Origin of the sequence: Parashewanella hymeniacidonis, assembly GCF_016900895.1 — a bacterium.
GTDB classification, from domain to species: domain Bacteria; phylum Pseudomonadota; class Gammaproteobacteria; order Enterobacterales; family Shewanellaceae; genus Parashewanella; species Parashewanella hymeniacidonis.
Genome location: NZ_JAFEUN010000021.1, coordinates 1 through 46,707, shown reverse-complemented (window position 1 = coordinate 46,707; position 46,707 = coordinate 1). Strand labels below are relative to the sequence as shown.

General features: G+C 39.1%; 36 protein-coding genes and 1 pseudogene. 16 read left to right on the top strand and 21 right to left on the bottom strand.

Annotated elements, in window-relative coordinates:
* Positions 1-282 precede the first annotated feature (282 nt).
* Positions 283-1,689 carry a YadA-like family protein gene (locus tag JQC92_RS06370; RefSeq protein ID WP_204998866.1) on the top strand — a complete coding sequence of 469 codons (1,407 nt, stop codon included), beginning with the start codon at positions 283-285 and terminating at the stop codon, positions 1,687-1,689.
* Positions 1,690-1,751: 62 nt separating this feature from the next.
* Here JQC92_RS06370 and ppsA read toward each other — a convergent pair whose 3' ends face one another.
* A complete protein-coding gene (ppsA, locus tag JQC92_RS06365; protein WP_204998865.1) occupies positions 1,752-4,124 on the bottom strand; it encodes a phosphoenolpyruvate synthase in 2,373 nt (790 codons plus the stop codon).
* A 196-nt stretch (positions 4,125-4,320) separates the two neighbouring features.
* Between ppsA and ppsR the strand changes: the two genes are divergently transcribed.
* Entirely contained in the window at positions 4,321-5,133 is an 813-nt protein-coding gene (ppsR, locus tag JQC92_RS06360; RefSeq protein ID WP_204998864.1) for a posphoenolpyruvate synthetase regulatory kinase/phosphorylase PpsR, read from the top strand.
* 91 nt (positions 5,134-5,224) lie between these two features.
* Here the strand turns inward: ppsR and JQC92_RS06355 are convergent, their stop codons facing one another.
* Together JQC92_RS06355 and JQC92_RS06350 are read right to left on the bottom strand one after the other, a co-directional pair.
* Positions 5,225-7,216, bottom strand: coding sequence for an ankyrin repeat domain-containing protein (locus JQC92_RS06355; protein WP_204998863.1), 1,992 nt, complete (start codon positions 7,214-7,216; stop codon positions 5,225-5,227).
* Between the two features lie 90 nt (positions 7,217-7,306).
* A complete protein-coding gene (locus JQC92_RS06350; RefSeq protein WP_204998862.1) occupies positions 7,307-9,343 on the bottom strand; it encodes an ankyrin repeat domain-containing protein in 2,037 nt (678 codons plus the stop codon).
* Positions 9,344-9,571: 228 nt separating this feature from the next.
* Here JQC92_RS06350 and putP point away from each other — a divergent pair, with 228 nt between their 5' ends.
* Together putP and JQC92_RS06340 are read left to right on the top strand one after the other, a co-directional pair.
* A complete protein-coding gene (gene putP / locus JQC92_RS06345; protein WP_204998861.1) occupies positions 9,572-11,023 on the top strand; it encodes a sodium/proline symporter PutP in 1,452 nt (483 codons plus the stop codon).
* A 375-nt stretch (positions 11,024-11,398) separates the two neighbouring features.
* Positions 11,399-12,721 (top strand): OmpP1/FadL family transporter, encoded by a 1,323-nt coding sequence (locus JQC92_RS06340; RefSeq protein WP_204998860.1) that lies wholly within the window; start codon positions 11,399-11,401, stop codon positions 12,719-12,721.
* A gap of 39 nt (positions 12,722-12,760) precedes the next feature.
* Here the strand turns inward: JQC92_RS06340 and JQC92_RS06335 are convergent, their stop codons facing one another.
* The 3 genes from JQC92_RS06335 to JQC92_RS06325 form a co-directional block, all read right to left on the bottom strand.
* Positions 12,761-13,645, bottom strand: coding sequence for a precorrin-2 dehydrogenase/sirohydrochlorin ferrochelatase family protein (locus tag JQC92_RS06335; RefSeq protein WP_204998859.1), 885 nt, complete (start codon positions 13,643-13,645; stop codon positions 12,761-12,763).
* A gap of 5 nt (positions 13,646-13,650) precedes the next feature.
* Positions 13,651-13,956: a putative signal transducing protein gene (locus JQC92_RS06330; protein WP_204998858.1), complete on the bottom strand. Its 306-nt coding sequence runs from the start codon at positions 13,954-13,956 to the stop codon at positions 13,651-13,653.
* Positions 13,957-14,352: 396 nt separating this feature from the next.
* Positions 14,353-14,958, bottom strand: a complete 606-nt coding sequence (locus JQC92_RS06325; RefSeq protein WP_129946318.1) for a peroxiredoxin — start codon at positions 14,956-14,958, stop codon at positions 14,353-14,355.
* 251 nt (positions 14,959-15,209) lie between these two features.
* Here JQC92_RS06325 and JQC92_RS06320 point away from each other — a divergent pair, with 251 nt between their 5' ends.
* Positions 15,210-16,526 carry a Na+/H+ antiporter family protein gene (locus JQC92_RS06320; RefSeq protein ID WP_204998857.1) on the top strand — a complete coding sequence of 439 codons (1,317 nt, stop codon included), beginning with the start codon at positions 15,210-15,212 and terminating at the stop codon, positions 16,524-16,526.
* Between the two features lie 776 nt (positions 16,527-17,302).
* Here the strand turns inward: JQC92_RS06320 and upp are convergent.
* Positions 17,303-17,929, bottom strand: coding sequence for a uracil phosphoribosyltransferase (upp, locus tag JQC92_RS06315; protein WP_129946315.1), 627 nt, complete (start codon positions 17,927-17,929; stop codon positions 17,303-17,305).
* A 311-nt stretch (positions 17,930-18,240) separates the two neighbouring features.
* On the opposite strand from upp, the gene purM reads away from it, so the two are divergent.
* From purM to JQC92_RS06295, 4 genes are all read left to right on the top strand, one after another.
* Complete coding sequence (gene purM / locus JQC92_RS06310) at positions 18,241-19,278, top strand: phosphoribosylformylglycinamidine cyclo-ligase (RefSeq protein ID WP_204998856.1); 1,038 nt, start codon at positions 18,241-18,243, stop codon at positions 19,276-19,278.
* Positions 19,278-19,928 (top strand): phosphoribosylglycinamide formyltransferase, encoded by a 651-nt coding sequence (gene purN / locus JQC92_RS06305; protein ID WP_204998855.1) that lies wholly within the window; start codon positions 19,278-19,280, stop codon positions 19,926-19,928. The genes purM and purN overlap by 1 nt, the downstream gene beginning before the upstream one ends.
* Before the next feature lie 69 nt (positions 19,929-19,997).
* On the top strand, positions 19,998-21,653 hold the full coding sequence (locus tag JQC92_RS06300; protein WP_204998854.1) for a M28 family metallopeptidase: 1,656 nt from the start codon (positions 19,998-20,000) through the stop codon (positions 21,651-21,653).
* A 97-nt stretch (positions 21,654-21,750) separates the two neighbouring features.
* A complete protein-coding gene (locus JQC92_RS06295) occupies positions 21,751-22,497 on the top strand; it encodes a hypothetical protein (RefSeq protein WP_204998853.1) in 747 nt (248 codons plus the stop codon).
* A 1,033-nt stretch (positions 22,498-23,530) separates the two neighbouring features.
* Here the strand turns inward: JQC92_RS06295 and JQC92_RS06290 are convergent.
* The gene (locus JQC92_RS06290) at positions 23,531-23,965 is read right to left on the bottom strand and encodes a MarR family winged helix-turn-helix transcriptional regulator (protein ID WP_204998852.1); all 435 of its coding nucleotides are present in this window, start codon (positions 23,963-23,965) and stop codon (positions 23,531-23,533) included.
* A gap of 115 nt (positions 23,966-24,080) precedes the next feature.
* Between JQC92_RS06290 and JQC92_RS06285 the strand changes: the two genes are divergently transcribed.
* A complete protein-coding gene (locus JQC92_RS06285) occupies positions 24,081-25,085 on the top strand; it encodes an NADP-dependent oxidoreductase (RefSeq protein WP_204998851.1) in 1,005 nt (334 codons plus the stop codon).
* Positions 25,086-25,367: 282 nt separating this feature from the next.
* Here JQC92_RS06285 and JQC92_RS06280 read toward each other — a convergent pair whose 3' ends face one another.
* On the bottom strand, positions 25,368-27,062 hold the full coding sequence (locus tag JQC92_RS06280; protein WP_204998850.1) for a hypothetical protein: 1,695 nt from the start codon (positions 27,060-27,062) through the stop codon (positions 25,368-25,370).
* A gap of 212 nt (positions 27,063-27,274) precedes the next feature.
* On the opposite strand from JQC92_RS06280, the gene JQC92_RS06275 reads away from it, so the two are divergent.
* The 3 genes from JQC92_RS06275 (at position 27,275) to JQC92_RS06265 (ending at position 29,607) form a co-directional block, all read left to right on the top strand.
* On the top strand, positions 27,275-28,621 hold the full coding sequence (locus JQC92_RS06275) for a DEAD/DEAH box helicase (protein ID WP_204998849.1): 1,347 nt from the start codon (positions 27,275-27,277) through the stop codon (positions 28,619-28,621).
* 8 nt (positions 28,622-28,629) lie between these two features.
* A complete protein-coding gene (locus JQC92_RS06270) occupies positions 28,630-29,064 on the top strand; it encodes a DUF3010 family protein (RefSeq protein ID WP_129946305.1) in 435 nt (144 codons plus the stop codon).
* 156 nt (positions 29,065-29,220) lie between these two features.
* Complete coding sequence (locus JQC92_RS06265) at positions 29,221-29,607, top strand: hypothetical protein (protein ID WP_204998848.1); 387 nt, start codon at positions 29,221-29,223, stop codon at positions 29,605-29,607.
* Here JQC92_RS06265 and JQC92_RS06260 read toward each other — a convergent pair.
* The 9 genes and pseudogenes from JQC92_RS06260 to JQC92_RS06220 form a co-directional block, all read right to left on the bottom strand.
* The gene (locus JQC92_RS06260) at positions 29,604-29,996 is read right to left on the bottom strand and encodes a polysaccharide biosynthesis C-terminal domain-containing protein (RefSeq protein WP_204998847.1); all 393 of its coding nucleotides are present in this window, start codon (positions 29,994-29,996) and stop codon (positions 29,604-29,606) included. The two genes, JQC92_RS06265 and JQC92_RS06260, sit on opposite strands and share 4 nt — an antisense overlap.
* A gap of 46 nt (positions 29,997-30,042) precedes the next feature.
* Positions 30,043-31,338, bottom strand: coding sequence for a peptidoglycan DD-metalloendopeptidase family protein (locus tag JQC92_RS06255; RefSeq protein ID WP_239480418.1), 1,296 nt, complete (start codon positions 31,336-31,338; stop codon positions 30,043-30,045).
* 154 nt (positions 31,339-31,492) lie between these two features.
* On the bottom strand, positions 31,493-34,561 hold the full coding sequence (locus JQC92_RS06250) for an SbcC/MukB-like Walker B domain-containing protein (protein ID WP_204998845.1): 3,069 nt from the start codon (positions 34,559-34,561) through the stop codon (positions 31,493-31,495).
* Positions 34,558-35,706, bottom strand: a complete 1,149-nt coding sequence (locus JQC92_RS06245; RefSeq protein ID WP_204998844.1) for an exonuclease SbcCD subunit D — start codon at positions 35,704-35,706, stop codon at positions 34,558-34,560. The genes JQC92_RS06250 and JQC92_RS06245 overlap by 4 nt, the downstream gene beginning before the upstream one ends.
* Before the next feature lie 208 nt (positions 35,707-35,914).
* Entirely contained in the window at positions 35,915-36,679 is a 765-nt protein-coding gene (locus tag JQC92_RS06240) for a TSUP family transporter (RefSeq protein ID WP_204998843.1), read from the bottom strand.
* Between the two features lie 73 nt (positions 36,680-36,752).
* Complete coding sequence (locus JQC92_RS06235; RefSeq protein WP_129946368.1) at positions 36,753-37,136, bottom strand: ribonuclease E inhibitor RraB; 384 nt, start codon at positions 37,134-37,136, stop codon at positions 36,753-36,755.
* An 18-nt stretch (positions 37,137-37,154) separates the two neighbouring features.
* A pseudogene (locus JQC92_RS06230) lies at positions 37,155-37,373 on the bottom strand (RNA-binding S4 domain-containing protein); the annotation flags it as partial.
* Positions 37,374-37,415: 42 nt separating this feature from the next.
* Complete coding sequence (locus JQC92_RS06225; protein WP_204998842.1) at positions 37,416-37,946, bottom strand: GNAT family N-acetyltransferase; 531 nt, start codon at positions 37,944-37,946, stop codon at positions 37,416-37,418.
* Positions 37,947-38,004: 58 nt separating this feature from the next.
* Complete coding sequence (locus JQC92_RS06220) at positions 38,005-39,831, bottom strand: DUF885 domain-containing protein (protein WP_204998841.1); 1,827 nt, start codon at positions 39,829-39,831, stop codon at positions 38,005-38,007.
* A 452-nt stretch (positions 39,832-40,283) separates the two neighbouring features.
* Here JQC92_RS06220 and JQC92_RS06215 point away from each other — a divergent pair, with 452 nt between their 5' ends.
* Positions 40,284-40,793 (top strand): nucleotidyl cyclase domain-containing protein, encoded by a 510-nt coding sequence (locus tag JQC92_RS06215; protein ID WP_204998840.1) that lies wholly within the window; start codon positions 40,284-40,286, stop codon positions 40,791-40,793.
* Between the two features lie 99 nt (positions 40,794-40,892).
* On the opposite strand, the gene JQC92_RS06210 is transcribed toward JQC92_RS06215, so the two are convergent.
* From JQC92_RS06210 to lon, 3 genes are all read right to left on the bottom strand, one after another.
* Positions 40,893-42,779, bottom strand: coding sequence for a SurA N-terminal domain-containing protein (locus JQC92_RS06210; RefSeq protein ID WP_204998839.1), 1,887 nt, complete (start codon positions 42,777-42,779; stop codon positions 40,893-40,895).
* Positions 42,780-42,973: 194 nt separating this feature from the next.
* Positions 42,974-43,246 carry a nucleoid-associated protein HU-beta gene (hupB, locus tag JQC92_RS06205; RefSeq protein WP_121839368.1) on the bottom strand — a complete coding sequence of 91 codons (273 nt, stop codon included), beginning with the start codon at positions 43,244-43,246 and terminating at the stop codon, positions 42,974-42,976.
* 247 nt (positions 43,247-43,493) lie between these two features.
* Entirely contained in the window at positions 43,494-45,863 is a 2,370-nt protein-coding gene (gene lon, locus JQC92_RS06200) for an endopeptidase La (protein ID WP_204998838.1), read from the bottom strand.
* A 188-nt stretch (positions 45,864-46,051) separates the two neighbouring features.
* On the opposite strand from lon, the gene JQC92_RS06195 reads away from it, so the two are divergent.
* Both JQC92_RS06195 and JQC92_RS06190 read left to right on the top strand, forming a co-directional pair.
* Positions 46,052-46,285: a hypothetical protein gene (locus tag JQC92_RS06195; protein WP_204998837.1), complete on the top strand. Its 234-nt coding sequence runs from the start codon at positions 46,052-46,054 to the stop codon at positions 46,283-46,285.
* On the top strand, positions 46,266-46,631 hold the full coding sequence (locus JQC92_RS06190) for a methyltransferase domain-containing protein (protein WP_204998836.1): 366 nt from the start codon (positions 46,266-46,268) through the stop codon (positions 46,629-46,631). The genes JQC92_RS06195 and JQC92_RS06190 overlap by 20 nt, the downstream gene beginning before the upstream one ends.
* Positions 46,632-46,707 lie beyond the last annotated feature (76 nt).

Sequence of the window (46,707 nt, the reverse complement as noted above, 5' to 3'; positions counted from 1 at the left end):
TTTTGACCATAGATCTTGGTTGAAAATTGACATGATGCGTTGCCTTATCTAGTGTAATTTACTGATCAGATCAACGAAACGATAATAAGTTCAATTTCCATAATATTTGTGTAGAAGAGTCAGCCTCTATACCACTTAACAACTTTTTTCAGTGCTTTTAAGCAAACGCATCTAAGCTAGTTAATACTCGTTAATTGAGGCACCTGAGTCACAGGATAGCTACTGAAGGGAAAGGCTTTGAAGCACAGAATTATTTTTATTTAATATTAATAAGGTACCCACATGCAAAAGTCTTTAATCTCTATTGTTCTTTCAACCATTATTGGTACAGTCGCATTCAGCGCTGGAGCTGCAATTACAACCCCTCACTCAAATCTAAAAAAAATAAACGAAAACAAAACCAAAATTACTGAAAATTCTGAAAATATTAAAGATAACAGATATTACAATCAGGCTAATTACTATGACATCAAAAGCAATCAAATTGATATAAGGTCAAATAAAGGCTATATAAAACAAAATGATGAAGATATTGGTCTTAATACACAGCTTATTGACCATAATGCTAGTAACATTAATAAAAATAAGGGCACCATTGCAGCGAACCATCGAGAAATAAATGCAAATGGTAATTTGATCATTAAAAATGCCGAAGGCCATTTACAAAACAAAATGGCCATTGCGCAAAATAAAGATCAAATTACAAAAAACAGTAAAGAAATAAAAGATAATTTTGGTCGTATAAGTTACAACACTGCTCATACAGAGAAAAATACATTAGGCCTTCAAAATGCAAATCAAAAGATTGATAAAAATGGCCAAAAAATCGATGTTAACTCATATAACATCGCCAATAATACGTCCAACATAAGTGCGAATGCTTCCAATATTGCAGCAAACACAACTGATATAACATCTAATGCTCAACGAAGCACTCAAAATACAACGGATATTGCAAACAATTCTGATTCCATTAAAGCAACAAATCAAAAAGTATCTGATCACAGCTCTCAAATTGCAGCCAACGATACAAAAATTGACACAAATGGAACCAACATTGCTACCAACACTGCAGATATCAAATCAAACAAAGCTGATATAACTTCAAATAAAGAAGCCATCAGTGCTGGTGAACAACAAATCACCTCGAACACTACAGCCATTGCTGATACAAATATACAAGTTACTAATAATAGAACATCTATTAATGCAAACACCAAAAGTGCTTCACAGAACAAAGCCGCAATTAACACTGAAACTCAACGCAGTGAATCCGCTGAGCAGCAAGAAAATGGTAGAATCGATACCGCAATGGGCGACATAACTCAGAACAGTAACAATATCGGTCAACTACAAAATGAAGAAACCAATAACGCTGCATTAATCCAAGGAAATACCAACCGTTTAGATAAAATTGATTTCCAAGTACAAGATATTTACAGCCAATTAAAACGTTTAGATGGCGCAATTGCAGCAAGTGTGGCAGTTGGCTCAATGGCAACTACACAAGCTCAAACTGATTTAACTTTGTCGGTAGGCGCAGGCTATTACAACAATGAGAGTGCATTAGCACTTGGTATTGTTGGAAATGCCAATAAGTACATTTCATTGAAAGCAACACTTTCAATGTCAAGCGGTGACGATTGGGCTAAGCCTATTGCAGGCGCTTCAATTAACTGGGCACTATAAAAGTTTTATTTAATCCATTAAAAAAGCGCCTTTCGGCGCTTTTTCTTTACCTGCTGAAAACCTTACTTAGTATGCTCTTCAGCCAGATATAACCAAGTGTCAATTACTGTATCAGGGTTTAACGATACCGTATCAATACCTTGCTCAACTAACCAAGCTGCAAAGTCAGCGTGATCTGATGGACCTTGACCACAAATACCAACGTAAGCGCCTTTCTTCTTAGCTGACTGAATTGCCATTGCAAGAAGCTTTTTAACCGCTGGGTCACGCTCATCAAACAAGTGGCTAATGATACCTGAGTCGCGGTCTAGACCTAATGAAAGCTGAGTTAAGTCATTTGAGCCAATTGAGAAACCATCAAAGTACTCTAAGAACTCATCAGCCATTAATGCGTTAGACGGTAATTCACACATCATGATGACACGCAAACCATCTTTACCACGCTCTAGACCTTCTTCTTTAAGAAGTTCGATCACTTGCGCTGCTTCCTCAAGAGTACGAACGAATGGGATCATGATCTCAACGTTCTTCAAACCCATTTCATTACGTACACGTTTGATAGCTTCACACTCAAGTGCAAAGCAATCACGGAACGATTCAGAGATGTAACGGCTTGCACCACGGAAGCCCAACATTGGGTTTTCTTCTTCAGGCTCGTAACGGTCACCACCCACAAGGTTAGCGTATTCATTTGACTTAAAGTCAGACATACGAACAATCACTTTCTTCGGATAGAAAGCACTGCCAATAGTAGCGATACCTTCTACCAAACGAGCAATGTAATACTCGACAGGTGAGTCATAGCCTGCAATCATCTCGTGGATTTCTTGCTGAAGCTCTGAATCTTGTTGGTTGAATTCAAGCAATGCTTTCGGGTGAATACCAATCATACGGTTGATGATGAACTCAAGACGCGCTAGACCAACACCTTCATTTGGTAAACGTGCAAAGTCGAATGCACGATCAGGGTTACCAACGTTCATCATGATCTTCATTGGAAGTTCAGGTAATGTATCAACACGGTTGGTGACGACATCAAACTCTTGCTTTCCTTCGTAGATGAAACCGGTGTCGCCTTCAGCACAAGAGACTGTCACTTCTTGACCTGTTTTAATTAGGTCTGTTACGTCACCACAACCCACTACAGCTGGCACACCTAATTCACGAGCAATAATTGCAGCATGGCAAGTTCGACCGCCACGGTTAGTAACAATAGCGCTTGCACGCTTCATGATTGGTTCCCAATCTGGGTCAGTCATGTCGGTTACCAGTACATCACCCGGCTGAATTTGATCCATTTCATCAATCGAACCTAATACTTTAGCAACACCAGTACCAATCTTATGACCGATTGCACGGCCTTCGCTTAGTACATCACCTTTTGTTTTTAGGTGATAACGTTCGATTAACTGAACATCTTCACGGCTGCGAACTGTCTCTGGACGAGCTTGAACAATGTAAAGCTTGCCATCGTTGCCATCTTTCGCCCATTCGATGTCCATTGGACGACCGTAATGCTTTTCGATGATCATCGCTTGCTTAGCAAGCTCCATCACTTCAGCATCAGTTACAGAAAACTGACGACGTTTCTCAGCTTCAACATCTTCAATTTTAACTTGCTTACCATGACTTGAATCATCTGAATACACCATCTGTATTAGCTTGCTGCCGATATTTCGACGAACTACAGCTTGATGGCCTTCAGTTAAGATTGGTTTGTGTACGTAAAACTCATCAGGATTCACTGCACCCTGTACGACCATTTCACCCAGACCAAAGGATGAAGTGATGAATACAACGTCATTGTTACCTGACTCAGTATCCATAGTGAACATTACACCTGATGCCGCTTTATCAGAACGAACCATACGCTGAATACCAGCAGAAAGCGCAACACCACGGTGGTCGTAACCTTGATGAACACGGTAAGAAATTGCACGATCGTTAAATAAAGAAGCGTAAACGTGTTTGATAGCAACGAGAACTGCATCAAAACCTTTTACGTTTAGGAAAGTTTCCTGCTGACCTGCAAAAGAAGCGTCCGGCATATCTTCAGCAGTCGCTGATGAACGAACGGCAAAAGAAGCGTCCTGAGTCTCAGACGATAACTTCTCGTATGATTCACGGATCGCTTGTTCTAATTCAGGTTGGAAAGGCGTGTCGATAACCCACTGTCTGATCTGTGCACCAACTTTAGCAAGTTGATTTACATCATCTACATCCAAAGTGTCTAGGATGTCATAAATCTTCTGGTTAACTCCACTTTGCTCAAGAAACTCATTAAAAGCATGAGAAGTTGTTGCGAATCCACCAGGTACTTGTACACCAGCATTAGATAAATTGCTGATCATTTCACCTAAAGATGCATTTTTACCGCCAACCGTGTTGACGTCGCCCATGCCTAATTCCTGATACCAGAGTACATATTGTTGCACAGTTCTATCTCCGCAAATATTTATATTAATTCCGATAGCAGTTTGTTCGATATTTGAAACAAAGCACACTGCTATCGGAATTAATATAAGCGAATGAAACAAGTCCTTCACATTCGCTCGGAGGCATTCTACACTCCGTCACAACAGGCGTAAATCTATAATTTTATTTGTAATTTTATTACTACAAGAGGCAGTTATGGCACCTAAAGTATTCTTTATTTCTGATGGAACAGCAATTACCGCAGAGGTGTTTGGTCATGCAGTTCTTTCTCAATTTCCTATTGAATTTGAACAGGTTACAATTCCATTTGTGGAGACAACATCAAAAGCGAACGCAGTTAAGCAACAAATAGATGATTGTTTTATTACAACAGGTATTCAGCCATTAATATTCCATTCCATCGTAAAATCAGAAATTCGTGAAATTGTTACCAGTAGCAAAGGCGCTGGTTATGACTTTTTAAATACTTTTGTGGCACCGCTCGAAGAGCAACTCGGTATGCAAGCGTCACCAAAACTTCATCGAACTCACGGTAAAGAAAATGCCAGTTATGAAAACCGCATCGATGCCATTAATTATTCGATGGATAATGATGATGGTCAAACACTAAAGCATATGGATAAAGCCGACATTATCCTGCTGGGTGTTTCTCGTTGTGGTAAAACACCATCAAGTTTGTATCTTTCAATGCAGTTTGGAGTCAAAGCGGCAAACTATCCATTTGTTGAAGACGACATGGATAACCTAAAGCTCCCAGAAGCATTAAAAAGAAATAAAAAGAAACTGTTTGGTTTAACCATCGATCCGCAGCGACTGCATGAAATTCGTCAGGGACGTTTAAGTAATAGCCGCTATGCTTCACTGCGCCAATGTCGTATTGAGGTGAAAGAAGTTGAAATGTTATATAAGAAAGAAAAAATTCCGTTTATCAATACTACCAATCATTCGGTAGAAGAGATTTCTACCATGATTTTGGATAAAACAGGGCTTGAAAGGCATATGTTCTAGTCAACGAGTAGCCATCATTTCTTCTTGGTGGCTATCTTTAACAAGTTTATAGCTAAATTTTTAACTTCAATTAAGAAAGCGATTATAGAACCTATAGCAACTCATCTTCATTCCTGACTCCAGCCAATATTGGCTGAGGCTTTAGTCTACCCTCAGCCTCAGGAGCTAACATCTTAGCCTCAGGAGCTAACATCTTAGCCTGAAGGGGCGAATCGACACCATCATCTATAGACACTGAAACCCAACTATCGTTGTCAAGTACCGGATTTTCAATACTTGCTTGCACCAGTGTATAGTAAGCTCTCTTGACCAAAGTAATCATGGCTTGACTAAAATTATCCATAAGCATTTGACGATGTTTTTTATTAAGTAATACAGCATTTAACATCTCGATTTCATTCCTTTTAAGAGCCAGATTCGTAAGGAAGTACAAAGCAACTTCCAACCTTCTATAACCCTCCTTCTGAACAGCGAACTGTAAAAGTTCACCTAGATCAACCGAAGCATCATATTTTACAGAAAACACCTTCTCTATAATTTCTAGATGAATATCGTCATCGTCATCACAATCCAACTCAAGCGCTTGCTTCAAAAGAGAGTTTGAAACTTCCAATGAACTTTTTTCACTTTGTAAACCTAAATTTTGCTTATCGATAGAGGTAATACACTGAGTTACCATTTCAATATCTTTATTAAATATTGCCATATCTAAGATATCTAAAACATTTTCATCAAAAAAGGAACTATCTATATACTTCAGGAGCTCATTAACTGCATTAATGTCCTTAAGTTGGATTGCTTTTTTACATGCCGCTTTTAAATGTTCGACTTTTATATGAGCGTCATCTTTGCTATTTACAGATAGTAATTTTGTTAATAGCTTTACATCTTTTTTACTCACAGCTCCTAAAATTGCACTTTTTGACATATCAGAACAGAAAAATGGATCTGCGCCATGCTCTAAGAGTAAATCGATTAACTCATAATGAGATGGTCTACAGGAATCAACGGCAACTTGTAAGACTGATTCTCCAGTATGAAGTGGTTTACCTACTTCGATATTAGGTAAAAATAATTCAACAATTTCTTTATTTTGTTTCTTGATTGCAACCATTAAAGGAGTCAAACCTTTGTGATTAACTATACTCGTGCATGAACCAGCCTCAATGATTTTTTTACAAAGCTCTCTATTGTGTTTATAAACCGCTATATGTAAAGCTGTATTACCACTATCATCTTTAATATCAATATCATTATCTTTACATGAGCTTATTACAGGGTCACTTAAATCCTTAAAGCCCAATTCTGCTAATAAGTGTATTGCAGTTTGACCATTTTTATCTCTAATATTAGGTCGTGCGCCAGCTTTTGTTAATTCCAAAACTACTGGCTTATGATCACAATAAATTGCAATGTGTAATGGTGTTAGCCCTTGTGATAAAAGCTCTTCATGTTCATATCTGCTGTCATATCCCCATTTTGCATGCTTCACACCGTTTTTACATTCAGAAGCTCTATAGTGATATTCAGAAAACAACCATTTACCACAATCACAATTTTGACCATTTATAAAGTTATGGGAAATTTGGAAACCATGGGAACTCTCAGCTTGCTCAAGCGAGACGTTAAAGTTTTCATTAGACAAAACACAATTTACGTTAAAACCGGCCTTAATATAATTTAAAACTTCTTGTGCATTACCTTTTAGAATAGATTGAATAAATTCACTTCCATGTCCCATTAGATTTAACTTGTCACATACAACTTTTACAGTTTTCAGGCTTTCAGATGTGTCAGCCGTTGGAGCAATTTTCCAGCAGAGCTTTCCTTTTGGCACAAATTCTAACCTAGCTTCAATTTTTTGAAAGGATTGCACTTTTTGTAGGCAATGGTTATGAAATTTAACAACTACTGCTCTAGGTTCATGATTAGCCGTAATATATGAAAGCGATCTTGCTGTTTTATTATCACTATTCGAAGAACTTACTTCATAGCAATCGACTACCGTAAACTGGCAAGGCGATTGATGTTGATGAACATCAAACTGAATAGGGTTTGATGTATTTGTTGATAACTGCTCCATAATAGTTCCAATATAAAATCTAAACTGCCACGCTCAATAGAAACTTTTTAAATCTCTCTAGAGTTATAAAATTTTCAATGCTGTTATTTTTTAATTCACTTTCAAGGAAGTCATTTCTTGCCCGAATTCCTTCGATTCATCGCCACTCGAATAATGAGTAGATTGAGTGCTGCTTTTTGTTAATGTCACTTGCACTTTATGGTAGGAAAGAAGAAAGAGAGGAAGAATTGAAGAGTCATACGACTCACTAATAACATCTAAGACTGATTTACCTTCATGTGAGTGCTGAAGCATGTCAAGATTTGCTTCTTTCACTGCTAATTCAAAAAGAAATTCCAATACATAATTAGGAGCCTCATTTGTTATTGCACAAATAATCGATCCTCTACCTTCATCAATCAAATTCTCATACCGATTAACTGAGTAGATTTTTCGCAAAAGAGCCAAATGCTGCACTTCGGGAATATTAGTCTTTAAAATCGCTGATTTAAATGCTTTACAAAATTGCGTCGTGCTCTCTTTGAAACTGTCACTATTAATCAAGGAAATACAACCATCAATGACTGTCATTTCATTCTGTTGAATTGCAGCACTCAACAATCCATCTAACCGTTTAACATGTGCGTTACTAACAACGAATGTAGGTTCAGGCTGTTGGGCTTTCCCTGGAACACTTGCTTCTCCTCTTTCAGCACCTTCTGAAGTTTTTAATGAGAGAGCTGGTATTAATTTTGCTGTTTGACCATCCAGCTTCATTAGAGACGTTAATAGAGTAAGCATCATTTTTACGTCCTTTTTCTTTTCAGCAATATTTAGTGCGTGTTCTATACATTCCTTTTTATAGGCGTTTGTGCTCTCACACTGCAATAGTTTGTTAAGTAAACTCAAATCTCCCTTATTTACTGCTGCAGAAATAGCGCTTTCGTCTTTTTCATTTACCAAATAAGGGTCTGCGCCTGCTTCCAATAATTTATCGATGATACAGATGTTTAATTTAAAAACTGCTAGATGTAAGGGGCTTAAACCATCTTTATTTAACTTATCAAGCTCACATTTTTCGGCAAATTTAGAAACAAGTTTAAAATCCCTCTTCGTCACAGCTAGATGAATCGGGGTATTATTGTGCGAATCAGTTAAATTGAGATCGGCGCCAGCATTCATAAGCATTTGCACATACTCATCATCAGATAATTCAACGGCCAAATGAATGACGCCCATCCCTTGAGCGTTTTTAATATTTAGATCGCCAGGTTTGCAAGCACTAACTAAACACTGGCGCATATCTTTGTATTCAGGCCTGCAAACAATGTGTAGCGGTGTTCTTCCTAAGCTATCTTGAAAAGCAGGACTAGCTCCGCCATTGATGAGTAATGCGACTATTGAAGTTTTTCCAGCTAAAACAGCAAGGTGAAGCGGTGTGCTTTGGGAATTCGATATTGACTCAAACTCTAACTCGCTCTTAACTCCCCACTTAGTATGCTTAACATCATCCGGGCATGCACCCTTTGGATGGTGAACATAATCATCCCAAAAATCCCGACAGTAGCACTTAGAACTACTTCCAGGCTTTCTACTATATTCAATATTGAAACCTTTTAATGTTGAAGTTTTATGGATTTTTTGTGAAAAATTCTTAAGAGATACTCGGCAATTCAAATTTGCTCCTGCACCAATAAATGCGCTAACTTGTATACTACGTCCTGCCAGAATATCTAATACCAAACTGGTGGAATCTACTTGCTTGCCTTTGATTACATTAAGGTTTAATTTCGCATCTAAATATTCTAATGCTTTCGATTCATGGCTCTTACTACCGCCATTAACTGATAAAGAAGTACTTTTAACCTGCCAACACTTATCATGACAATCTTGAAATTCAATTTCTGCATTAAATGAGCTTACAAGCTGACGTCCCAATTTGGAGTCTTTATAAAATTTAACAATAACAGGCTTAGTTGCAGTTGAAACTGTAAAATGAGTTAACCCTACTTCTTTTTTATGATTACCTTCACTTTCTTGAGGGGCAACAAACACCCTCAAGCCCACCATAGGTATTGGCTGTTGAATGTCGTCTAATCTAATTTCTGCGGGGAACTGAGTTGCAACAGAAGGAAACTTTAGTGACATTTCGATTTACCTAATTCAATATTAAAGGGGAATTTAATTTAAGAATTAACGCTTTTTAGAATGTCATTTTATTCTTATGCGTATGAAGCAGTAGTTTCCATTGCATTAATATTTATTCATATACTTATTTCTTTTTGCTAAGTTTTCATACAAATATCATTTCCCAACACCTGCAAAATTTTTGTTACCATGTAGTGCTGGAATAATAACTATCACAAGAGTGATTCTATGAGCATTAACCTCCCTATTCTCATTACCTTTTCAGCCTACTTAATTGCTATGCTGGCAATTGGCTTTTGGGCTTACAAAAAAACCGACAACGTTGACGACTATATTTTAGGTGGTCGTAAAATGGGGCCTGCTGTAACAGCCTTAAGCGTTGGCGCTTCTGATATGTCTGGCTGGTTACTACTTGGTTTACCTGGTGCCGTTTATGTTGGCGGTTTAGGTGAAGCTTGGATTGGTATTGGCTTATTAGTCGGTGCTTGGCTAAATTGGTTGTTTGTCGCTAAACGTCTTCGTATATATACCCAGTTTACTGATAATGCACTGACATTACCTGATTTTTTTGAAAAGCGCTTCAATGACAAAAGCGGTATCTTGAAGCTCATTTCAGCACTGACCATTTTGGTATTTTTTACCTTCTATACCTCCTCAGGCATGGTCGGCGGCGCAATTCTTTTCGAGAAAGTATTCGGCCTTGATTACACTTACGCCTTATTAATTGGCAGCGTTATCATTGTTTCTTATACCTTTATTGGTGGTTTTTTTGCTGTTAGTTGGACAGACTTTTTCCAAGGTTGCCTAATGCTAATTGCATTACTGATCGTTCCCGTAGCGATTTTTTCTCAACCAGAAAATCAACAAAACCTGTCAAACCTTGATCCAAGTATGTTGTCTATACTGCATGAAGACATGACTGTTATTGGTCTGCTTTCATTATTAGCTTGGGGATTAGGCTATTTTGGCCAACCGCATATTCTTTCTCGCTTTATGGCAATTGGCGACCCGAAGGATTTAACCGTTTCTCGCCGAATTGGCATGAGCTGGATGATAGTTTCATTGTTAGGCGCACTGACAGTCGGCTTAGCTGGAGCAGTACATTTCGCAAATTCTCCATTAGAAAACAGCGAAACGGTATTTATCTATCTTACTCAAGCAGCTTTTAGCCCTTGGATTGGTGGATTGCTGATTGCAGCAATTCTGTCTGCCATTATGAGTACAATTGATTCACAACTACTGGTGTGCTCTAGCGTCGTGACTGAAGACTTTTATAAAAAGTGGCTAAAACCGAGTGCAAGTTCAAAAGAATTAATGATTATAGGCCGTGCAAGTGTGCTTTTTGTAGCCGTAGTTGCAGCATTAATTGCGTTAAATCCTGAGAGTAATGTCCTTGAGTTGGTCAGTTACGCTTGGGCTGGTTTTGGTGCAGCATTTGGTCCTGTAGTGATTTTATCTTTATTTTGGCAGGGTTACAGTAAAGCAGGTGCGATTGCGACTATCCTAACAGGCGCATTAACGGTAATCATTTGGAAACAACTTGAAGGTGGTATTTTTGATTTATATGAGTTACTTCCAGCCTTTATTTTTGCAGCAACCGTTGGTGTGATTGTCAGCTTTATTTTTCCAGCAGACGAAAGTAACAAATCTAACTTCAACGTATTTAAAAAGCATTTATAATTAATAAGATATCAGCATAGGTTCATTTGAACTTATGCTGATTAACAAAGATTAATTAACAATACTTATAACTTCGCTTATAAAAAAAAACAAACACCTTGATATTTAATGTATTGTTTTTTAACAAAAAAATAAAACCATATCGGCTAAACCACTTCAGTAACTCTTAATTCTGATTATTTTTTCACTTGTCATTTACAAAAAATATACTGGTCTGACTTGATAGGATTTCACAGTCCCTCTAATATTACTTGGATCAGATAAAAAATTTCTAAATATATTCAATGAATTACGCTAAAAAATAGAAATATCTTTTTGTTCAAATTTACTATCCTTTAGTAATTGATAGAAGTATTTCAATAACTGGATAATGATATGAAACTATTCAACAAGACAAGTATAGCTGTAGCGATAACTTTAGTAAGTGGGCACGTATTCGCTTCAGGATTTCAGTTTAACTCCCAATCTGCAACAGGAATTGGGCGAGCTCTATCAGGTGATGCAGCCATTGGGGATAACGCATCTGCTCTCGCACGTAATCCAGCGGCAATGGCTTTATTCAGCAAATCAGCGTTGTCTGGTGGCTTAACATATGTTCAAACGGACGTCAGAGTTAAAGATGTCGAGTCTGAAATATCAGGGCAAGCGATTGGCCACTTAAGTGATGCAGCAGCAAATAAGTTTGTTCCTAACTTTTATTACATACACCCTGTGAATGATAAATTTGCGTTTGGTGTGGCAGCCTTTACTAATTTTGGTACCGGAACAAATACCACTCCTATTACCACTCGATACAATGATGCATTCATCCGCAAAGGTGGTCAAATACACCCTCTTCCATTTGACCTTCTCGGGCAGACTGATGTTGAAACGATTACATTTAATGCAAGTGCTTCATACCGTATCAATGAAAATTTAAGCCTTGGTTTAGGGCTTGATAGCATTTATGGTTCAGGAAAACTTGTAAGACAAGGTGTTATCGGGAACTTACCTAAAGATATAGGTGCTGACATTACAACACCACTAACGGCAGCTTATGTTGATGCCGATGGTTGGGGTTTCGGCGGTATCGTAGGCCTATTGTATGAATTTAATAAAGATAATCGTATTGGCATTAGTTATCGTAAAAGCCCAGATATCAAAGTGGATGGTCAATTAGAGAAGCTTGATTCAACAACACTTCAACAAAAAGTGTTCGACAAGCTTGAGATCCCACTTCCCGATATTTTCCAAATTGGTGGTTTCCACCAATTAACAAATCGATTTGCAATTCATTACACCGCTCAACTAACAACGTGGAAGAAGTTTGACCAAATCACATTAGAAGATGGTGAATTGGCAGGTGCTAAGGTTCCAAATGAACCGCTTAAGGAATATCACTGGAAAGATTCTTGGTTATATTCTGTCGGAGCAACGTACATGCTGAATGACCAGTGGACGGTGAGAGGTGGTCTACTCTATGACAACAAAGGTGTGGATAAACTCACTTCAATTTCCATTCCTGATTCTAATCGAATTTGGTACTCCGGTGGTGTTAGCTACAAGCTAGACAATCACAATACTGTTGATTTTGGTGTTGCATTAGTTAGAGGTCAGAATACTCGTGTAGATGAAGCGAGCTCATTAACGGGTAATACCGTCGCTCACACACACGGAAATGCGATTTATTATGGACTTCAGTATAACTATCAATTTTAAATAGCCACAAATAAAAAAGCCGCCTTTTCTGGCGGTTTTTTATTTTAGGAAGATTGTGTTTGGTAAGTTGCAAGAAGTTGCATAAACCAAAACATTTGCAGATTGAAATTCGTATGTTTGATTTGTCCTGAATCGGTTTCTTGTAGCGTCTCGGCGAATGAGTTCATTCAACTCTTGTGGGACTTCATCTTCAAAATAAACATCATCTATTTGCTGTAAAATAGGTAACACTGATATTGGCAATGTCGAAATGTCTTGTGCTGACTGAATGAAGTATATTTTGGTGACTGCAGTCCCTAACGCTTCATTACATTGCTCGAGTGTTTGTTGAAAAACATCTGGAGTTACTTCACTAAACCCAAAACCGTTTCGATTAAAAAATTGATACCAAAACTGCCTTAAACCAACACTTTTATTTAACGTTTGTTTTAGTGAGCTTCGAGTATTTGCGGCAAACTCGATTAATTGCGAAACAGACTGGGGTAACCAAGATTCAATCTTAGTTCTAATCAACCCAGCAATTACGGGAGCAGCCCCGCTACCGCTGACAGCAATTTGTAGCTTCCCTCTATCTACAATCGCAGGAGTAATGAAAGAGCAATCTTCTGGGCTATCAACAACATTAACCAAAATATTATTTTGAGTGGCTAAAGCCGCATACTGCTGATTAACCTTACGATCTGCAGTAGCTAAATAAAGTAACTGAATACCTTCAATGTCATCTTCATTCACGAGTCTAGGTTTCAATTTAACTCGATGTGTTTTCACTAACTCCTCAACTTCATCACAAATTTTATCTGCGATAACGGTTATCTTGGCTTCAGTCCTTACCAATAATGCGAGTTTACGTGCTGCGACCTCTCCTGCACCAACAACCAGAACATTGATGTTTTGAGTATCTACAAATATGGGAAAATATTGCATTCAATTTATTCCGGGGCTTCTGTGCCACATTGCCAGCAAAGTTCAAAATTAGACTCATTTTTTTCACCACACTCTCTACAACACCATGATTCACCTTGCTGTTGCATTGAATCTAAGATATTTCTAGCGTGATCAATCTTGTCTTTTTTCACCCAAACTTCGGCATATGAAGCATCGAGTCCAAACTCACCAGTAGCACCAAGCAATGCTTCGCCCTTTAATTCAACCTCAATATCTTGAGTTTCTAATAACCCTTTCCATGCATGAATTTCAATTAACGTCCCTTTAGCAAGTAGACACTTGTCTGACATGCGGCTCTCCAACTTGCCTGAATAGAAGAAAAATATAATAACTTGAATGGAGAGAAATTGAAGTAGAAATTAGACTAAAAACAAAAGAAGCTGCCAATGGCAGCTTCTAGGAACAAATCTATACCCATGATACTTTAAGATGCATGTTTCAGGACTTTTTCAGCGCCAATTCTTTGAGGCGCATTAGCGAAGGAATATCGGGATTCTTTCGAGCTAATGTAACAAAGAAGAATTGGCGCTGAGAAGTCCACGCAGTGCGAGTTGCACAGCTTGTTACTCTTCGTTGCCAGTGCTAACAATAGCTCACTATTGCCGCACACCGTCGCCTTGATTAACAAGTTGTGCATTCTTGCTGAAATCGAGCATCTTCAGGTATCATGGGTATAAATGGTTAGATTATAGCTCTTCTGCATTTCCAGCTAGGTAGCTTGCAACACCTTCAGGGCTTGCTTGCATGCCTTTTTCACCTTTATTCCAACCAGCTGGGCAAACTTCACCGTGCTCTTCGTGGAATTGTAGGGCGTCGATCATACGTAGCATTTCATCTACGTTACGACCTAGTGGAAGATCGTTAACCACTTGGTGACGAACCATACCTTCTTTGTCCACTAAGAATGAACCACGGAAAGCTACACCAGCTTCTGGATGCTCAACGTCATATGCTTGGCAAATTTCGTGTTTAACGTCTGCAACCAAAGTGTATTTAACTGGACCAATACCGCCTTCGTTGATTGGAGTGTTACGCCATGCGTTGTGAGTGAACTGAGAATCGATAGAAACACCGATAACTTCAACACCGCGCTTAGTGAACTCTTCCATACGGTGATCGAATGCGATCAACTCAGATGGACATACAAAAGTAAAATCAAGTGGGTAAAAGAAAATTACAGCTGGCTTACCTTTGATTGCTTCAGCTAAATCAAAATTATCAACAATTTCACCGTTACCAAGAACAGCAGCAGCTTTAAAGTTAGGGGCTTTACGACCTACTAATACGCTCATTTTAGATCTCCATCTAAAGTTAATCATAATGCTAGTTATCAATGTCCTCATACGAAGTCATTTGCCAGCAAGTTCAAATTAACAAGCATTATATGAGCTTGATCACATCAAGCAACCTATTTCCCTGTATTTTGCTCAAGTTTTACAAAATTGATTGGTAACCCGACAAAAAATCAACAAAATTCGGCCTTTACACATACAAAAAACACGGGCATAAATAGTAGCGTCATATAAATGGGAAAATATAAATAATGAATTCAGTGGTTATTGCAGTCAGCTTAATGATGCTACTTAGCTTATTTAGAGTCAGTGTTGTTATTTCTCTAACGGTAAGTGCCGTTGTTGCCGGCCTATTGGGTAATTTGGATATCAGCACCACAATCAGTGCTTTTAATAATGGGTTGGGCGGTGGTGCCAAAATCGCACTCAGTTATGCCCTACTCGGTGCATTTGCAGTCGCACTATCGCACTCTGGTGTTGCTGAATGGCTTTCAAGCAAAATCGTGACAAAATTAGGTAAAGATGCGGACGATAACAATGTATTTGTAATCAAATGGGTGATGATATTCAGTATTCTTTGTATGGCCATTGGCTCACAAAATATCTTACCGATTCATATCGCATTTATTCCAATTATGATCCCACCTCTTTTAGGTGTAATAACTAAACTGCACATTGATAGAAGACTCATCGCCTGTGTAATCACCTTCGGTCTTGTAACCACTTATATGATTTTACCAATCGGTTTTGGTGGTATTTTCTTAAATGACATTTTGCTAACGAACCTAAACAACAATGGATTGGATGCCGTTCGTTCGCAAGTGCCACAGGCTATGTTTATTCCTGCCATGGGGATGATTTTAGGCCTATTCGTTGCTGTATTTATTAGCTACAGAAAACCAAGAGTTTACAAACAAGCTCAAGAAACGGCTGCTACGGTTACAGAAATAAGCAAAAAAAATATCGTTGTCTCTGTTATTGCAATCGCAGCGATGTTAAGTGTTCAATTGACAACTGAGTCCATGATCTTCGGTTCACTGGTGGGATTCATTGTATTCAGTCTTTCTGGGGTTTTAAAAAATGTAACCAATCAAGATATTTTCACTCAGGGTGTGAAAATGATGGCTAACATTGGGTTTATTATGATTGCTGCAGCAGGCTTTGCTGCCGTTATTAAACAAACAGGTGAGATCAATTCGTTAGTACAATCCATTGATGCGATGATCGGTGACAATAAAGCATTAGCAGCAATGTTAATGTTGGTAGTTGGTTTACTGATCACTATGGGCATTGGATCTTCATTTTCAACGGTACCGATTATCGCTGCCATCTACGTTCCATTAGCACTGCAATTTGGTTTTTCTGTGCCTGCTACCATTGCACTTGTAGGTACTGCTGGTGCGTTAGGTGACGCCGGCTCACCCGCATCTGATTCAACATTAGGTCCTACTGCGGGTTTAAATGTTGATGGTCAGCATGACCACATGCGTGACAGCGTGATCCCGACCTTTATTCATTACAACATTCCGCTACTTATTTTTGGGTGGGCTGCTGCAATGACGTTATAAGAGCTTTTAGTTCCATTTAAATATTGTTTAACTTGTCGATAAGTAATTCAAAAGCTACTTTTAGAAAAACTCTTATCCAAATACTGGAAAATAAGTGACTTTATATTTATCTGACTGTCCAACTGCATCTTGGAGTGGTGAAACAATTGGAATAATGGTTCTTGAGTGCCATTACCCTTTTATTCCTGGTAATGTCGCTAATGCCAAAACAAAAAAACATCTGTCCATGACAAACTTAAATTAAGCTTCACCCCTTCGCCTGACATTTGAGCTTTTGGCTTCAAATGCCGCCAACAAACGCAGCTGTTGGTCAACCCAGTTTTCCCCTCCACACCATTACTGGCTTTCATCGGCTGGATTTTACTCACTACTACGGGGTCATCTGCCACCTCGCACCCTCTTTCACCTTGAGTTTCCTCTTGAATAAAAGTTTCTGAATTTCAGAGTCGGTGTCAGGCTTCCCCAGTTACTGCACTGGCTCCCTGTTAGAAATCCCACCCTCAAACACATAATAGAGCTGACTGAGTATTTGGCGTTGCGCTATTTCGGACGCTTACCTCTCTATTATGCCGAATCAGGTTCACTTTCGTTGTGTTCCTCTAACTTCCTATGGCTTCCTTCAGACCCTGCCGTTAGCCAACAACGCCCTTGCTATTCGGATTATCTTCCCCTCAGTCGGGGCGATACAGGTTTCTTTCAACCTGTCGGGTTTGCCAGCTTCGCTGGGCAAACAAAAAAGGAGGCTAATGCCTCCTTTACTATAAAACTCTTAATACTTATTTTGTACCAAAAATCTTATCACCCGCATCACCAAGACCTGGCAAAATGTAGCCTTTTTCATTTAAGCAGTCGTCGATAGAGGCTGTATATAACTCAACATCTGGATGCGTCTTTTTAAGCGCTTCAATACCTTCTGGTGCAGCCACTAACACTAAAGCTTTAATATGCTTACAGCCACGCTCTTTAAGAAGATCTAATGTTGCGATCAATGAACCACCTGTCGCCAACATTGGATCAACGACTAATGCTAAACGCTCATCAAGATCACTGGCTAATTTTTCGAAATAAGGAACTGGCTCTAACGTCTCTTCGTCACGGTAAATACCAACTACTGAAATACGTGCACTTGGCATATGTTCAAGCACACCATCCATCATGCCTAAGCCCGCACGAAGAATCGGTACTACTGTGATTTTTTTACCCTTAATTTGGTCAACTTTAACAGGACCGTTCCAACCATTAATGGTAACTTCTTCAGTCTCTAAATCAGCCGTCGCTTCATAAGTTAACAAGCTACCAACTTCGGCTGCTAATTCACGAAAACGCTTAGTACTGATGTCACCCTCACGCATCAATCCAATTTTGTGGCTAACTAGTGGGTGTTTTACTTCAACGACTTTCATAGAGTACTCCTAGATTTCTTTTTTGTCGGAAAAAGGCAAATTGCACGGATAATACCGAATTTATCCCGTTAAAAAAACAGATAGTTTCACAAATCCACCGAATCGTGATGTGGATCGCTAAGCAACTGAATCGAATGACGATTAAACCACCAGCTAAAGCAAAATTAACGTTGATCGTTCGCTTTCGGCAAAGCCAATAAACTGATAGAATTGCGCCCGAAAAATTCAATGTGTGAAGACATTGTTCTTTGTGCAATATATTAAAAATAATAAGTACCTTAAAGTACTTTGGTACCCAAAGAGGAACCTCTGTGACCACTCCTACCTCTCTGAGCTATAAAGACGCTGGTGTAGACATCGATGCAGGCAATGCACTGGTTGATAACATCAAATCTGCCGTAAAACGTACTCACCGCCCTGAAGTCATGGGTAACTTAGGAGGCTTTGGCGCATTATGCGAACTGCCGACTAAGTATAAGCAGCCTGTTTTGGTTTCGGGTACAGATGGTGTAGGTACTAAGCTTCGCTTAGCCATTGATTATGCTAAACACGACACCGTTGGTATTGATTTAGTTGCAATGTGTGTAAACGATTTGATTGTTCAAGGTGCTGAACCTTTATTCTTCCTCGACTATTACGCTACAGGTAAACTTGATGTAGATACTGCAACATCTGTTGTTAACGGTATTGCTGAAGGTTGTCACCAATCGGGTTGTGCGCTCATTGGCGGCGAAACAGCGGAAATGCCGGGTATGTATGAAGGCGAAGATTACGATCTAGCAGGCTTCTGTGTTGGTGTTGTTGAAAAAGCACACATTATTGATGGAACAAAAGTTAAAGCGGGTGACGCTTTAATCGCATTACCATCAAGTGGCCCACACTCAAACGGTTATTCACTTATCCGTAAAGTGTTAGAACTAAGCAAAGCTGATCCACAACAAGACCTTGCTGGCAAACCACTCATTAACCACCTACTTGAACCAACAAAGATTTATGTTAAATCTTTGCTAAAACTTGCAGAGCAAGTTGATGTTCATGCAATGGCACACATTACTGGTGGTGGATTCTGGGAAAACATTCCACGGGTATTACCGAACAACGCTAAAGCAGTGGTTGATGGTACATCTTGGGAATGGCCGGTCGTCTTCAATTGGCTTAAAGAGAATGGGAACATCACTGAGCACGAAATGTATCGCACCTTTAACTGTGGTGTAGGTATGATCGTTGCTCTGCCATCAGACAAAGTCGATGCGGCACTTTCTCTTTTAAATGCAGAAGGTGAAAACGCATGGCTGATCGGCACGATTGCTGAGCGCAATGGTGACGAAGAACAAGTGGAGATCGGTTAATGGAGTCGGCTAAGGCTTGCCGTATTTTAGTTTTAGTTTCAGGTAGCGGCAGTAATTTACAAGCCGTTATCGATAGCTGTGACGACCACCTTTTAGGTGAAGTTGTAGGCGTTATCAGTAGCAAACCAACAGCGTATGGATTAACTCGTGCCCACCAGCACGAAATTGATACCAGTTGTGTGATTGCACGTACAAAAGAATCACGTTCAGATTACGATGCCCGCTTAAAGTGTGCCATTGATAAATACCAACCTGACTTAATTGTCTTGGCGGGTTTTATGCGTATTCTCACTGATGAGTTGGTTAATCACTACTTAGGAAAGATGGTAAATATTCATCCGTCGTTATTGCCTAAGTACACAGGATTAAACACTCACCAACGTGCAATTGATGCTGGAGACAATGAACATGGCGCAAGTGTTCATTTTGTTATTCCAGAATTGGATGCTGGTCCTGTTATTTTACAGGCTAAAGTTCCTGTCTATGACGGTGATAACGTGGAAGAATTAGCACAACGAGTTCATGAGCAAGAACACGCTATCTACCCACTCGTTGTAAAGTGGTTTAGCCAAGGCCGATTAAAAATGGAATCTAATCAGTGCTATCTAGATGGGCAAGCTTTAGGCCCTAATGGTTATGCTGCGGATTAAATGTTCACCAAATCCAACGACTTTAAAAAAGAGGCTTCGGCCTCTTTCTTTTTCTAAAAAGGAGAAATAATGAGAACTCCAATCCTTATTAGCGCTGTGGCCATGCTGACAGCTTGTGCAACAACCCAACCGCATATTGAACATAATACGAGTGTTTCCCCGGTCACAGCATCACTATTCAACGAAACTCAGTTTCGAAAAGACATTAAAGTCTTATCATCTGATGAATTTGAAGGACGAGCACCTGCAACTGAAGGCGGAAAGAAAACCATCGCTTACCTCACTCAATCTTTTAAAGACATGGGATTAGTTGGTGCCAACAATGGTAGCTACTTACAAGCTGTGCCAATGGTGAGTTACACCACCAATGAAGATACTGCGAAAGTTACCTTAGGCAATATTCCACTAACTTACCGCAAAGATGTTGTAGTAAATACTCGCATTAATGAAAAACACATTTCAATTAAAGACGCCCCGCTTGTTTTTGTTGGTTATGGCATCAATGCCCCTGAACATCATTGGAACGACTATGCTGGTTTAGACATGAAAGGCAAAGTTGCCGTCATTATGGTTAACGATCCAGGTTTTGCTCGCCCAACCGCAGGTGTATTCGACGGTAAAGCCATGACTTATTATGGTCGCTGGGATTACAAATTTATTGAGGCATCAAAACAAGGTGCGATAGGTGCAATCATCATCCATGATACTGAGCCTGCGTCTTACCCTTGGTCGGTTGTCGAAAATAGCTGGACTGGCGCTCAACAAGATCTAGTGCAACAAACAACAACAGATAACAATAATGTGAGAGTTGAAGGATGGATTACCAACTCCTTTGCGCAGAAACTCTTTAAAAAATCTAAGCTGAACCTAGCAAAATTAATGAAGCAGGCTGCACTTAAACCTACTCATATTAATTTAAACCAAAGTGCGAGCTTTGAACTTGATAACAGCATTGATTATGCCGATAGCTATAATGTCGTCGCAACCTTACCGGGAACCAGTCAGAAAGATGAACAATTACTGTTTGTTGCGCATTGGGATCACATTGGCAAAGATGAAACGAAAACTGGCGACCAAATCTATAACGGTGCGTTAGATAATGCTTCAGGTACAGCAGGTATTATGGAGATTGCCCGCATTTTTGCTCAAAAAGCTGCTAATGGCGAAAAACTCGCTCGTTCACTCACTTTTGTTGCAGCTACTGGTGAAGAACAAGGCTTATTAGGTTCTCGTTATTATGCTGAACATCCAATTTTCCCTCTTGATAAAACGGTTGCAGTTTTCAACTTAGACAGCACTAATATCTATGGTAAAACCAAAGACTACACCATCGTCGGTAAAGGAAAATCTCAGCTGGAAAACTACATAGCAGATGCCGCTAAAAAGCAAAATAGAACTGTGAAATCAGAAAAGTATCCAGAAGCCGGTGGTTTCTTCCGTTCTGATCATTTTAGTTTTGCAAAATACGGTGTTCCGGCTGTGTTCGCTGGCGGTGGCAGTGAGCCAATTGATGATGCAACCGCACAATACAAAAAGAAAATGCAGCAAATTCGCCGAGGATGTTACCACCATGTTTGTGATGAATACCGTGAAGATTGGAACTTAGACGGAGCGATTCAAGACTTAGCGATTTATGCTGATGCAGCCAGAGTTCTAGGTAATTCTATAGACTGGCCAGGTTACTTTAAAGGTACTGAGTTTTATCTTCTAAGGTCTGCTGAATAAACATAATTTTAATCAACAAGGAAGGAGCTTTAAGCTCCTTTTTTATTAGGGTATTCATCAGTTATTAAAAAAGGTTAACTGGGAATAAAGATTTCTTTTGGTAAAATTTAAATTATATTTTACTGAACAAAAGGTTGTACTATCTATGTTTTCTCAGGTTGCCTTTTCTCTCGCTTCTGAACTACCGATAAGACAAGAAGACTGTTTAGGTACTCCAAATGAAAGCTTGAATCAAGAAACCTCGAATGATCCACTATTCGAATTCGAGCCAAAGACTTCATCTCCTCGTGCTCGAAAAGGCACATTCCCTTCAAAAAATGCTTTAGAAAACTTCCTCTCTAGTGCATTAGATAGCTTTGAACATAGATCATATTTTGAAATTGAAATCAGTAGAGAAAACTCCCCATTAGGTGCTATCGCTTTAGAGTATAGTTCGGGATTAAGTGAGCCATCATTGGATAACAATACTGAAGAGATGGAGGGGATTATTGATGGTTTACAATCTTTAATATTAAAGGGGCCTCCACCTAATTCACCAGATTCACCAGAAACACGAAGAAAGTGCAAAAACACAGAAAGTAGTACTCGCACCTTTGAAACAAAGCTTAGATATGGAGAAAAAAGAAAACGAGAAGTTAGATCAGAAAGCAATAGTACTGAAGAAATACAGAGTCTTAGCGACGACTTTTTAAACTCAAAAACAACGCTTATATCAAATTTTTTTATACCACAAACAAGAGTTATGCGTTCTTTTTCGGTACCAGAAAAACCCCATATGGACACTAGTGCACTCCAAGCCGGATTAATAAAAAGAAGAAGAACTGAGTCTCTTAGTACCCAATAAATGACTTATGGTCTAATCTTATAATTAAACATTCTCTGTGCATTTATGGAAAAGAGTACATCTTCAAACAACATACATGGAAACTCGGTTCCATTATATAAAACTCCTTTGAGTGAACCAGATAAGGAACCGGAAGATTTACCTGCAAGAAAATCAGATGCTTCACTCCCATCACTGCAATTACTGCCAGAATTTCAAATTGTTTAATCTCACATATCAGCGTCAAAAGCAGAACTAAAAAAAATTGCGAGCTTTCATGATAAAAAGTTGCCACCTCGAGATAAAGCTAAACCGTTAAAATCTAGCCAGGCAAAATTAATAATTAAAGATCCAAATAGTCCTATCAAAACCAGAGTTTCAGCATTTCTAGCATTAGAGAAAATAGAGCGTAGTTCGCTTAAAAGAAATAGGCGAACAGTGTCATACCACGAACCAAATCGTTCGGTATATTTAAGAGATAGTATAAAGTTAGAACTTCTCACACAGAATCTATACCCATGATACCTGAAGATGCTCGATTTCAGCGAGAATGCACAACTTGTTAATCAAGGCGACAGTGTGCGGCAATAGTGAGCTATTGTTAGCACTGGCAACAAAGAGTAGCAAGCTGTGCAACTCGCACTGCGTGGACTTCTAAGCGCCAATTCTTCTTTGTTACATTAGCTCGAAAGAATCCCGATATTCCTTCGCTAATGCACCTCAAAGAATTGGCGCTGAAAAAGTCCTGAAACATGCATCTTCAAGTATCATGGGTATAGCTCCCGATAAACTAGAATCAATTTTAAATGAAGATATAAAACAAGCATCACCAGCAGAGCTGTCTCAATTTGAGTTGGACTTTATGAGAGGTGCTGGGGGTAAAACTCAACATTGGATCGATGATGAATTAATAACTGACACCAGTACATTTCAGCAGAAAATTGGACCAAGGTTCAACACGTTATTCCCAATAAGCAACCAAAGGCTAATCGGTTCGCTCTGAGAATGCCACTTTATATTAATTTAGCTATAAAGGCTGTAATCTACTTTGTATTCATAAGTTAAGCTCACCAACTATCGTTAAGCAATGCGCCCTTAATAATTTCAGTGCCTCTTCATTTAAACTTACTTTTTCAAGCAAAACCTGTTTTAACTTTAGCGCTTCGAGTTTTATACTTGTTCCACTTGTGGACAATTTAATAACTTTCTTTCTCTCATCTTGACTATCTTTTTCTCTCGTTAGCAATGACTTAGTTTCAAGGCGTTTTACAATCGGTGTTAACGTACCCAGATCCAATCCTGTTTGCTCCGACAGTCTTGTTAAATTTACACCATCCTCACACCACAATGCTTGCATTACTAAATATTGAGGAAAAGTTAAGTCATACTCTTCAAGCAATGGTTTATAAGCTCGAATAATCGCATTGTTTGCAGAATAAATAGCAAAACACACATTATCAGAGAGTTGAGGCTGTTTTTTTAAATTCATATCACACTCTTAAAATACTTTGTGCGCAAAGTATTTGTTTTTAATTTTTTTCGGGCGTATAGTTTATCACAATTAATTAGCGCACAAAGTCATTTCAATTTAGAGATAAAGAAACATGAAAGCACATCAAATTATTCTTAAATCACGCCCAGAAGGTATGCCAACTTCAGATAACTTTGATTTATCCCCAGTTAAATTACCATCTCTACAAGATAATGAAGTTTTAGTTAAAAACCTTTGGATGTCGGTCGATCCGTACATGCGCGGCCGCATGATAGATCGCAAAAGCTATATTGCCCCATTCCAAATTGGTGAAGCTCTTGAAGGCGGTGCAATTGGTGAAATCATTGAATCAAAAAACTCAGCGTTACCTGTTGGCACAAAAGTGAGCCACATGCTGGGTTGGCGTAGCCATTTTGTTTCAGCAGCTGAAGGATTAACGGCTCTACCAGTAACAGCTATTGATGATTCTCATTTCTTGGGTGTAATGGGAATGCCAGGCATGACAGCTTGGGTCGGGCTCAATCGAATTGCTAAATTGAAAGAAGGTGAAACCTTATTTGTATCTGCAGCATCAGGAGCAGTAGGTAGTATCGTATGTCAACTTGGTAAAATGATGGGCGCAAAAGTCGTTGGTTCAGTTGGCAGCGACGAGAAAGCAACAACTTTAAAATCACTGGGTATAGACGAAGTGATCAATTACAAAACCACTCAAAATCTAGATAAAGCACTCGCTAAAGCTGCACCTGAAGGAATTGATGTCTACTTTGAAAACGTAGGTGGAGAACATTTGGTTGCTGCATTAAACAATATGAAAGATTACGGCAGAATTGCAGTTTGCGGCATGATTGCTCAGTACAATGACATTGCACCGACACCTGGCCCAAGCAACCTAGCTCAAATCATCATCAAAAAATTACGTGTTGAAGGCTTTATCGTTTTCGATCATTGGGAACATTATGATGAATTTGCACAAGAAATGGGGCAATACTTAGCAAGTGGTAAAATTAAAGCAGAACAAACTGTGTTTGAAGGCTTAGAAAAAGCACCTGAAGCTTTTATTGGGCTATTTGAAGGCAAAAATAAAGGGAAAATGGTGGTTAAGCTTAGTGGCTGTTGATCTTTGTTGATATTTTCAGCAATGATTATTTTTGACGATAGCAAAGCGGAACAAGCGTTATTTAGTTATTCTAAATGAGCGCAGTGACAATTCAGGTAGTGTTAAAAATAACCATTGCCCTACGGGCTGAGTCTAAATCGCCTTACTCTGTGTTGAAAATAGTTTATTTAGTTGACTAAATTACAATATTTCCGCCTCGATTAAGGCGATTTATTGATCAGTTGAATTATTAAACAAAGATCAACAGCCCCTAGTTAAGCTAACCACTTATTCACGAAAACCTTATAAATGTTGGTGGTTTACAGTTTCTCTTCGGTTAAAAGGTGAAAATCCGTTGCCAAAAAATTGGCTAATACCAGTTGCTGCTTCACCTATTTTGCCTCTAGCGTCAAAGGTAACGTGCTTATCAAAAACTTGCTGATTACCAGCGTTTTGTTGAGGTAAAGTTGTAGTGGTTGGGGCATTTCTTAACTGCAACTGAACTGCTGGAATCTTAAAATTAGGATTTTTTGTCCGTTCATTATAATAACGCAGATATACTACTTCGTTAATGAGATCAACTGATTCTTCGGTGTAATCACGACATGTATTTTTTGCAATTTCAGACACAACAGCTAATGGTAACTGCTTAAAGCAACTTATTTTTTGGTCTTGTGAAATATCAGGACTATTTATAAATGCTTTTAAACGTTCTCTGTCAACCGAAAAAGTCCCCATTCCTTCATTAGCTCCAACGAAAACTTTAAAATCTCTACATAATTCACTTTGCCTTGTTACCGCTTCGAAGCCACATCCCCGCCCATCCATTTCACTTATATACTTTAATGTCGAAGGAATATTTGAATGATTCAATAGAGCGAAATGACAATTCCTTTTTTGAACGAAGTCTGACGCTGGAATCAGCTCATAAAGCCGAAACATATTATAACAGTTAAATTGGTGATTGTTTGTTGACAGTGCGGAAGTTAAATAGTGATTGTCTATTTTGAGATTATATTCAAGAAGAGCATCAGAGTACTGCCCCAAAGATTCACCAAATGAGTTTTTAACTTTTTCTGTTAAGCCATCATAATAATTTCTATTAGTAGCATTCTCATGTAACTCTGGGAGTAGCGTTAAAAATACGTTTGGCGTTTCTCTAATAGCATCTCTTACCTCTTTCGAATTAATATTTGCAAGTTTCGACAAGCAAGGAGTCAAGCCTGCTCTGTGTTTACAAGTCCGTCCAATTTCAGAAAACGCACTTGAAGCTAACGCCTTTACGAACCTCATCATACCTGGGTTTTCTTTATATTTATCTTCTAGAGAGTTAATAACATCTATAGCTAAGTTATCATCATGATAAGTAATATGTGTCATTAAGTCTGAATATTTACCTGATGCATTACTGTTTGTTTCAGGGTTGTATGGACTATAACTCGAACCATACCCTTGCTTAATCGCACATTCTACACAACTAGCTACAAATTTATGTGGATTCTGTCTTACCGTTGTAGATAAAGGCTCTGGCAATTCTTTTGAATTATTGGCGCACCACGCTAACAATTTAGCCCCTTCTACTGGCGATAAGTCAGCAACTAAGGCAACTACAGACTCTTGTGTATGGAACTTTGTCATTAAGCGTTTGATATTACACATTCTAGCTGTGTTTTGTCCGTCTATTCCGTCAGTACCCAAATGTTTGAATTCAGTCTGTAAGTAATTTTTCGCTATAGCTGTATATACTTTTTTTGCTTCATTCTTAAATAAGACCGATCTTGGTGAAATTTTAAATTTACCGATTGTTTTTCCCAAAAACTTGATGTGTTTTTCTACTACCACGCTACTTTCAGTTTTTGACACCGAATATATTTTAGTTGAGACAACCCCTCTTAGTGTCGATGTCAGAATTAATTCATTCCCCCCCCTAAACTCACCAGAAACACCAGAAAAATAACCTGGTACAACTGGAGCAATTATTGCTCGGACGTTAGTCATATATTCCTCGCTACTAAGTTGTGTAAACAAATTTTACTGTTGGAGAGTCAGAATTTTAATAAGGTTAAAGCCTTAAATAGCCTTAATTATAGTTTAGAAGACTTTCATTTACTCTTAACGGAATAAAGCAATTCAATCACTTATCGATTCAACTGTATTTACATTGGATTAAAGGTATAATGCCCGCCGTTATTATCCCTCGGAGTTTTCCATTGCAATTTACCGAACTTTCTTTAGATAAACGTCTGCAGCAATCCATAGATCACATGGGTTTTAATAAGACTACAGAAATTCAAGAATTAGCTATACCAGTTGCTTTAACTGGTCGTGATTTAATGGCTTCTTCAAAAACAGGTTCGGGAAAAACATTGGCTTTTCTATTGCCAGCTATGCAACGGATTATTTCAACTCGAGCATTGAGTAAAAGGGACCCAAGGGTATTGATTTTACTGCCAACACGAGAGCTTGCTAATCAAGTATATAGCCAGCTTCGTTTACTTGTGACCAACACTCAATACAAAGCGGTGAGCATTTTAGGTGGCGAAAACTTCAACGATCAAGCCAAAGCGTTAGCGAAAGATCCACATTTTATCGTAGGAACGCCTGGACGAGTTGCCGACCATTTACTGCAAAAGCACTTATACTTAAATGGGTTAGAAATGCTCATTTTAGATGAAGCAGATCGAATGTTAGATCTCGGCTTTGCTGCGCAACTTAAGATGATAAATAAAGCTGCAGATCACCGCCGCCGCCAAACACTAATGTTTTCAGCAACGCTTCAACATGATGAAGTTAATGAGTTAGCCGATGAGTTACTGAACAATCCAGAACATATTGTCGTTGATGCTGCTTATTCAGAACATAAAGACATCGAGCAAAAAGTTTATCTATGTGATCATTTAGATCATAAAGAAACTTTACTCGAACAGATATTAAAACAAGAACAGCAAAAACAAATTATTATCTTTACTGCAACGAGAAACGACACTCAACGCCTCGCAGATAAGTTAGAAAAAGATGGATTTAATACTGTCGCATTGAGCGGAAACTTAATGCAAAGCGCTCGCAACCGAATCATGGATGAATTTAGCCGTGGCCAACAACAAATATTAGTGACTACCGATGTCGCTTCTCGTGGTTTAGATTTATTAAACGTTTCACTTGTGATTAACTTTGACTTACCAAAGATGAGCGAAGAATACGTTCATCGAATTGGTCGAACTGGACGAGCAGGCGCTAAAGGTCTCGCTGTTTCACTTGTCGGCCCAAAAGACTGGAATAGTTTTATTACCATTCAGAAATTCTTGCGTAAAACCTTTACGCTCACAACGATTGAAGGTTTCGTAGGTAAGTTTAAAGGGTTAAAACCTAAACTAAAAAAGACATCGAAACCGACAACTAAAACAAACAAAGTACAGAATAAACGCAAGCCTATGGCGAAAAATCCAAAGCCTGCACAGAAACGTGATAAACGTTTCCATAACGCAATTGATATTGGTGATGCACCTATGCGCCGCAAACCTGCCGCTATGCAACCAATTGACACAGATGACGAATAGGAAAACAGATGAAAGTTTGTGGTATTGAATTAACAGGTGGTGATGCCATCTTAACGATGGTGAGCTTTGAAGGTGATACCTTTACGGTGCCTGAATGTCGTAAGCGCTCGTTTAGCGTATCAAAATCAGCTGAACAAGAAAGCATTGTAGATTTTCAGTTTGCCTTCCAAAAGCTAATGGAAGATTACCACGTCGATAAAGTTGTCATTATCGAACGTCACCAAAAAGGTAAGCATATGGGTACAGCTACTGGCTTTAAATTAGAAGCAGCTATCCAACTTTCAGGCTTACCTGTAGAGTTAATTTCAACGCTTTCAATTAAAGAACAGCTAAAACGTAATCCTCCGCATGTAGACTTTGATGCATTGGAACTAAAGAGATTCCAAAAGCCTGCATTCGAAGCAGCTTATGCTTATCAAACGTTGACAATCTACAGCAAATAAACCTACCTTCCGAGCTTAATGCAAACATTAAGCTCTTTATTTTCCCTTCATTAAATTGATATATTTCTCAATTTCCAAAACAAAACTTGACTGAAAACGATTTTCATTTAGAATTTAATTTACTTTTTAAGTTCTTCGAGCTTTATGATGTCTACGTTGAAAAAACACCTGAAAAGGGTTTGCAAAAAACAAGCTAATAAAGCGGTTTTTCAACTTGATATTTCAAACAAGAAAAAAGCAAAAAAACAGGCAAGACGTCTCGCCAAAAAGACATATAAATCTTTAAAAAAAGAACTTGTTCAAAACCCGAAGAAAAAAATAAAAAACCAAGTAAAAATAGAGCTAAAAAACTTGATTGGTCATAGTATCAGTCAAAATGACGCCATATATGGTTTAAAGGCTACCGCTTCTAAGGTCAAACTCATTCCAACCATTAGCTTAACTCAGCCATTAAAAAGTAAGCCATGTAGCGGCTGCCCTGCTCTCAAGCAAGGCTTGTGTAAATGTGCAGAAAAAGCCCAACAGAGAAAAATTGCAGTTTAACTTGTCACCACACGCTCTTTAATTTCAACGCCTGACCAAGGCAGTATTTTCAAACAAGTGTACATTTTTATCGTTAAAATTATTGAAGATACAATTAAAGAAATACAAGTAGAAATAGCAGCCCCTTCGATTTCAAAAATTGGAATCAAAACCGCATTTAACACCCCATTAAGAACAATAGAAAGTACGAGCACAGTCATAACTGTCTTTTCGTGACCTGAGTACTGAAGCCAAACCGCCGGCAATCCAAAAATCGAATGCTTGCCAGTATTACGTTCATTCCTTAGAGTAAGAAATAACCGCCAATAAAAATTGTCATCATAAACATTGAGTGACGAGTCAAATTTACCGATTGTGCTGGCATTAAAAAAGCCCTTCTGAAACTGCATTACTTAAACAGTATAGAAGAGCTTTTTAAGCTTTAGAGAGTGGCTTTTAAGCAAGGTTCATGAGCATTTTTCTTTTTCTAATTACCTCAGCCAACTCTTGCTTATCTTTATTGTTTAGCTTATCAACTAAAGGGATTTTTGCCGTTAATGGATTAACGGCTTTGCCGTTTATTTGAAACTCATAATGTAAATGTGGCCCAGTAGTGCGTCCTGTATTACCACTTAATGCGATGATCTGACCACGCTTTACTTTCTGCCCCACTTTCACCAATGCCTTAGATAGATGTAAATAACGAGTTGAGTACTTTTCATTATGCTCTACAACGATATATTTACCGGCGAATGGGTGGTTAGTTACTAACCTCACGATACCATCGCCAGGTGCAATGACTTTTGTACCAATAGGAACAGCAAAATCAACGCCATTATGTGGTGAGATCCGTCCTGTCACTGGGTGCTTTCTATGCGGGTTAAACCTAGAGCTCAAACGAGCTTTATGCTGTAAAGGCAATCGTTGGAATGCGGTCTGCATGCCTTGCCCTTGAGCATCGTAAAAGTTTCCATCTTTGTATTTAAATAGGCTAAAGCTGCCTCTGTTTGTTTCAAAGAACACACCTTCAATTTTTCCTATTCCTGTCGCATCTCCATCAATAAATTGTTCATTAACTAAAACTTTGAACTTATCACCCTTTCGAACATCACGTTTAAAGTTAATTTTGGTCGTCAATAAATCTGAAACTCTTGCGATTTGCTTAGGTGTTAACCCCACTTTTTTAGCACTTAAATAAAAAGACCCAACCACTTCACCTGATAAAACTCTTGGCTGCCAAAAACCATGCTCATAAAGTTCATTAACTTGATATGAACCATCTACATATCTTGAGTACACAACTTTTTTCGCCTTATTAAATATAAGCTCGAGTTTTTGCAATTGTCCTTGCTCGTCAATCCAGAATTCGATGCGATTTCCAGGCTCTAATGTATCCAATGCTAATACATTGAGATCAGCAGCAAGTATCTTGTGCATTTCTGCCCTTGAAACACCCGCTTTCATGAATAGCTCACTCAACGTGTCACCATTAGCAATCATGAAATCAAATTGAGGCTTTGCGGTTGCTGGTTTTTCTAGCTCATTTGATACCCCAGTTTCTTGAACAATAGAGTCCGTGTTCAAATTGAGGGCGACTTGTCCAGATATCTCTTTTTCTGCTCTTGGCCATAAAACCAACCCTGCCACAATTACTACGGCAAGAAGAAAAAGATTTCTATAGAAATGACGATTTTTGCGATAACTTGATTCAAAAAATGATGCATTTTTTTTAATAATTGAAACCGAATACAACATTACCTCCTCGCAATATTTTAATGCATTCCCTCTATCTCTGAGACAAAGCGAGCCTGTTTATACCAAATAAAAGCAAACTCGCATAATTAATTCTGACTAAATTACGAACAAAATCGGACCAGTGTCTAAAAAGTGAAATTTAGAACAAACTTTAGAAACTATCTCCATTCAACCTTAACTTTACCAAACTTCCTACTGATGTTTTTTGAATATCAATACGTTGCTGAATTTGTTCCTTCATTTCGGTTACGTGAGAAATTACACCAATCATTCGTCCTGCAGACTGTAAGTCAACTAAGGTGCGGATTGCGAGTTCTAACGAGTCCTGATCCAAGCTACCAAAGCCTTCATCAATGAATAACGTATCAAGCTTAATACCACCAGCATAAGCCTGAACAACTTCAGAAAGGGCTAGAGCAAGCGATAATGCAGCCATAAAACTTTCACCACCACTCAATGTCGCAACGTCACGCACTTTGGATGTGTATGCATCTTCAACTTCTAACTCAAGGCCTGAAGCTTTATTTCCTTTGGCTTTATCTTCTTTCCTCAGTAGGCGATAGCGACCTTTACTCATCATATGTAAACGTCGACTGGCATCTAGTAATACGTCGTCCAGTAATACGCTTAAAACGAACCGGTTTAAGCTAATTCGGTTACCTGTTTGGCCATTAGCAACATCTGAAAGAGTTCCAATAACAGCATATTCATCCTCTAAAGTTTTCGTTGCTTTATCTAACTCGACCAATTGCTGCTTAACCTGTTGTAGCTGAGTCACTTGAGTCTGTAACTCCTGCCACGCTTGCTCAGCTTTTTGATAACTCTGTTGTTGCAGTAATTGCTGTTGCTCTAATGCCTCAATATCAGGGGCATGCTTCTCTGCTAATAGTACTTTTAATTCATCCAATTTGGATTGATTGACAGAACATTGCTGTTGATACTGCTGAGCCTCAGCTTCTAATGATTGCAGGACTGGTTTATCGAGATTTGCACTTAGCAGCGCCTTCTCATCAGTAAACCCAACACTGATAAGACTTGCACTGAATGCTTCAATCGTGCTGTCTCGATTTTCAGTTGCTATTCTTTCTTGCTTTGATGCTGACACAAGGGAGGCTTCATTAGCAGCAACAGTTTGAGATGACCGATTATGTGCTTCCCTTATTTGGCTTATCTGTTTAGCACAAAACTCAGCCTCATTTCGCAGCTCCTGCTGTTTCGCATTCAATGAGTTCAAGTCTGTAACGTCATTGCTCAATCGTTTTTCAATTTCAGCAAGTTGAGACCGCAAAGTTACCGTGTGCGGAGTGAGCTCATCAAAACGCTTACGAATAGATTGTCTCTCCGTATTCAATTGCGTTTCTTGTTGCTCAATTCTCTGATAATCGTTTTGTAATTGATTTACTTGCTGTATAGCTTTACTGGCTTGCTCTAGCTGCGTTTGAACGTATTCAATTTGCTGTTGATTTTCTGCAACAGTTCGACTTGCATATTCACCGAGTTCTAACCTAACACTCTGAGCCTCAGCGTCTAAATTCAGCAATAGCTGCTTTAAATGCTTATACGAAGATCGCGCTTCATTTAATGCTGTTAATGCTGTACTTTCAGCCAACTGTGCTTTCTCAAGGTCTTGTTCTGTAGGTGGAATTATCGCTGCGACAGCAGGATTAGGATGCTCAACACTTCCGCAAACAGGGCAAGGCTTATTCAGCTGTAGTTGTTGCGCTAGAACTGAAGCTTGAGATTGATGCCAATCGAGGCGAAGTTTCGTATGCTGATCCACTTTAGATTCATAAATCGTTTTAAGACTCTGCCCATCCTCTTTAGCTTGCAACAATTGTTGATTAAATTTTGCTGTTTCAGTTTGTTTATGCGCCAGATTAGTTAACTTCTCATTCAATTGTTGTAATTGAAAAATCTGCGCTTGTAATTCATGTTGCTTGTCAGCTTGTATGCGCAACTCAGGAAGTTGCTGTTGAATCTGTTGCTTTGTGGATTGCAAAGTTTGGAGTCTGCGTTCACTTTCCGTCAATTGTTGCTCAGTTGACTCAAGCTCTTTTTCAGCACCAACCAAGCTTACTGATACTTGGCTTTTCTCGGCCAAAATTGGTGCAAGCTCATTAAGAACAACTAAGTGCTGTTCAAATGACTTTTGTTCTAATTCTAAGTGCTCCAGTTTAGATAAATCTGCACTTGCTTTAGCGTGAATTTGTTTTGAATTTTCGAGTGCCTTTTGGGCTTGTTCGCCCTCTATCTTAGATTGCTCAAATTCGATGCTTCGTTGTTGTTTGGAAACATAAAGTGGCATTACCTCAGCAGCCAATTTGGCTTGAGATATTTGCGACACTTTTGCATCAATCACACTTTTGTTTTGCTCTAAAGACTGTTGAATCCGTTTTTGATTTTCAAGATCGGTAAATTGCTGTTTAAGTAATTTATCTTGTTGAAGTGTTTGGGTCAGTTGAAGTAATTGCGTATGCTCATCCGATTTAACTTGCCCTGCATTTTCAAGCAAAGGGTTAAGCTCTGACAAAGATGCACTCAGTTCATCATCAGAACTTAATGAGACAGATTGAAGAATACCTTCTCGTTTATTGCGTTGCGCTTGAACTTGCTGACGAACTTCACTCGATTGCTGTCTTAGCTTGTCTTCAATTCGACGATATATTTGAGTTTGAAATAGCTGCCCAAAAATCTTTTCTCTCGATTTTGAATCAGCCATTAGCAAGTCACGAAATTTTCCTTGAGGTAGTACCATCACCTGCCGAAATTGATCGACATCTAAACCGAGAATATCTTCAATATATGTAGTCGCTTCTGAGACTTTTGTTTCAACTAACAGAGTCTCATTACCATCAGAATCTATTCGAAAGAGTTGAGCTTCAGGCTTCTGTTGAGTGTACCCGTCGCCTCGGCTCTTTTTTCTCGCTTGCTCAGGAACACGACTGATTCGATATTGATATTCACCCAATGAGAATTCAAACGTCACCTGAGTTAATATCGCTTCATCAGCCAAATCACAACGCATTTGGCTACCTTCACGTTCATTGCCTGTCGTGCGACCATAAAGTGCAAAACAGATACCATCTAATATTGTCGTTTTACCAGCACCTGTAGGCCCGTTAATTAAAAACAGTGCATTTTGTGAAAAATCGGAGAACTGGATTGATTGAGTATCAGCAAATGGACCAAAGGCTGATACGATTAAGCGTATTGGTCTCATTTCTCATCCTTGTTTAGGTGAAGGTCTTCGAGTAGTTTCGATAAACGACGTTGTTGTAATTCATTCAGTTCGTCGCCCGTGGTCTGTTCAAAGAAACTGGTAAACATATCCATTTCATTTTGTTTAATATGTTCACGTTTAATCTCGGTTTTGCTCACATCAGACATTAACCCAGTTCGTTCAATATGTAATACGTTAGGGTATACATTTCTGAGTTTGCCCATCACATCTAAAATGGCCTGTTTGTCCAGTAAACGAACCAGTAAATAGTCATCGCTGTCAGTATCTGATGTTCCAGCGTCTAATATTTCGGCAAGATAACCTTCTATCACCCTGACATTCCGTCTAGCCGTGAGTGGCAATAAGCTTATTTCAGGTATCCTTGAATCAGTTTTGAATTCAACCAACGTGATGGATTTGTTTTGTTTTACTTCACTGAAAGAGTACTTTATTGGCGATCCAGAATAACGAATATGTTCAGCACCCTTGTATTGCGGACCATGTAAATGCCCAAGTGCCACATAGTCAAAATGCTTAAATATTTCAGGATTGATTTTATCTGCCCCGCCAATACTTAATGGACGTTCGGATTCCGACTCACTTCCGCCATCTAAAAAACAGTGGCTGATGACAACTTTGGGTAACCCTTCACTATCATCCTCTGTCACCTGCTGCAATATCGTCTTCATCGCTGCTTCGTGACTCGTCACCTCAACATCAAATACATGACTGACCCTTGAAGGTTCAGCGTAAGGAATGGGGTAAAAAATGGCATTACCATTTTTCCCTATCAATTCTACTTTTTGAATGCTTTCAGTCAGTGGTCCAATAATATGCAAACCACTTTCTGACATCTGTTTAGAGGCGAAGGCCAGTCGTTCATAACCATCATGGTTACCTGCAATCATGATCACTTGAACCTTCAACTCATGCACTAACTTTTGCAGTACTTCATCAAGTAGAGTGATTGCTGCTGCTGGCGGAACCGAGCGATCATAGATGTCTCCAGCAACGACAACAACATCAACGTGATGGCGTTGAGCTAGCTCTACGATTTGTTCTAACACAAAAGCTTGGTCATCAAGTAAAGATTGGTTGTGAAGCTGGCGTCCGATATGCCAATCAGAGGTATGTATGAATTTCATAATCCTAAATATCAGTTGGGAATGTTCATATGTGAAAAAAAAACTGCTGGTAGCAAGGCTTAAATAATCTCGAAAGATCAACCGCTACAATTAGGAATACTAACAAGTATATGAGCACAATGTATATACATTCGTATGTGTATTCAAAAATCTTACACTTCAATAATAACCTGGATGGTGGCTTAATCTTGAATCGACCAACTGACCTTTAAGACATCTGATCCATTAATAGTTTGATGCTCATCGCCAAGGACATTACAACAACCAGCGGTCGAATAATTTGACTGCCTTTACTGATCACCAAACGTGAACCGATATTCGCACCTATTATGCCGCCAATCATCATCACAAAACCAACGAGCCAATACACATGCCCACTCAAAATAAACACACCTAATGCCGCAATATTGGTAGAAAAGTTGAGTAACTTAGCATGAGCTGTCGCTTTGGCGAGTCCATAACCATATAAAGTAACAAAAGCTAGAGCAAAGAAACTGCCTGTACCCGGCCCAAAAAAGCCATCATAAAAACCAACTGAAAGTGCAGCGGTAAAAGCAAATAGAGTAGGAGTAAGTAGCTGTTGACTCTCGCTATCATTTAGCTTTTTAGAAAATAAAAAGTAACAACCAATTCCCAAGATCAAGAAAGGAAGCATTAACATCAATAATTCAGTATCAATAAGCTGAACACAATAGGCACCAATTGCAGCTCCAACAAAAGAACATAATACCGATAGCCACATTTGTTTAAGTTTAATCACTCCATGACGAACAAAATATAGCGTTGCGGAAAAACTGCCTGCACACGCTTGTAATTTGTTGGTACCGAGTGCGGCGACAGGAGGAACACCAGCCCACATTAATGCTGGAATAGTAAGTAGGCCACCACCGCCAGCAATTGAATCAATAAAACCAGCAACTGCCGCTGTAGCAAAAAGCAGTAACGCAACTTGTAGAGTAAGTTCAAATTCCATAATTTTTCTAGGTAATAAAAAGCCACCAAAACGGTGGCTTAGAAAAGTAGTTAGATGATACAGAAATCAGAGATTAATGAGAACAACCTTCACCGCATTCATGGTCGTCTGCAAAATCATCATCGCCTTCTTGGTTTTGCATTACACCCCAACCATCAGTAATGCCGTCATAATCTTCCGCAAAGCTGTTCAATTCAGCTTCTTGTGCAACAATGGTTTCATACTCAGGGACCATATTTAAGGTCACAATGATCTCATGTTTTGTTGTTTCTTCATTGAACATCAGTTCAACTTCACCAGCTGAGTCTGAATTGACCAAATCTTCAAGCGCAGTTTCAGCGTCTCTCTGTTCATCAAAGACTAAGAAGAAATCTACATCCATTGGTTGACTCAAATCCATACCTGATTCGGCCATAGCTAATAACATCTTACCGTTATCATCGTCTGGCAATGACATCAATTCTTCTCCGTGTCCCACAACTACAGCTGATTCACAGTTAAACGTAACCAGATCACCAGATACAAGCTTTTTACGTTTGCGAGTCTCTACTTCACCATTCACCGTCACCAAACCTTCAGCAATCACTTGCTTAGCTTCCGCACCAGCACTGATCATGCCTTGAATTTTAAGAACCTTATAAAGCTCAATGAATTCGTCGCCTTCTCGCAACTCAATTTGTTCAATATCTGACATAGTTTACGCTATAAAAAACCGAAAACAGGATTATACCTTCATTCACTTGATTTCACGACTCAATAAACCAAAAACGCAATCATCAACCCAACGTTCACCATTTTGTACGTGCTCTCTCAACACCCCTTCTTGGCAAAAACCCGTCTTCTGCAGTACCCGTTGCGAACCGATGTTTTCAACATCGCAATAAGCAATGAACTTTCGGATGCCATACTTATGAATGCCCCACTGAGTAATTGTTTGCAGTGCTTCTGTCGCAAAACCTTTCCCCTGAGCACTTGGGTGCATCATATATCCAACTTCCGCATCCTTATATTCTTCATCAATGCATCGAAAACCTGAATAACCAACAAAATTACCATCTCGATCTTCTAACACTAACGCCAACCACTCATTAAGATCGAAGTCCCACGGTTTCTTTCTCTGCTCGAACGTTTGTCGGGTTTCATCTTCTGCTTGAGGGGGTCTAATGAATCGACATACATCCACACTTGAATTCATTTCAAGAAATAGCGGCCAGTCAGAGTCTGAAAGTGAACGTAAAGTAAGATTTTCGGTTTCTAGGTTTATCATTTTCTTCCTTGGATAAAAAAGGCGACCAACGGTCACCTTATCTTTGTTAACTCATTGATTATTTCTGAGAAGCAATCCAATGGTCAATCTTTTGTTCCATAACAGCCATAGGTAATGAACCTGTTGTTAAAATCTGATCATGAAAGTCTTTAAGATTAAATTTATCGCCAAGCGCCTTTTGAGCTTTTTCACGCAATTCGATTATCTTTAATTGACCGATTTTATAAGAAAGTGCCTGACCCGGAATTGCCATGTAACGCTCTACTTCAGCAACAATGTCAGACTCAGCCATTGGTGAGTTATCTTTCATGTATTGAATGGCTTGTTCACGACTCCACCCTTTAGCATGAAGTCCTGTATCCACAACTAAACGCATAGCACGAAGCATTTCATCAGACAGCTTACCAAAGTACTGATAAGGGTCTGTAAAGAGTCCCATTTCGATACCTAAGTATTCAGCATATAGCGCCCAACCTTCTTCAAATGCAGTGTAACCACTAAAACGCTGGAACTGTGGAACGCCTTTTAACTCCTGTTTAATCGCAATTTGGAAATGGTGACCCGGTGCAGCCTCATGTAAAGACAGCGTCGTCATGCCCCACTTAGGCTGTGCCTTTAGGTTATAGGTATTAATATAGAAAATACCTGGGCGAGATCCATCAACTGCTGGTGATTGATATGAAGCACCTGCTGCTGACTTTTCACGAAAAGCTTCAACTGGTTTAACAATATAGTCCGCAACGGGCATGATATTAAAGTATTTAGGCAGCTCTTTATTGATCTTAGTTTTTAAGTCCATATAGCCATCAACCAAACCTTGACGATCTTCAAAGAAGTATTGAGGCTCAGAAGACAAAGAGGCAAAGAACGCTTTAAGATCACCTTTGAATCCAACTTGCTCACGAACTTTATCCATTTCCGATAAAATACGAGAAACTTCACTTAATCCAATTTCATGTATCTCATCAACTGGCATTTTCGTCGTAGTGTGATGATTCGCATAATGTTGGTACCATGCTTTACCATTTGGGAGTCCCCACCAACCATGAGTTGCACGAGACTTAGGCAAATATGTCGTCTCAAAGTAACCTTTCAAACTCGATATTGCTGGCAGCAACTCATCTGAAATCATAGCCTTGTATTTAGCGGTTAATGCTGCTTTATCCGCATCAGAGAAAGTTTCAGGGAAATTGTTGACAGGGGAATAGAAAATACTTTCTTCCGGCTTTTCAACGAGCTGTGATTGCAGTTGAGGAATGATTTTTTCAACGAGTACTCGAGGTAAAACAACTTTACTTTCAATCCCCTCATCCATACGTTGTTGAGCTAGTTTAGTCCACTGAATGAACCCGGTTAAACGAGATAGCCAGTTTTCGTAGTCTTTTACGGTTTTAAATGGCTGAGCACTTTCACCTGTACCCAACTGTACCATAGTGATCACTGTATTATAGAACTGGTTCATCGGTAACCAACGATCTGGATACTTTTCACCAATCAGCTCCATATTTCGGTCATAGGCAAACAGGTCATAGCTAAACTGTAATGATGGTGATAAGTCTTTGCGGTTAATCTTACGTACTTTATCTAAGTATGATTGATTCAAATTGTGGCGAGCTTTCAAATATTCTTCTGTTAAATCGCCACCAAATTGATCATTGTAATCATTAACACCTACAAACGTGGCCATTAAAGGGTTGAGCTTAATTTGATCATTAAAAAATTGGTCAACCAATTTCAAATATCTAATGTCCGCCCGTTCTTTCATCGAAACAGTAGATTCCTTAGCTGCAGGTTTACTCGTTTTTGATTCTGGTGCAGCCGAATCATCACAACCTGTCAGCGAAAGTGCTGCACTCATTGCGATCATTAGTAGCGACTTTTTCATTATTTTATCCTTATTTTTAAACAAGCAGAATAGGGTCTGTTTATCTTTCGTGATTATTTTTGCAGCGATAAATTGTTTTTTATACAAGGCGGAGCTTGTGTGATTTGGTTATTACCGACATACAAATCTGTCGTTACTTCGTTTCCAAATAAGCAAGCGATAACGCTGTAGCAACAACCAATCTACGCTGTCTTCGATGCTTTTTAGCGTCCACTGTTCTATGTTGTGAGCACTTCACTTAGGTGGCTAAACTTCACTTCTCACGCCTTGAGTAGATAAACGCTAAAATAGCACAAAACTCAATCCTGAAAGATAAGCAGACCCTAGGGTAAATGCTGTTATATCAGGGTCTACAGATGATTTTTCAAAATTGTCATCTATACTTTAACTCGGTGACAAATCACAAACATAAGATTGTACTGGTTATTTGAGTGCTTTTGTAGGAGTAAAGCATGTTGTACTCATGGAGAAAACCGAGTTATAAAGACCCTGATACAGGTGTTTATAACCAAACCTATTTTGTCGAGACGTTTAATCGACAATGGCAAAAGCACTTATCCAAACAGCAAGGTTTAGCGATCTTATACGTCTGCCCCGTCTTAGATGAAACCGCTAACCCGAAACCTGTTCTTCAATCATTTTCTAAAAAGTTGAAACAAAAGCTGGTTAGACAAGATGATCTTATCGCAAGAAATGACCGAGGCATATTCACTATCGGAATATTTGCAGTTGATGACTACGGTATGAAAGCTGTGCTTACAAGACTTAAAGATGCTATTGAAGAAGAGAAAGATGAAGCCAATACTCTTTTTCATCAAAGGTTTGATTGTCGAATCGCAGCTGGACATTGCTTACCGACTTCGACTAAATCTTCTGATGGTCTTATTGAAAAAGTTGAAAATGCGGCATCAAAACTGTGTAAAAAAACGGGGCAACATCTAGACATCATATACTGGGAATAAAATTTCTAGGTCTGAATAAAATCTTGTCGTTAAGTTAATATCATCAACAGTCATAAAAATGCCAGTCAGTGACTGGCATTTTTTCGTCAAGACGTTAGCTTACTGTAAGCCAGTCTCTTCATCTAAATCTGTCGAATACTTAATTTCAGCGTGTGCTTTTAAGTAAGCAACAAGTGAAGTGTAATCTTGGTTACTGTATTGATTAACTAACTGCTGCTGTAGAGAAGCAATTACATTGTCATCAATACCTTCAGCTGCATTCACTTTATCTAGTACAACTACAGCAAAACCGTCAGCAAGACCAACAGTATCAACTGAAGGAACGCCTTTTGGCGCTGGCATTTGGAATGCTTTAGTGACGATTGCAGAATTAAGCTCACGGTCAAAGCGATGAAGTTTTGATTTCGCTGTTAATTCAACTTCAGACTTGTCAGCTTTGATACTTGCAGCAAACTCTTTTGCTTTAGCTTCCGCTTTTTCATTCGCTTTTTCTTGTGCAATTCGAGCAACGATATCAGATTTAACTTCATCAAAAGTCTTTGTACCTGCTACTTTATGCTCATTGACACGAAGTACAACTGAATGGCTGTCATCAATATCAACAACTTCACTGTTCATACCATCTTGCAATACTTGGTCAGAAAACGCAGCTTTGATAACTTCAGGGTTACTTAGCTCGGCAGGAACTGTATTGCGAGAGAACAATGCAGTGTGCTTAACTTCACCACCAACCGCTTTAGCTGTATCAGTAAGAGAGTCTGGTTGCTCGTAACTGGTATTTGCTAACTGTTCTTTCTGCTCGTAATATTCTTCATCAGCTTGCTTCTTCTTAAGATCTTGAATGATTTCTTGCTTAACTTTAGCAAACTCAATCGTCGTCGAAGGCTGAACATCTAACAATTTGATCAAGTGAAAGCCAAACTCACTTTCGACAACGTCTGAAACTTGACCTTTCTTCAGCTCAAACATCGCTTTGTCGAATGCTGGATCCATAACGCCATGTTCATACCAATCTAGCTTACCGCCTTCTTTAGCTGAAAACGTATCTTCTGAATCTTTTTCAGCCAATTTAGCAAAATCAGCACCGTTATCTAATTCTTTCTTAATTTCTTCAATTTTGGCTTTAGCTTTTGCTTTATCATCACCAAATTGAACCAAGATATGAGCTGGCAAGCGTTTCTCTTGAGACTGATACTCAGCTTTATGTTCATCATAGTAAGCTTGTGCATCAGCATCAGTTACATGAACATTTTTAGCTAAATCCGAAGAATTAAGCTCAACGTAATTAACACTGATCATTTCAGGTCGAATGAACTGATCTTGATGAGTGTCATAATATTCTTTTGCTTGTTCGTCAGAAACCTTGATATCAGCTTTAAATGGCTCTGCATTAACAATTGCATATTTAATGTCTCGGCTTTGGCCTTGTAACTCTGCAATTTGTTTAGCTTCACCTTTCAGGGCGAACTCACTGCCTAAAGTACCTTCGATGAGTTGACGACGAGTCATGTCGTTACGCATCGTGTTTCTGAAAGCAACTGGCTGGTAACCTAATTGACGAAGCAACGCTTGGTAGCGATCATTGTCAAATTTACCATCGGTTTGGAATGCTGGCTCAGTGAAAATAGCTTTCTTTACTTGCTCGTCAGAAACCGTAAGGCCTAACTTTTTAGCCGCTTGATCTACAAGTTTTTGAGCGACTAGGCGATCTAATACTTGTTGTCTAACTGTTTGCAGATAACCATCATTAGCAGACAGAGTATCGAACATTTCTCCTAACTGCTGTTGTAAGCGATTACGCTCACTTTGATAAGCCTGTTCAAGCTCTGCTTTACTGATATCTTCGCCGTTAACTGTCGCAGCAGGCACAGCTGTTGACGAACCTAGGTAACTACTAATACCAGCAAAGGCGAAAGATAAGATCACAAGAACCAAGATGCTTTTAGCAACCCAGCTTTGTGAACCATCACGAATCTTTTCTAACATCAGATTTCTCGCTTTTTGCGTTAAACTAGAACAAGCAGCTGAGCGTTACATTTGCTTTTCTAGATCTCAAATAAAAAGGCGCAACAAATGTGCGCCTTAAGTCGGTGTTTGGAGTAAACTCCAGAGCCCTTCTCGTAAAAAGCACTGCGACGCAGTGCTTAAACACGTGAACCTATAAAGGCTACAAACTGTTCTTAGTTAACAGCGTCTTTCAGAGCTTTACCAGCTTTGAATGCAGGCACTTTAGCTGCTGCAATTTTGATTTCCGCACCCGTTTGTGGGTTACGGCCAGTACGAGCAGCGCGCTCACGTACTTCAAAAGTACCAAAACCAACTAGAGAAATTTTGTCACCGCTTTTTAGCGTGTCAGTCACAGCTGCGATGAAAGAGTCTAATGCGCGGCCAGCAGCTGCTTTAGTGATGTCTGCATCAGACGCTATTTTCTCGATTAGTTCAGATTTGTTCATGTCATCCCCTTGAATGTAATATTTTTAGCACCGCAACCAAGTCCTTCTCTTTACGCGGCTTGCGGAGGCTTTTTATAACAAGCTTAAAACCAAAGTTCAAGCTAACTATTAAAACCAATGAAAAATAATTTGATTTAGCTCTACACCAGCGCTTCCGCGGGTTTTGGTGCTGATTCTCCACTTCCCTAGGCTACCACAGGTCTATGTTTTGTTAAGCCCTTTTTTCATGTTTTTTAAGCAAATAACACTATTTTTTTGCTTTTTTTGGATTTTTGACCACTTCAAAGCCTTTAATTGGCCTTTCTAACGCCAATTCAAGTACTTCGTCTACCCAACGAACTGGGTGAATTTCCAAATCAGCCACAACATTTTGTGGAATTTCTTCTAAATCACGTTCGTTTTCTTTAGGTATCAGTACTCGTTTTATGCCACCACGATGTGCTGCAAGTAACTTTTCTTTTAGTCCACCAATCGGTAAAACTTCACCACGTAGAGTAATTTCACCAGTCATTGCTACATCGGCACACACAGGGTTACCCGTTAAACTCGATACTAATGTAGTACACATTGCTGCACCAGCTGAAGGACCATCTTTCGGTGTCGCCCCTTCTGGTACATGAACATGAATATCACGTTTTTCATGGAAATCTGGGTTAATGCCTAACTCTTCCGCACGAGCACGTACTACCGTCATTGCAGCCTGAATCGACTCTTGCATAACATCACCAAGTGAACCTGTGTAAGAAAGCTTACCTTTACCAGGAACCGATGTTGCTTCGATGGTCAAGAGATCACCACCAACTTGAGTGTAGGCTAGGCCTGTTACCTGACCAATTTGGTTGTTCGACTCAGCCTTACCGTAGTCGAAGCGCTGGACACCAAGGAATGACTTGATATTTCCTTCATCCACTTTCACTTTTTTAACGGACTTATCCAGCAAGATTTGCTTAACTACTTTACGGCAAACTTTAGACAATTCACGTTCAAGTGCACGAACACCAGCTTCACGAGTGTAGTAACGAATAATGCTGATAACGGCACTTTCATCTACTTCAATTTCAGACGCTTTTAAGCCATTGCGTTCAATTTGTTTAGGCAATAAGTGTTGCGTAGCAATATTAAGCTTCTCGTCCTCGGTATAACCAGACAAACGAATTACTTCCATACGGTCCAATAAAGGTCCAGGAATATCCATCGAGTTAGACGTTGCGACAAACATAACATCTGATAAGTCGTAATCGATTTCTAAGTAATGGTCGTTGAATGTTGCGTTTTGTTCAGGATCTAACACTTCTAGTAATGCAGATGCAGGATCGCCTCGCATATCAGAACTCATCTTGTCGATTTCGTCTAACAAGAATAATGGGTTCTTAACGCCAACTTTTGCCATTTTCTGAATGACCTTACCCGGCATTGAGCCTATGTAAGTTCTTCTGTGACCCCGGATCTCTGCTTCGTCACGAATACCACCTAAAGCAACACGTATATATTTACGCCCTGTCGCTTTGGCAATAGATTGGCCTAACGAAGTTTTACCCACACCTGGAGGTCCTACTAAGCACAAAATCGGGCCTTTCAATAATTTGACTCGGCTTTGAACCGCTAGATACTCAAGAATGCGCTCTTTTACTTTCTCTAGACCATAATGATCAGTGTCTAATAGTTCTTCGGCTTTAGAGAGATCACGCTTAATTTTTGAGCGTTTCTTCCAAGGTACTGATGTCATCCAATCAATATAGCTACGAACAACTGTCGCTTCTGCTGACATCGGTGACATCATTTTTAATTTGTTCAGCTCGGCTAAAGTTTTATCTTTAGCTTCTGATGGCATTTGAGCCTCTTCAACTTTCTTACCAAGCACTTCAAATTCGTCTTGACTTTCATCTAAGTCACCGAGCTCTTTTTGAATGGCTTTCATTTGCTCATTCAAATAATACTCGCGCTGGCTCTTTTCCATCTGCTTTTTAACACGAGAACGAATGCGTTTTTCAACTTGTAGTAAGTCGATTTCTGCTTCCATCATGCTCATTAAATATTCAAGACGCTCTGATACATTGAACATCTCAAGCACTGACTGCTTATCGCCAAGCTTAAGCGGCATATGCGCAGCCATTGTATCTGCTAGGCGAGCCGCTTCTTCGATACCAGAAAGTGAAGTTAATACTTCAGGCGGAATCTTTTTATTCAGCTTGATGTAACCTTCAAATTGGCCAATGGCACTCCGTACAAGTACTTCTTCTTCTTTGCTGTCTAGCTCACCAGAATCTTTATGGCCAGCTACCGCAACAAAGTACTCGTCTTCTTGGGTAAACTTTTCAATTACTGCACGCTTTCCACCTTCAACCAATACTTTTACGGTACCGTCGGGTAATTTAAGCAGTTGCAGAATTGAAGCAACGGTACCAACATCGAAAATGTCATCTGTGGTTGGTTCGTCAAGATCGGCGTCGCGCTGGGCAACAAGGATAATCTGCTTATCCTGTTCCATTGCTGCTTCTAGACAACGAATTGATTTTTCGCGGCCTATGAACAACGGAATAACCATGTGAGGGTAAACTACCACATCTCGCAGTGGTAATACGGGAAGTTCGATATGCGCTTCACTCTCTTGGGTCATATTGCAATTCCGTATGATGAAATGAGTTATTAAGAGTATATTGGGGTTGAATTTAGTGTTTCAATAGTAATATTGAAAAAAGACTTTATACACGAATTGTTTCACTAAATTTTAAACGTTCGTATTCAAGTATTGTCTATCTATATCAGGTTATTTTAGCTCTGTCTTTTTCATTGTAGGCAGAAAAAATGAAATATAAAACCTTACTAACGCTCTTTAGTTTCCAACTGCTATTATCTATTCAACATGCATACGCTTTCGACTCATGGCGAAGCTATATTGATGGTCGTGTTGACGGAAGTACCTATTATCTAGTCAAAGAAACTTACCAAAAATTAAAGTATAAAAACCGTAATATTGATCGAAACGCCAAAGCATTTGATCTAGGTTGTGGCTCAGGTAATGAAGATATTTTTAATTGAAAAAGGTTGGGATGTCAGTTGTATTGACTCAAGTAGCCGCCCACTTAAAATTATGTCACAAAGAGCAAAAGGGTTTCCTGGTCATTTTTCTTTTCAACAAGGTGACTTTTCGAATGTTTCTATGAATGGAAAATATGATTTCGTATTTTCAGTATGGTCTCTGCCCTTCGGAGAGAAATCAGATATGCTCAGTATTTTTCAAACCATACATGACCACCTTAAGCCCAATGGCGTATTTGCATTCACAATGAATGGACCAAAAGCTTCTTTCAATGAAGATGGGTGTAGATCCTTTAGATCGACGAATATTATTAAAAGATCATTAATTATCAGTGTGATAGCTTAAATATATAGTGCGAAAGGAGCAATTTCATAGTACTTATTAGTTCTGACACACAATAAGTCTACAAAAAGGCTCCCTT

What these genes read in the sequence shown, in the direction of transcription:
- JQC92_RS06370 (WP_204998866.1), top strand. Translation starts at nt 283, where the DNA reads ATGCAAAAGTCTTTAATCTCTATTGTTCTTTCAACCATTATTGGTACA.
- ppsR (WP_204998864.1), top strand. Translation starts at nt 4,321, where the DNA reads ATGGCACCTAAAGTATTCTTTATTTCTGATGGAACAGCAATTACCGCA.
- JQC92_RS06355 (WP_204998863.1), bottom strand. Translation starts at nt 7,216, where the DNA reads ATGGAGCAGTTATCAACAAATACATCAAACCCTATTCAGTTTGATGTT.
- JQC92_RS06350 (WP_204998862.1), bottom strand. Translation starts at nt 9,343, where the DNA reads ATGTCACTAAAGTTTCCTTCTGTTGCAACTCAGTTCCCCGCAGAAATT.
- putP (WP_204998861.1), top strand. Translation starts at nt 9,572, where the DNA reads ATGAGCATTAACCTCCCTATTCTCATTACCTTTTCAGCCTACTTAATT.
- JQC92_RS06340 (WP_204998860.1), top strand. Translation starts at nt 11,399, where the DNA reads ATGAAACTATTCAACAAGACAAGTATAGCTGTAGCGATAACTTTAGTA.
- JQC92_RS06335 (WP_204998859.1), bottom strand. Translation starts at nt 13,645, where the DNA reads ATGCAATATTTTCCCATATTTGTAGATACTCAAAACATCAATGTTCTG.
- JQC92_RS06330 (WP_204998858.1), bottom strand. Translation starts at nt 13,956, where the DNA reads ATGTCAGACAAGTGTCTACTTGCTAAAGGGACGTTAATTGAAATTCAT.
- JQC92_RS06325 (WP_129946318.1), bottom strand. Translation starts at nt 14,958, where the DNA reads ATGAGCGTATTAGTAGGTCGTAAAGCCCCTAACTTTAAAGCTGCTGCT.
- JQC92_RS06320 (WP_204998857.1), top strand. Translation starts at nt 15,210, where the DNA reads ATGAATTCAGTGGTTATTGCAGTCAGCTTAATGATGCTACTTAGCTTA.
- upp (WP_129946315.1), bottom strand. Translation starts at nt 17,929, where the DNA reads ATGAAAGTCGTTGAAGTAAAACACCCACTAGTTAGCCACAAAATTGGA.
- purN (WP_204998855.1), top strand. Translation starts at nt 19,278, where the DNA reads ATGGAGTCGGCTAAGGCTTGCCGTATTTTAGTTTTAGTTTCAGGTAGC.
- JQC92_RS06300 (WP_204998854.1), top strand. Translation starts at nt 19,998, where the DNA reads ATGAGAACTCCAATCCTTATTAGCGCTGTGGCCATGCTGACAGCTTGT.
- JQC92_RS06290 (WP_204998852.1), bottom strand. Translation starts at nt 23,965, where the DNA reads ATGAATTTAAAAAAACAGCCTCAACTCTCTGATAATGTGTGTTTTGCT.
- JQC92_RS06285 (WP_204998851.1), top strand. Translation starts at nt 24,081, where the DNA reads ATGAAAGCACATCAAATTATTCTTAAATCACGCCCAGAAGGTATGCCA.
- JQC92_RS06280 (WP_204998850.1), bottom strand. Translation starts at nt 27,062, where the DNA reads ATGACTAACGTCCGAGCAATAATTGCTCCAGTTGTACCAGGTTATTTT.
- JQC92_RS06270 (WP_129946305.1), top strand. Translation starts at nt 28,630, where the DNA reads ATGAAAGTTTGTGGTATTGAATTAACAGGTGGTGATGCCATCTTAACG.
- JQC92_RS06260 (WP_204998847.1), bottom strand. Translation starts at nt 29,996, where the DNA reads ATGCAGTTTCAGAAGGGCTTTTTTAATGCCAGCACAATCGGTAAATTT.
- JQC92_RS06250 (WP_204998845.1), bottom strand. Translation starts at nt 34,561, where the DNA reads ATGAGACCAATACGCTTAATCGTATCAGCCTTTGGTCCATTTGCTGAT.
- JQC92_RS06245 (WP_204998844.1), bottom strand. Translation starts at nt 35,706, where the DNA reads ATGAAATTCATACATACCTCTGATTGGCATATCGGACGCCAGCTTCAC.
- JQC92_RS06240 (WP_204998843.1), bottom strand. Translation starts at nt 36,679, where the DNA reads ATGGAATTTGAACTTACTCTACAAGTTGCGTTACTGCTTTTTGCTACA.
- JQC92_RS06235 (WP_129946368.1), bottom strand. Translation starts at nt 37,136, where the DNA reads ATGTCATTGCCAGACGATGATAACGGTAAGATGTTATTAGCTATGGCC.
- JQC92_RS06225 (WP_204998842.1), bottom strand. Translation starts at nt 37,946, where the DNA reads ATGATAAACCTAGAAACCGAAAATCTTACTTTACGTTCACTTTCAGAC.
- JQC92_RS06220 (WP_204998841.1), bottom strand. Translation starts at nt 39,831, where the DNA reads ATGAAAAAGTCGCTACTAATGATCGCAATGAGTGCAGCACTTTCGCTG.
- JQC92_RS06215 (WP_204998840.1), top strand. Translation starts at nt 40,284, where the DNA reads ATGTTGTACTCATGGAGAAAACCGAGTTATAAAGACCCTGATACAGGT.
- JQC92_RS06210 (WP_204998839.1), bottom strand. Translation starts at nt 42,779, where the DNA reads ATGTTAGAAAAGATTCGTGATGGTTCACAAAGCTGGGTTGCTAAAAGC.
- hupB (WP_121839368.1), bottom strand. Translation starts at nt 43,246, where the DNA reads ATGAACAAATCTGAACTAATCGAGAAAATAGCGTCTGATGCAGACATC.
- lon (WP_204998838.1), bottom strand. Translation starts at nt 45,863, where the DNA reads ATGACCCAAGAGAGTGAAGCGCATATCGAACTTCCCGTATTACCACTG.
- JQC92_RS06195 (WP_204998837.1), top strand. Translation starts at nt 46,052, where the DNA reads ATGAAATATAAAACCTTACTAACGCTCTTTAGTTTCCAACTGCTATTA.
- JQC92_RS06190 (WP_204998836.1), top strand. Translation starts at nt 46,266, where the DNA reads ATGAAGATATTTTTAATTGAAAAAGGTTGGGATGTCAGTTGTATTGAC.